This is a genomic window from Prosthecobacter sp., assembly GCF_046154365.1.
Classification (GTDB): Bacteria; Verrucomicrobiota; Verrucomicrobiia; order Verrucomicrobiales; family Verrucomicrobiaceae; genus Prosthecobacter.
The window spans coordinates 1-40,800 of record NZ_JBJXFV010000145.1 but is presented as its reverse complement, the minus strand read 5'-3'; the positions used below and the strand labels follow the sequence as shown (position 1 = coordinate 40,800).

34 protein-coding genes are annotated in these 40,800 nt (G+C 59.3%); 18 read left to right on the top strand and 16 right to left on the bottom strand.

The window, feature by feature from the left end; genetic code table 11:
- From ACKVY0_RS18585 to ACKVY0_RS18560, 6 genes are all read right to left on the bottom strand, one after another.
- Positions 1-652: NAD(P)(+) transhydrogenase (Re/Si-specific) subunit beta (locus ACKVY0_RS18585; protein ID WP_409216330.1), on the bottom strand; the 652-nt coding region annotated here is incomplete at its 3' end.
- 12 nt (positions 653-664) lie between these two features.
- Positions 665-946, bottom strand: a complete 282-nt coding sequence (locus tag ACKVY0_RS18580; protein ID WP_409216329.1) for an NAD(P) transhydrogenase subunit alpha — start codon at positions 944-946, stop codon at positions 665-667.
- 6 nt (positions 947-952) lie between these two features.
- Complete coding sequence (locus ACKVY0_RS18575; RefSeq protein WP_409216328.1) at positions 953-2,080, bottom strand: Re/Si-specific NAD(P)(+) transhydrogenase subunit alpha; 1,128 nt, start codon at positions 2,078-2,080, stop codon at positions 953-955.
- Positions 2,081-2,497: 417 nt separating this feature from the next.
- Positions 2,498-3,484, bottom strand: a complete 987-nt coding sequence (locus tag ACKVY0_RS18570; RefSeq protein ID WP_409216327.1) for a GDSL-type esterase/lipase family protein — start codon at positions 3,482-3,484, stop codon at positions 2,498-2,500.
- The gene (locus tag ACKVY0_RS18565) at positions 3,481-3,891 is read right to left on the bottom strand and encodes a hypothetical protein (protein ID WP_409216326.1); all 411 of its coding nucleotides are present in this window, start codon (positions 3,889-3,891) and stop codon (positions 3,481-3,483) included. The genes ACKVY0_RS18570 and ACKVY0_RS18565 overlap by 4 nt, the downstream gene beginning before the upstream one ends.
- Positions 3,892-3,898: 7 nt before the next feature.
- The gene (locus ACKVY0_RS18560) at positions 3,899-4,840 is read right to left on the bottom strand and encodes a hypothetical protein (protein WP_409216325.1); all 942 of its coding nucleotides are present in this window, start codon (positions 4,838-4,840) and stop codon (positions 3,899-3,901) included.
- Between the two features lie 155 nt (positions 4,841-4,995).
- Here ACKVY0_RS18560 and ACKVY0_RS18555 point away from each other — a divergent pair, with 155 nt between their 5' ends.
- From ACKVY0_RS18555 to vccD, 6 genes are all read left to right on the top strand, one after another.
- A complete protein-coding gene (locus ACKVY0_RS18555; RefSeq protein WP_409216324.1) occupies positions 4,996-8,103 on the top strand; it encodes a PSD1 and planctomycete cytochrome C domain-containing protein in 3,108 nt (1,035 codons plus the stop codon).
- Positions 8,100-9,524: a DUF1501 domain-containing protein gene (locus ACKVY0_RS18550; protein WP_409216323.1), complete on the top strand. Its 1,425-nt coding sequence runs from the start codon at positions 8,100-8,102 to the stop codon at positions 9,522-9,524. The genes ACKVY0_RS18555 and ACKVY0_RS18550 overlap by 4 nt, the downstream gene beginning before the upstream one ends.
- A gap of 361 nt (positions 9,525-9,885) precedes the next feature.
- Entirely contained in the window at positions 9,886-13,992 is a 4,107-nt protein-coding gene (vccA, locus tag ACKVY0_RS18545) for a Verru_Chthon cassette protein A (RefSeq protein ID WP_409216322.1), read from the top strand.
- A complete protein-coding gene (gene vccB, locus ACKVY0_RS18540) occupies positions 13,989-14,483 on the top strand; it encodes a Verru_Chthon cassette protein B (RefSeq protein ID WP_409216321.1) in 495 nt (164 codons plus the stop codon). The genes vccA and vccB overlap by 4 nt, the downstream gene beginning before the upstream one ends.
- Positions 14,480-15,619, top strand: a complete 1,140-nt coding sequence (gene vccC, locus ACKVY0_RS18535; RefSeq protein ID WP_409216320.1) for a Verru_Chthon cassette protein C — start codon at positions 14,480-14,482, stop codon at positions 15,617-15,619. Before vccB ends, vccC begins: the two co-directional genes overlap by 4 nt.
- Complete coding sequence (vccD, locus tag ACKVY0_RS18530) at positions 15,616-16,200, top strand: Verru_Chthon cassette protein D (protein WP_409216319.1); 585 nt, start codon at positions 15,616-15,618, stop codon at positions 16,198-16,200. Before vccC ends, vccD begins: the two co-directional genes overlap by 4 nt.
- Positions 16,201-16,203: 3 nt before the next feature.
- Here vccD and ACKVY0_RS18525 read toward each other — a convergent pair whose 3' ends face one another.
- Genes ACKVY0_RS18525 through ACKVY0_RS18510 form a run of 4 tightly spaced genes read right to left on the bottom strand, consistent with a single transcriptional unit; the run spans position 16,204 to position 19,474 of the window.
- A complete protein-coding gene (locus tag ACKVY0_RS18525; protein WP_409216318.1) occupies positions 16,204-16,992 on the bottom strand; it encodes a succinate dehydrogenase/fumarate reductase iron-sulfur subunit in 789 nt (262 codons plus the stop codon).
- A gap of 9 nt (positions 16,993-17,001) precedes the next feature.
- Positions 17,002-17,295: a type II toxin-antitoxin system RelE/ParE family toxin gene (locus ACKVY0_RS18520; RefSeq protein WP_409216317.1), complete on the bottom strand. Its 294-nt coding sequence runs from the start codon at positions 17,293-17,295 to the stop codon at positions 17,002-17,004.
- 5 nt (positions 17,296-17,300) lie between these two features.
- On the bottom strand, positions 17,301-17,543 hold the full coding sequence (locus ACKVY0_RS18515) for a hypothetical protein (RefSeq protein WP_409216316.1): 243 nt from the start codon (positions 17,541-17,543) through the stop codon (positions 17,301-17,303).
- Positions 17,544-17,560: 17 nt separating this feature from the next.
- The gene (locus ACKVY0_RS18510) at positions 17,561-19,474 is read right to left on the bottom strand and encodes a fumarate reductase/succinate dehydrogenase flavoprotein subunit (RefSeq protein ID WP_409216315.1); all 1,914 of its coding nucleotides are present in this window, start codon (positions 19,472-19,474) and stop codon (positions 17,561-17,563) included.
- 747 nt (positions 19,475-20,221) lie between these two features.
- Between ACKVY0_RS18510 and ACKVY0_RS18505 the strand changes: the two genes are divergently transcribed.
- The 5 genes from ACKVY0_RS18505 (at position 20,222) to ACKVY0_RS18485 (ending at position 32,256) form a co-directional block, all read left to right on the top strand.
- Entirely contained in the window at positions 20,222-20,926 is a 705-nt protein-coding gene (locus ACKVY0_RS18505) for a hypothetical protein (RefSeq protein ID WP_409216314.1), read from the top strand.
- A 239-nt stretch (positions 20,927-21,165) separates the two neighbouring features.
- Entirely contained in the window at positions 21,166-24,195 is a 3,030-nt protein-coding gene (locus tag ACKVY0_RS18500) for a hypothetical protein (RefSeq protein ID WP_409216313.1), read from the top strand.
- A 3-nt stretch (positions 24,196-24,198) separates the two neighbouring features.
- Positions 24,199-30,924, top strand: coding sequence for an RHS repeat-associated core domain-containing protein (locus ACKVY0_RS18495; protein ID WP_409216312.1), 6,726 nt, complete (start codon positions 24,199-24,201; stop codon positions 30,922-30,924).
- Between the two features lie 2 nt (positions 30,925-30,926).
- The gene (locus ACKVY0_RS18490) at positions 30,927-31,457 is read left to right on the top strand and encodes a hypothetical protein (protein ID WP_409216311.1); all 531 of its coding nucleotides are present in this window, start codon (positions 30,927-30,929) and stop codon (positions 31,455-31,457) included.
- A gap of 529 nt (positions 31,458-31,986) precedes the next feature.
- Positions 31,987-32,256 (top strand): hypothetical protein, encoded by a 270-nt coding sequence (locus ACKVY0_RS18485; RefSeq protein ID WP_409216310.1) that lies wholly within the window; start codon positions 31,987-31,989, stop codon positions 32,254-32,256.
- 127 nt (positions 32,257-32,383) lie between these two features.
- Here the strand turns inward: ACKVY0_RS18485 and ACKVY0_RS18480 are convergent, their stop codons facing one another.
- From ACKVY0_RS18480 to ACKVY0_RS18460, 5 genes are all read right to left on the bottom strand, one after another.
- The gene (locus tag ACKVY0_RS18480) at positions 32,384-33,094 is read right to left on the bottom strand and encodes a succinate dehydrogenase cytochrome b subunit (protein ID WP_409216309.1); all 711 of its coding nucleotides are present in this window, start codon (positions 33,092-33,094) and stop codon (positions 32,384-32,386) included.
- Between the two features lie 87 nt (positions 33,095-33,181).
- The gene (locus tag ACKVY0_RS18475) at positions 33,182-34,324 is read right to left on the bottom strand and encodes a thiolase family protein (protein WP_409216308.1); all 1,143 of its coding nucleotides are present in this window, start codon (positions 34,322-34,324) and stop codon (positions 33,182-33,184) included.
- Positions 34,321-35,781: an acyl CoA:acetate/3-ketoacid CoA transferase gene (locus tag ACKVY0_RS18470; RefSeq protein WP_409216307.1), complete on the bottom strand. Its 1,461-nt coding sequence runs from the start codon at positions 35,779-35,781 to the stop codon at positions 34,321-34,323. The genes ACKVY0_RS18475 and ACKVY0_RS18470 overlap by 4 nt, the downstream gene beginning before the upstream one ends.
- Before the next feature lie 24 nt (positions 35,782-35,805).
- Complete coding sequence (locus ACKVY0_RS18465) at positions 35,806-36,600, bottom strand: hypothetical protein (protein WP_409216306.1); 795 nt, start codon at positions 36,598-36,600, stop codon at positions 35,806-35,808.
- 83 nt (positions 36,601-36,683) lie between these two features.
- Positions 36,684-37,442 (bottom strand): SDR family oxidoreductase, encoded by a 759-nt coding sequence (locus tag ACKVY0_RS18460; protein WP_409216305.1) that lies wholly within the window; start codon positions 37,440-37,442, stop codon positions 36,684-36,686.
- A 98-nt stretch (positions 37,443-37,540) separates the two neighbouring features.
- Between ACKVY0_RS18460 and ACKVY0_RS18455 the strand changes: the two genes are divergently transcribed.
- Genes ACKVY0_RS18455 through ACKVY0_RS18445 form a run of 3 tightly spaced genes read left to right on the top strand, consistent with a single transcriptional unit; the run spans position 37,541 to position 38,525 of the window.
- Complete coding sequence (locus ACKVY0_RS18455) at positions 37,541-37,918, top strand: VOC family protein (protein ID WP_409216304.1); 378 nt, start codon at positions 37,541-37,543, stop codon at positions 37,916-37,918.
- A gap of 20 nt (positions 37,919-37,938) precedes the next feature.
- Complete coding sequence (locus ACKVY0_RS18450; RefSeq protein ID WP_409216303.1) at positions 37,939-38,217, top strand: BrnT family toxin; 279 nt, start codon at positions 37,939-37,941, stop codon at positions 38,215-38,217.
- A 17-nt stretch (positions 38,218-38,234) separates the two neighbouring features.
- Positions 38,235-38,525, top strand: a complete 291-nt coding sequence (locus ACKVY0_RS18445; RefSeq protein WP_409216302.1) for a CopG family antitoxin — start codon at positions 38,235-38,237, stop codon at positions 38,523-38,525.
- A 57-nt stretch (positions 38,526-38,582) separates the two neighbouring features.
- Here ACKVY0_RS18445 and ACKVY0_RS18440 read toward each other — a convergent pair whose 3' ends face one another.
- Entirely contained in the window at positions 38,583-38,855 is a 273-nt protein-coding gene (locus tag ACKVY0_RS18440) for an HU family DNA-binding protein (RefSeq protein ID WP_409216301.1), read from the bottom strand.
- A gap of 136 nt (positions 38,856-38,991) precedes the next feature.
- Between ACKVY0_RS18440 and ACKVY0_RS18435 the strand changes: the two genes are divergently transcribed.
- The 4 genes from ACKVY0_RS18435 to ACKVY0_RS18420 all read left to right on the top strand — a co-directional run.
- Entirely contained in the window at positions 38,992-39,546 is a 555-nt protein-coding gene (locus ACKVY0_RS18435) for a gamma carbonic anhydrase family protein (RefSeq protein WP_409216300.1), read from the top strand.
- A gap of 51 nt (positions 39,547-39,597) precedes the next feature.
- Positions 39,598-40,236 (top strand): bifunctional nuclease family protein, encoded by a 639-nt coding sequence (locus ACKVY0_RS18430; RefSeq protein WP_409216299.1) that lies wholly within the window; start codon positions 39,598-39,600, stop codon positions 40,234-40,236.
- A gap of 29 nt (positions 40,237-40,265) precedes the next feature.
- Complete coding sequence (locus ACKVY0_RS18425; protein ID WP_409216298.1) at positions 40,266-40,424, top strand: DUF4160 domain-containing protein; 159 nt, start codon at positions 40,266-40,268, stop codon at positions 40,422-40,424.
- 102 nt (positions 40,425-40,526) lie between these two features.
- Positions 40,527-40,800, top strand: a 274-nt coding sequence (locus tag ACKVY0_RS18420) for a DUF2442 domain-containing protein (RefSeq protein WP_409216297.1), incomplete at its 3' end; no start/stop codon positions are given.

The following is a 40,800-nucleotide window of genomic DNA, read 5'->3' as shown; positions in this document are numbered from 1 at the left end:
GCAGTGAAATGACCACCGGCATGTCAGCACCTCCAATGGGCAGCACCATGAGCACGCCGAGCGCGAGCGCGAGCACGAGGAATAAAACCATGAGCACCATGCTGTGAGAGCCCGTGGCCATCGCGATGGCAAGCAGCAAATTCATCACGAACAGCACACCGTTCATCACCTGCTGCGCGGGATAGGTCACGGGCTTGTCGAAGTGGCCTTCGAGCTTGTAGAAGGCGATGATGCTGCCGGATAGCGACACCGCCCCGATCATCGCCGCGCTCAGCATCGCCACGACAAACATCGTGCTCGCCGCCTGTGTCACATGCGCAAATTCAATCGCAGCCACCAACGCCGCCGCACCGCCACCCGCACCGTTGAATAAGGCGACCATCTGCGGCATCGCGGTCATTTTGACTCGATAAGCACCCGCCGCACCGACAATCAGGCCGATCACGATGCCTGCGAAGATGAGAAACCACTTCCACAGCGACACGCCCGTGCCGTGTGGGCCGTGCATGAGCGGCAAGACTGCCAACAACGCGAGCACCATGCCCAACCCGGCCACGAGATTGCCGCGCCGCGCGGTCTTGGGTGACGCGAGCAATTTAATGCCGACGATGAACAGCACGGAGGCGATGAGGAAGACGAGCGAGGTGATCATGGGTCGGTTTCCTCACTTCTTGCCCTTGAACATCTGCAGCATGCGGTCCGTGACCATGAAACCGCCGAACACGTTCGCCGATCCCAGCACCACGGCCAGAAACCCCGCGACATGCTGGATGAAACCGTCCGCCGCCGCCAGCACCAGCATGCCGCCGAGCAGGATGATGCCATGAATCGCGTTCGTGCCGGACATCAGCGGCGTGTGCAGCATCGACGGCACCTTCGAGATGAGTTCGAAGCCGAGGAAGATCGACAACACGAAGATGAAGAAGATGAGCATGTCGGCGGTCATGGCATGTCAGGTGGTGGCGAGTTTTGCGTTCACGATTTTGCCACCATGCGTCACGAGGCAGCCTTTAAGGATGTCGTCTTCCAGGTTCAGCTTCAAAGCCTTCGTGTCCTTGTCCCAGAATTCACTGAGCAAGGCGGTGACGTTCGACGAATACATCTGGCTCGCGTGAACCGGCACCGTGCCAGGCAGGTTGGCGATGCCGACGATCTTCACGCCCTTCCGGTCGGTGATCTGATCCGCCACCACGCCTTCGACATTGCCGCCGCTTTCGACGGCGAGATCAACCACGACGCTGCCGGGCTTCATCGCGTCGAGCATCTCGCTCGTCAGCAAAATCGGCGCACGTCGGCCGAACACCTGCGCCGTCGTGATCACCACGTCCGACTCCGCGCACACGCGGGTCATGCCTTCGCGTTGCAGTTTGATCTGCTCTTCCGTCAGCGGTTTTGCATAGCCGTCGGCAGTCTGGCCGGTTTCGCCCACGTCGATCTTCACAAATTTTGCACCGAGCGACTTCACCTGCTCCTCGACAACCGGTCGCGTATCAAACGCCTCCACCTTCGCGCCGAGCCGCTTCGCCGTCGCGATGGCCTGCAATCCGGCCACGCCCGCGCCGATGATGAAGACCTTCACCGGCTTGATCGTGCCAGCAGGCGTCATCATCATTGGAAAAATCTTTCCTGACTGCCCCGTCGCCACAATGACGGCCGCATAACCCGCTAGGCTCGCCTGTGAAGAGAGCACGTCCATCTTCTGCGCCCGCGTGCTGCGCGGCACCATCTCCATGCTGATCGCACTCACGCCACGGGCTGCCAGCGCCTGGATCAGCTCCGGCGATTGAAATGGGTCCAGCAATCCGACGAACACAGCGCCTTCACGCATCAAACCCACGTCGTTGGGTGATGGCTTGCGAACTTGCAGGATGACATCCGCAGCCTTGATCATCCCGGCACGATCCGCACACACCGTCGCACCCGCTGTCGTGTAATCCGCATCGCTGTGTCCACATGCGGCGCCCAGCCCCGACTCCACCTCGACCTTGGCCCCCAACGCCGTCAGTTTGGTCACATGCTCCGGCACCATCGCGGCACGCGTTTCTCCAGGATGGGTTTCTTTGGGAATGGCGACGGTCATTGGCTGGCGGTGACACGAACGTTAGCAAGGGCGGCGATCTCGCCAGCATCATTTCGTGAGATTTGAGGGAGCTGGTGCCTCCACAAGTGAGTGAACTACTCATTACCGAGCCATCGGGCCTGTGCTGCGATGAACATGCGTGGCTGTGTTTGTGCAAACTGCACGGCTGCAATCTTCAAGCCCAACGGGCTTGTGTCGATAGCCCAGGGTTCGCAGAACCCTGGGTCCATGCGCAACAAGAGACGCGTGGAAAGGAACAACCCCAACGGGGTTGTGTCCGTCATGGAACCAGCACCGAAGGACGCAACCCCGTTGGGGTTGCACCACCTCAAACCGTTTTGATCTCGTAAACCCAGGGTTGTGCCAACCCTGGGCTGAATGACAGAAGCCCGTTGGCCTTCATCAGAATCAACCCACTCACTCCCCCATCAGCTTCTTCACCGTCGGCTCGATGGCCTCGGCCCAGATGCGGTAGCCTTGTTCGTTCGGGTGGAGGAAGTCGGGCATGATGTCCTTTGTGATGAGGCCCTCAGGCGTGAGGAACTTCGGGCCGATGTCGAGGTAGGTGACGTGGTGCGTCCCGTCGAGCTTGGCGATGCCTTGGTTGATCTCGGCGATCTTGTCGCGCTGCGGGCCGGGCTTCTCACCGCGTGGAAAGACGCCGAGCAGCAGGATCTTCGACTGCGGCAGGCGCTTTTCGAATTCCTGTACGATGGCGGTGATGCCAGCTGCGATGTCAGGCGCGGAGCAGTTGCCGCTGTTGTTCGTGCCGATCATTATGACGACGAGTTTCGGCGCGATGTCGTCGATGGCACCGTGCTGGAGCCGCCAGAGGACGTTTTCCGTCTTGTCCCAGCCGAAACCGAGGTTGCCGGCGTTTCGCGGCGCGTAGAATTCGCCCCAGGTCTGCTGTCCGCGCAGCGTATAGCTGTCGAACTGCTCGCCGCCGAAGAAGTGGGTGATGGAGTCGCCGATAAAGAGAATCTGCGGCTTCGCACGCTTCACGGCGGCGCTGGTGAGTTCATGGCGCTTCTGCCAGTCGTAGCTCGGCCAGCTCCGATCCTGCGTGACGGGGATGACGGTGCTGGGAACAGCGGCTTCGAAGTTCGGCGCCGGCTTCAGCACGGCAGTGGCGACTTCGCTCATGCTTTTGCGATCCTTGCTAAAAGTCCGCGCTTTGAGTGTGCCTCCATGCGGGATCTCGATGGGCGCGAGGTAGGGATTCGATTTCGCGATGGGCTCGGCTCCATCAAGGGTGTAGAGGATGGTGGTGTCCGCAGCGGCCTCCAGCTTCACCGTTCCTCCGGGCGACTGCTGGATCACAGGCGGCGCGAGTGTGATTGCCGTTTCGGCGTGAAGGACGGCACAGACGGCGAAAAGAGAGAGAAGCAGATGTTTGCTCATATGACGCTGAGACTAACGAGGATGCCGCGTGCTGTCCATGCAAGCGTGCGAATCCAGTTGGTGAGAATGAGGCGGCGGATGAGTGACGGATCGAAACCTCGCATGAGCTTCGTGTGAATGGGAGCCTGCAAGACGGCGGTGGAGAGCCAGGTGAGCGGAATAAGGCATGCGCTGATGGTGAAGAGCATGTTGCTGCCATCATAAAGAATCCAGGCGGCAGTCGCGGCTTCCACGAACAGCAGCGGTGCGACGATGAGGCCGATGCGGAAGCAGTGGGCGAAGTGGTAGTCTATGAACTCGGCTTTCCCGACACGCAGAAACTGCGGATAGCAGAGAACTTGCACGACCCAGATCAGGCCGACGAGCGTCCAAGTGACCGCGAGGTGAATTGAGAAGAGCCAGGTCATTGCCGTGCTACTTCAACGAGCCCACATCGGCTGCCTCATGCAGCTTCTTCATCTCCGCATCGCTCAGCGCACGATTGAAAACCGCCAGGCCGCCAAACCGGCCAATCGTCGCCTCACCCGTCATCGAACCCACTGCCATGCGTGCGCCGACGGTGAAATCGGACGGCGCGATCTTTGTCTTCGCGTGCAAGGCCGGATCGTATTTGAAGATGCCGCGACCATGATAATAGGGGTTCATGCCACGATCTTGGCCGTCGGGGCCTTCCTGGGTGAAATACGGGTCGTTGCGCTTGTCTTTGACGGCGTCGAGTTGGCGAGAGTCGAGCACGCCGTTGATGTAGGCTCGGATGTATTTCGAGTCATAGGTGAAGGCGAGCGTACACCACTGCTCCTCCGGCACTTCGAGCTTGGTGGCTGCATAATCGGCGCACCATGGGAACTTGGAGCCATCGGCACGCATCGTGACACCGCCCTCGGCGCTGATGTGCGGCACGAGCTGGCGATTGCCGCCGTAGGTGGGCATGTTCATGTGCAGCGCGTATTGCCGCGTGCCGGTGTCGTCGTTCGCGCCTTTCCCTTCGCTCCACATGCCAGCGATGGTGCGGCTCTTTTTGAGATCCACGATGCGCACGACGGCGAACAAGCTGACCTGCGCGTCTTTGCCAGAGATGTTCAGGTCGCCGGTCTCGCTGTGCTTGATTTCAAAATACTGGCTGCCGTTCAGGTCGGCCGCGTAGCCGGAGAACGGGCCGCCTGCCACGCGCTGGATCGGCCCGTTCACCTCGCTGAGTGGATGCTTCTCCTTCGTGCCCTGTGAGACTCGCTTTTGACCGGCATTTTCGCCAAACGTCCAGAAGCCGACTAGGCCCGGCGTCTTTTCGATGACGGAGGCGTCTCCGGCGAAAACGGATGAGAACGAGATGGCGAGAAGTGAAAGGAAGGCACGCATGAGTGATGAATTAAGGATGGCAGACACTCCAAGGCATGGGAAGCCAGTTTTTAGACAGCAAAGAGTTCGTGGCCTGGCCGCGTAATGTCTCAGCCGCTTAGCTTATGAAAAAAAACAGCACTCATCCAGCCTGCCACGTCGTTCCGACGCGATGCATGGCTGTGTTTGCATGGATCGCTCTCGCATCGGTGCCTGCAGCGGCGGTGGATTATGAGAAAGACATCAAGCCGCTGCTCAAGGAGCGCTGCTACACCTGTCATGGCGCTTTGAAGCAGAAGGCGGGCCTGCGTTTGGACACCGTCACCGCGATGAAAACCGGCGGTGACAATGGCAGCATCCTCACTGCCGAGCACACGCTGCTGCTGGAGCGTGTCACTACCACCGACAAGGATGAGCGCATGCCGCCGGAGGGCGAAGGATCGTTGCTTACGCCGGAGCAAGTCGCCAAACTCAAAGCATGGCTTGCCGCCGGTGCCACCGGCCCCGTGAGCGAAGTGCCGGAACCTGATCCGCGTGCGCACTGGGCCTACCAGCCGCCGAAATCATCTGGCAAGTCGATGGACGCGCTACTCGCGGCACGACTTGCTGCAAGAAAGCTCAAGCCGCAGCCCGAAGCTGCGCCGGAGATGTGGTTGCGCCGAGTTTATCTCGATCTCATCGGCCTGCCGCCTTCAACGGAGGAGATCGCGGCGTTTTTGAAGGACACGTCGATGCCTGCACGGCAGCGCGTGGTGGATCAACTCCTCGGCACACCGCAATACGGCGAGCGCTGGGCACGCCACTTCATGGACATCTGGCGCTATTGCGATTGGTATGGCCTCGGCGCGCAGCTTCGTCACAGCCAGAAGCACATCTGGCATTGGCGCGACTGGATCGTGGAGTCGCTGAACACCGACAAAGGCTACGACCAGATGATCGTGCAGATGCTCGCCGCCGATGAACTCGCACCCGAGGATCGGGACAACCTCCGCGCCACCGGCTTCCTCGCCCGCAGCTACTACCTCTTCAATCGCACCACCTGGCTGGACGAGACCATCGAGCATACCTGCCGCGCCTTTCTCGGTCTGACGATGCAGTGCGTGAAATGCCACGCGCACAAATACGACCCAATCGAACACGCCGACTACTACCGCATGCGAGCCATCTTCGAGCCGCTGCATGTGCGCCTCGATCCTTGGCAGGGCGAAACCGACTTCGAGAAGAACGGCCTGCCGCGCGTTTATGACCTCCACCTCGATAAAGCCACCTTCCGCCATGTGCGCGGCGACGAGAAGAACGAGGACAAGTCAAAACCGCTGCCGCCCGGCATTCCGCAAGTGCTGGAGTTCGCTTCTTTCCAACCAGCATCCGTCAAACTGCCGCCAGCATCCGCCAAACCGGCGCTGCTGCCCTTTGTGCTCGAAGACCAGCTTCGCGCTGCCGAACGCGACATCACCGCCGCGCAAAGGGTTCTCGACAATGCACGACAGGCACTCGCCAAATCACCTCAGCCTGCTGCGAAGCCAGTGACAACGCCCAAGGTGCTCGTCAGCGATGATTTCACCTCTGCGAAGCCCGAGCAGTGGGAGATTCTCAAAGGCGACTGGAAGCATTCGCCGACCGGCGTGCGCCAAAATGAAACCGGTGCCGAACGCCGCTCACTTCGCCTGAAATCTGCTCCGCCAACCGACTTCGAGGCCAGTTTGAGCTTCACCATTCGCGGAGGGCAGAAATGGAAATCCATCGGCATCGCCTTCGACAGCACCGATGGCGACGACGTGATGATTTACATGAGCGCTGTGAGCGGCGGATCGAAAATCCAGGTCGCCTTGGCCAATGATGGCAAGTCCACCTATCCCCTCGCTGGTGCGGTGGCACGCACGATCTCGCAGGACGTGCGCTACACGCTCGATCTGCGTGTGCGCGGCCAGCTCATCAATGCCAGCATCAATGGCGAGTCGGTTCTCGCTTATCGGCTGCCGCAGAACCGACGCCAGGGCGCGCTCTCGCTCACCGCCTTCGATGCCGATGTCGAGTTTTACAGCTTCAAGCTCGCCGAACTGGCTGCGAATGCCGTTTTACGCGAACCTGCCGCTGACAAGTCGGTGCCGCTCGCGGATGCGAAAGCCGCCGTCGCTCTCGCTGAAAAGCAGTTCGCAGCCACCAAAGCCAAACCTGCGATGATTCGCGCTGTTTTCACTGCGGATCAGGCCAAACAAGACAAATCGCTCGCCCAAGCCGCCGCTGCCGCCGAAGCGAACTACAAACTCGCGCAGGCTGAGGTCGATCTTGTCAAAGCTGAGGCCGATCCGAAGGCCAAGGACGCTGAAAAGAAGATCAAAGCCGCACGCGAAGCACTGGAGAAGGCCAAAAAGAAAGTAGCGACTCCAGGCGAGGCTTACACATTGCTGCCTGCGAGTCTGAAAGCCCAGGAAGGCCCGGAAGAAAACAACAACACGACCGTGCAGACCTATCCCGAGAACAGCACGGGCCGCAGGCTGGCATTTGCCAAGTGGATCGCCGACAAACGCAATCCGCTCACCGCTCGCGTGCTCGTGAACCAAGTCTGGATGCGGCATTTCGGCGCTCCACTCGTCGCGAACATGGACGACTTCGGCCGCCGCTCGCTTGCGCCGTTGCATCAGGACATCCTCGACACGCTCACGGTCGATTTCATGAACAGCGGTTGGAGTTTGAAGCATCTGCACCGCGCTATGGTGCTCTCCGAGCTGTATCGCCGCAGTTCGTCCAACGCGGAGGCCGATGCGGCCACCGTCGCTGCCGATCCAGATAACGCGAACTACTGGCGCATGAACCCACGCCGCATGGAAAGCCAAGTCGTGCGTGACAGCCTGCTGCATCTCGCCGGGAAGCTCGATCTCACGCTTGGCGGCCCCAGCCTTGATCCCGCCTCGTCCGAAACGAGCCCACGTCGCTCGCTCTACTTCGTCCAAAATGCCGACACCGAGCACCGCTTCCTTGCCGTCTTCGACAACAGCAACGTCCTCGAATGCTACCGCCGCAACGAAAGCGTCGTGCCGCAGCAGGCGCTCGCTTTGACAAATAGCAGGCTCAGCCGCGAATGTGCCGACGCCTTGGCCGCGAAGCTCGGCAAACTCGATGGAGAAGCGTTTGTGACGCAATCCTTCCTCACCGTGCTCGGTCGTCCGGCCTCGGAAGCGGAACGCCACGCAAGCCTCGAAGGCTTCCAGGCGTTGAAACAGAACCGCAGCCTGTTTTTGCAGGCGCTCCTCAATCACAACGACTTCGTCACCCTGCGATGAACTCCATGCATCTGCCGACACCCTTTCTCCGCCGCGACATCCTTGGCGGTCTCGGCAGCATTGCGGTGGCGTCGATGTTGAAGGCTGAGGAAGTCTGGCAGCCGCCGAGCGGGCTGCCGGTGATCCCGCAGAAGGCGAAGCGCGTGATCTGGCTGTTCATGCGCGGCGGCGTCAGTCACATGGAGAGCTTCGACCCGAAGCCGATGCTGACAAAATATGCGGGCAAATCCATCGGCGAGACGCCTTTTGCGAGCGTTCAGGACCCGGAGAAGCTCAAAAAGGTGCGCGTGGTCGTGGTGAACGATGCGAATGGCAAGCAGCGCACGATGATTTACCCGCTGCAAGTTGGCTACAAAAAGTACGGCCAGTGCGGCATCGAGATCAGCGATTGGTTCCCGCACATCGGCTCCTGCGCGGATGAGATCGCCTTCATCCGCAGCATGTGGACGACGGACGACAACCATGGCGCTCAAGTGCAGTTCCACAGCGGACGACACATGCTGGAGCCACGCGTGCCGACGCTCGGCGCGTGGGTGACGTATGGTCTTGGCTCGATGACGGACAATCTGCCCTCGTTCATCAACATGGGGCCGCGCTACTTTGATATTCGCGATGGTCACTATCTCGGACCGGCCTATGACGCGGTGAACATGAAAGTCGATCCGAAGAATCCACTCACCTTTGCCGCACCCGAGATCGCTGTCGGCAAAACCGAGCAAGCAGTGCAGTTCGACCTCATTCACAAGCTGAACACGCTCAACGCCGAGCAGTATCCCGGCGACAAGACGCTCGCCGCCCGCATGAAGAGCTACCAGCTCGCCTTCAACATGCAGACCGCCGTGCCTGAGACGATGAATCTCGACACGGAGAGTGAGGAGACAAAGAAGCTCTACGGCCTTGATGACAAGGTGACGGAGCCGTTTGCACGCCAGCTCATCGTCGCGCGTCGTCTCGCCGAGCGCGGCGTGCGCTTCATCCAGCTCCAGCATGGCGATGGTGCCGCTGGCGCGTGGGATTCGCATTCCGGCTTGAAGAAGAATCACTCCATGCTCGCGCAGCAGGTGGACAAGCCGATCTCCGGCCTGCTCAAAGACCTGAAGCAGCGTGGCATGCTCGACGACACGCTCGTCGTCTTCGCCACCGAGTTCGGCCGCACACCCGGCTCGCAGGGCAGCGATGGCCGCGATCATCATCCGTATGGCTTCAGCGTCTGGATGGCCGGTGGTGGCACCAAAGGCGGCACCATTCACGGCAGCACCGACGAACTCGGCTTCCACGCCGTCGAGCATCCGCATTACGTCACTGACGTGCATGCCACGATCCTGCACTTGCTCGGCCTTGATCCGCATCAGTTGGAAATCCCTGGTCGCAAGCGTCTGGAGCGCGACTTCGGCCATGTGATCGGCGAGGTGCTGGCGTAGGCCGGATGTGTTTGGCGGAAACAGCCCGCGCTGCTTCTTTGGCCTTCTTCGCCAAACTATCCGGCGCAGGCAGGGGCGAGATGCCCTGGGCGTCTTTGCACGCCCTTGGAACCGGATAGTTCGGCGAAGGCAGCGTGTCATGCAGACGGCATCCCACGCGCCGAACACAACCGGCTTACGACCCAGTTCGCATGCTGATGGCTTTCAAACACGGCGGTTGGCTGGTGCCAGCCCACCTTTTTTTCTGGTCGAATCAGGCTGGTCAGGGTAAAACCGTCGGATTCTCCCGGTTATGACATGTCCCCACCAACCAGCCACCCCTGTCCGGCATGCCTGTGGCATGGCGCTGATGATTGTCTTGATGATGCTGGCCCTGCTCATGGTGCTGGTGCTGGCCATCCTGCAATTCAGCCGGACGGAGACGAAATCTGCCGTGATCGTGACGCAGATCACGGAAGTGCGCACGCTGGCCGAGTTGCCAGTGAATCTCGTCATGGGCCAGATCCGCGAGGCCACTTCCAATCTCAATCAAGCCAAAGCCTGGGCCTCGCAGCCCGGCATGATCCGCGTTTTTGGCACCGAAACCGATGACACCAGTGGCCGTGCGAAACTCACCGGGGCCTGGAAGCTCTACAGCAGCAATCAAATGGTCGCGGGTGAGGACTTTGATCCTGCCACCGAAGCCGCCGCCATGACCGGCTGGCACACGCAACCGGCCACCTTTGCCGATTTGAACGCCCCCGCCATCCTGCCGCAGACCGGCGGCACGTTCCGCAAAGTTTATCCCATTTTTGATCCGGCAGCGGTGGGCCTGATCGACGGCGTGTCGCTGGACACCGCCACAATCGGCACCACGCAGACACAACCCGCCCCCATGCCCGTGCGCTGGCTCTATGTGCTGCGTGACGGCCGTTTCACCCTGCCAACTGAGGAGAACGATGGCGTGGCTGAATTCGATACCAATGTTGTCAGTGCCACCAACCCCATCGTCGGCCGCATCGCCTTTTGGACGGATGATGAGAGCTGCAAAGTGAACATTAACACCGCTAGCGAAGGCACGCCATGGGACGTGCCGCGCGCAGCAGGCTGGACAGAGCGTAACTACGCGGAAAAAATCCCTGCCGCCAATGAGTTTCAAAGATTCCCTGGCCATCCTGCCACCACCAGCTTGAGCGCCGTGTTACAGGCTTTTGATGACAGGTACAAACCAGTGGCTCCTCAAATCAATTCCAGCGGCGTCGTGTCGAATAACAAATACGCCCCTTATCTGCGTGATATTTACGCGCTGCTGCCACGCACGCATTACGGCAGTGAGACCGCCATTGAAAGCTCTCGCGGTGGCACTGCTCAAGTGCCCGCCACTCTGTATGCCGGTGTGCCAGCCAAGGGTGAACGCTTGTATTCCACAGTGGACGAATTTTTCTTCCAGCCACAGACCGGAGCCACGGCAGGTCGCTTGCGCAATGGCGCGGTTGCTGGAGCATCGCCGCCCATCAATACGGATGATCTACGCATGGCGCGGTTTTTTCTCACAGCGCACAGCCGTGCCCCTGAAACCAATCTCTTCAATCGCCCACGCCTGTCCCTCTGGCCCTTGCAAGCAGATGTCACCAAGCGCAGCGCCAAAGACAAGCTGCTGGCCTTCTGTGCCACTGCTGCCAGGGACAAAAGTACCGGCAAAGGCCGCGAACACGGTTTCCAGCGCACTTCCGTCTGGCAGGGCAGTGGCAAGCCAGGCTCCGCCCAGAGTAGCACGGAGGACTTTATGCTGCCGCAGAATCAGGCCACCTTCGGCTACCTCCAATCACTCACTTCATCGCCTGTGCCCGGTTTCGGCCCGGAATCCTTCGCCACAAAATATAGCACGATGAACCGCTACCAGATACTTCTGAGCATGCTCGACCTCCAGCGTTGGGGGGTGAACTCGTGGTATTCGCATTTTGATGCACAAGCGGGCAAAATTGATCCGAAGCGGTCCTATTATTTCACACCGCCGCGCGCGGTGAGTGGAGTGAACAGCTCATTTGTGGGGGAGGCCATGGCTGTGCCGCTGGTCACTGCAAGCACGCCGAAGTCTCCGCAACCTGATGCGGCCGGCCTCAAGGCCTTTGGCCGCTTTCCAACCATCAGCGAGGTGGTCGTGGTGTTCATGGCCACCGAGGTCGAGGGTGATGATGGCAAGCCGCTCACCTCGGCAGATGCCGCTGCCGGTAATACACGCAAGGCACTGGATAAAAAGAACAACTTCACCGCCGCCGTAGGCCCAGACCATTGGGGGGACAACACCCACACCATGCGTGCTTATGTGTTTCTTCAGCCCTACACGCCAGTGGTTGGAATGCCTCCCTACACGCCAAACGTGCGATATGCCATCGATGGACTCGATTCCTGGAAGGCTGACGGCATCCCGCTTGGCTTTCCCGACAAATCCAAAGCTATCAACCGAGCCTGGACCCCTGGTGGTGGCACCTCCAACGAAAATGGCCACGCCACGGCCTATACTGCACTGACCAGCCAGTTCCTGAAAACCACCGTTTCCAAGACTGTCGGAGTAGGCGACGAAACAGACAATTATCCCTTTGTGGGAACGCCAGTGTCAGTGAAAAACAAGAGTCAATTCGCCTTCTCCGGCGGAGCGCTCAAAATTAAAATCTTTTCTGGTTTTGGTTCAAAACCTTCGTTCGGCGACAAGCCTGTGCAGGAAATCAATTTGAACTTCCCGCCTGTGACACTGCGAGTGCCGCGCCTTGGTAAAGACTTGGACAAACGCTGGACCGCAACACCCTCCGCCACTGGCAAGTGGGATGCCGTTTGGACTGGTGGTAAATCCGGCTGGCTCACCCCATTGTTGGATTTGCAGAGGCGCTTCGACATGGTGCGGAATCGCGCTGACGGCTATCCTTATCCCGTTGGCGCGTCAACCGAGGGAGTCGGGCGGCAGATCATCGTGGGCTGGGGAGACACGGTGCGCTCGGTGTTCCTTGATCCAAACGGGCCAACTAAGGGGGACTACCGCGCACTGTGCGCACTGCCAGTGGTGACGCCTGATTATTATGTGGAGCACCCAGATTATAAAAAGACCGACAAGGATGAAGCACAATCCCTGCGCTTCGCAGGGCTGGCCTATCAGGGACACTTCGGCAATACTGTGGGCCAGCGTGATGCTGGACGCATGCACGTTTCGAATGTGTCAGGCAAGTTGCTCAAGGATGTCTGGTTTTGGCAGGATTGCCAGCCTGCTGTCCCAAAAGGACTCAACGGTGCCTTCAAGAGTGACAGCACTCCCGGTCGGCCAGGGGACTGGGACAACGGTGTCGGCCGCATCGAGGATGGCCCCTACATCAACAAACCGGATGAAGGTGGCTTGGACATCGGCGGCGGCGGATATTTTGGCCGCGCAGGATTCACCGAAGAAAAGGGCCGCACGCACTCACCGAACCGCCAAATCTGCTCCGCCGTCGCCTTCGGCTCACTTCCCACGGGCGTGTATCCGGCGGCCTATTCAAGTGGCAAACCCAGTCCTTGGCAGACCTTGCTGTTCTGCCCCAATCCGCCCTCACGTGTAACCGCCGCTGATGCTGAGCCGCAGGCGACTGATCACTATGGTTTCAAGGCACCGCGGGATCACCTCATGCTTGATCTCTTCTGGATGCCCATCGTGGAGCCATATGCCATTAGCGAGCCATTCTCCACCGCCGGCAAGATCAACATGAACTTCCAAATGATGCCCTTTACCCATATTACGCGCGCCACCGGCCTGCATGCCGCTTTGCGCAGCGTCCGGGTCAATGCCCTACCAGCCAAGATCGCCACTGCTGGGACTGCGCCGCAAACAGATCAAGGCCACGCCAATGTCGATCAGCAACAGCGCTGCTATAAAAGCTGGCAGGAGTGGCTAAAACTCGAAACCAACTACGAGGTCAATGCTGCGGAGACGCTACAGGGGTTTCAGCGACGTTTCACTCAAGGCGATGTGTTCCGCTCCGCATCAGAGATTTGTGATCTCTTTTTGGTGCCACAGTACCTCACCGGGAAGGTCGCTGCAGATTACACCAGTACTGGTGCCAATAAGCTCAACTTAAAAGCACCCCCGCAAAAACTCGCCAACATGACCTCCTGGTGGAACGGGGATATCAACGTGCAAACGGACGGTTTTGAACTCACCGGCGACAACACCCGCGAGTCTCCTTACAACCAGCTCTACCCGCGACTCACCACACGCTCCAACGTCTTCCAGGTCCACTACCGCGTGCAGGCCCTCAAAAAGGCCCGCAGCACACCTGCGACGGTGTGGGACGAGAAAAAGGACCGTATCGGTGCGGAGCAGCGTGGTTCGGTGATTTTGGAGCGCTACATTGATCCCAATGACCCTGCGCTGCCGGACTTTGTGGCGGATCCAGATGCCGACGGCGCGCTGGATGACCACTACCGCTTCCGCATCATCCGCAGCAAGATTTTCGCACCATGAAGCTGCTCTCCAGCACACCTCGGCGGCCTCGCTCCGCCGCTTTTTCCTTGGTCGAGGTCATGGTGGCCGTGGGCATCACCGCCGTGGGCATCGTCACGCTGCTGGGACTGCTACCATCCAGCCTCAGCAACATCCGACGTGCCGCCAATGACGGTGTGGAGGCACGCGTGATGCAGGCCATCATGGCCGATTACCAGATGCGTGACTGGCCCAGCATCCTGCGCCAGCAGGAGTCGGCGGCGGCTGAGATGACCTACTTCGACCTCAATGGCTTCCCGGTGAAAAGTGCTGACTCCGAGGCCTTCCTCCTCGCCCAAATCAATGTGGTGGATGCACCGCTGCTGCCTGGTGCCACCGTGCCAAATCCACGCCTGCGCATGCTGCGCGTGCGCACCAGTCGGGATGTGCTGGCAGGGGCTGCGGCCTTTGATAACAAGCACACCTTCCGCCAGACCCAGGCCATCCTGCCGCAGATGGATAAAAGCCCATGATGCAGCCACGCACCTCCCGCCCAGGCCTGCGCGCGGCCTTCAGCCTAGTGGAGATACTGGTCGCCATGGCCATCACCTCCCTGCTGCTCGTGCTCATGGCGCAGATGCTCAGCAGCACGCAGCTCGTTTGGAAAAACACCCGCTCCAGCGTCGGCAGCTTTCGGGAGGCTCGGAACGCCTTTGAAACCATCTCCCGCCGCGTCAGTCAGGCCACCCTCAACGCCTACTGGGGCTACAACGACCCCGCCGCGCCCACTTTTTATCAGCGTCAGTCGGAGCTACACTTCGTCAGCGGCCCCGCACAAGTGCTGCTGCCGCTCCAGCCGCTCTCACCCGGCCATGCGCTGTTTTTTCAGGCCCCGCTCGGCATTGCGGAAAGCGCTGACGTGCAGCGGCTCGAGGACACGCTCAACACCATCGGCTACTGGGTTGCCTTTGGCAGTGATCTCGACCAACGTCCCGCGTGGCTGCGTGAGGACACCGTCACGCACCCAGAGCGGCGGCGCTTCCGTCTCATGGAGTTCCGCCCGCCCACCGAGCAGCTCGATCTGTATCGCATGGTCGATGATCCCGCCGCCACCGGCAAAAAGAAGCCCTGGATCGAGGTCCAGACCACCAAGGGCACCCTCTACCAGTGGTTTAACAACTTCCTCATCGCCCACTCACATCCCATCGCGGATCACATCTTCGCCATCTTCATCGAGCCGCTCAATCCCGTGCCCGTACTGCCCGCCAGCGGCACCGCACCACCGCCGTCAGCCTCCCTCGCACCAGATTACCACTACGACTCACGCCGCCATCAATGGGCCGTCGATGCACGCGCCAATGTCTCCCGCCACCAGATGCCGCCGCGCCTACAGCTCACCCTGCTCGCCCTCGATGAAGACACCTGGCTCCCCCTCACCCAGGAGCAAGCCACACAGCATGCCGAGGCCCTCACCAAGCTCATGCAGGAGAAAATCTTCCAAGGCCTCAAAGGTGCCCCCACTGAAGAAAAGCTGCGTGAGCAAACCAAGGCCGACCTCCAGCTCCTCGACACCGAACTCAGAAAAATCGGCCTCCGCAGCCGCACCTTCACCGCCGTCGTCAACATCCGCGCCGCCAAGTGGATCACCAGCCAGGAGGCCGCGCCATGATCCCCATTCGTCATTCCGCATTCGTCATTCGTCATTTCTCCCGCGCCTTCACGCTGATCGAAACCCTCGTCGTGGTCACGCTCGTCGCCCTGCTCCTCACCCTGTCCATCAACAGCCTGAGTGGCGCCATCAACGCGCAGCGGCTCAGCACCGCCGCCGCCCTGCTGGAAAATGACCTGCGCATGACCGCCATCCTCGCCGTGAAGGAAAACCGCCCCATCTACCTCCGCTTCACGCAGACCGGAGAACCACCGCAGTATCGTGGTTGGCAACTCGTCGGACCTGATCCGGCCACGGGCACACTCCAGGAACTCAGCACGCCACAAAAACTTCCCGAAGGCGTCGTCTTCCTCGACCACGAGGACTTCTCCAATATCCTGCAACTCGATCCCATTGCCGGTTACGGACTCTTTTTCGGCTACACCCGGTCCGGGGACACCACTCTTCCCAAAAGCACCGGCTCACGCTGGTGCCTCACGCTCGCCGAGGAGGCCCGCATCATCCCTGATGCCGAAACGCCGCCCAAAAACTACAGAACTCTCGTCATCAATGCCCACACTGGCAGCGTGGCGGTGTATTGAAGATCAATCCCCGCCGCCAGCGACCTTCGGCGCATTGCCAAAGGCGTCTTTGACAGCAGCGATGGCATAGTCGCGATTGAGCTTGGTGATCCAGCGGACGCTGATTTCCTTCGGGCAAGCGGCTTCGCACTCGTATTGGTTGGTGCAGTTGCCGAAGCCTTCTTTGTCCATCTGGCGGACCATGCCGAGCGTGCGGCGATCCTTCTCGGGCTGGCCTTGCGGCAGTGAATTGAGCTGACCGGCCTTGGCGGAGACGAAGAGCATGGCACTGGCGTTTTTGCACGCGGCCACGCAGGCTCCGCAGCCGATGCATTCGGCCGCATCCATCGCCGCATCGGCGACTTCTTTGCCGATGGGCAGAGCGTTCGCGTCTTGAGGAGCACCGGTGCGCACAGAGACAAAACCACCGGCTTGCTGGATGCGATCGAACGCACCACGGTCAATCATGAGGTCTTTGAGCACTGGGAAGGCGCGGGCGCGGAAAGGTTCGATCCAGATCGTGTCGCCCGTGCGGAACTTGCGCATGTGGAGCTGGCAGGTCGTCGTCGCTTTGGCAGGACCATGTGGCACGCCGTTGATCTGCATGGAGCAGGCACCGCAGATGCCTTCACGGCAGTCGTGATCGAAAGCTACAGGGTCCTGGCCTTTGGAAATGAGGCGCTCGTTGATGATGTCCATCATTTCGAGGAATGAGGCATGATCGGGAATGTCAGGCGCGTCGATGTCTTGGAAATGGCCGGGCTGCGAGCCGTTCTGACGCCAGACTTTGAGGTGCAGATTGAGTTGGGACATGGGAAAATTTCAGTCGAGGTATTGGTTCCAGGAATCGGGATCGGAGTGGAGGTGGATCAATGTCAGAATGCGAATGCCGTCCGGCACACAGATGTAGAGAAGGCCCCAGGGAAAGACATCCAGCATGATCCGGCGGATGTCGCCACGGAGGCGTCGGAACGCTTCGGGATGACGAGCGATGTCCAGCATGGCATCCTCGACGCAATCGAGGAATCTGAGTCCAAGCTGTTTTTGTTTCTTCTCATAGTTGGCTGCGGCTTCGGCGATCTGGAGTTCGGCAAGGCTGGAGAGAATGACTCTCATGAAGATTACTGGGCAAGATTGCGGCGGATTCGTGCGACGGCCTCAAAGGCATCCACGGTGGCCATACGGCCTTCGTCGATGGCCGTGTTGACCTTTTCGGCTAGATCCACCCAACGTGACTCTCGCTCCGCATCCATCGGGGTGCTCTCATCAATGCTGCGGATCAATGCATGCGTCAGGCGGCAGCGTGACTCGACTGGAAGCTCCAGGACAGTGCTTTCGATCTCGGCGTAATTGATGGCAGGCATGGCGGGGTAGATTGAAGTTATTTGTAGCTGCGAACAGCGAGATGCACTTCTTCAAAGGTCAGCGGCTCTTTGTTGAGCGTGGGTTTGCCGAGGTCGCCGGTGTAGCCCCAGGCGGCGACGTGGCAGAAGTTTTCGTCGTCGCGTTTGCACTCGCCTTCTTCTTGGTGCTCCACGCGGAAGTGACCGCCGCAGCTTTCTTCACGCGTGCGGGCATCCAGGCAGAGCAGTTCGGCGAACTCCATGAAGTCGGCCACCCGTCCGGCTTTTTCGAGTTCAGGGTTGGTGAAGTCGCCGCTGCCGGGAACGGTGACGTTTTGCCAGAATTCCTCACGCAGCTCAGGGATGCGCTTGAGCGCTTCGGTGAGGCCTTCCTTGGTGCGGGCCATGCCGCACTTGTCCCAAACGAGGAGGCCCAGCTCGCGGTGGAAGCTGTCCACGCTGCGCTTGCCTTTGATGTTGAGGAGGCGTGTCGTCTGCGCGGTGCAGTCGGCGACGGCTTTCTTGAACTCGGGATGTTCGGTGGTGACGCTGCCGGGCTTTTGATGCACGAGGTAGTTTGCGATGGTCGTGGGCACGACGAAATAACCGTCCGCGAGACCCTGCATCAGGGCGCTGGCACCGAGGCGGTTCGCGCCGTGGTCAGAGAAGTTCGCCTCGCCGAGCACGTGGAGGCCGGGGAGGTTGCTCATGAGGTTGTAGTCCACCCACAGGCCGCCCATCGTGTAATGCACGGCGGGATAGATGCGCATCGGTCGCTGGTAGCCGCTCTCGCCAGTGATCTTCTCGTACATTTCGAAAAGATTGCCGTAACGCTCAGCGATGGTCTTCTGGCCGAACTGACCAATGGCTTCCGCGAAGTCGAGATACACGCCGCGACCGCCCGGGCCGACGCCGCGACCGTCATCGCAGGCTTCTTTGGCCGCACGGCTGGAAATGTCGCGTGGAGCGAGGTTGCCGAAGCTCGGATACTTGCGCTCCAGGTAATAATCGCGATCTGCTTCGGGGATTTGATCGGGCGTTTTGCCGCAATCTTCCTTCTTCTTCGGCACCCACACGCGCCCGTCGTTGCGCAGCGACTCGGACATCAGCGTCAGCTTGCTCTGATACTCGCCGCTCACTGGAATGCAGGTCGGATGAATCTGCGTGTAGCACGGATTGGCAAAGAACGCGCCTTTGCGATGCGCCCGCCACGTCGCGGTGACATTGCAGCCCATCGCATTCGTGGAGAGGTAGAACACGTTGCCGTAACCACCGGTGCAAAGCAGCACCGCGTCACCCGCATGCGATTCGATTTTGCCCGTGACCAAATCGCGCGTCACGATGCCCTTCGCGTGGCCGTCCACGGTCACGACATCGAGCATTTCCGTGCGCGGGAACATCTGCACGCCGCCGCCGGCGATTTCCTTGTTCAAAGCCGAATACGCACCCAGCAAAAGCTGCTGCCCGGTCTGACCGCGCGCATAAAACGTGCGGCTCACCTGAGCGCCGCCGAAGGAGCGATTCGCCAGCATACCGCCGTATTCGCGAGCGAAGGGAACGCCCTGAGCCACGCACTGGTCGATGATGTTCACGCTGACTTCCGCCAGGCGATGCACGTTGGATTCGCGTGCGCGGAAGTCGCCGCCTTTGACCGTGTCATAGAAAAGCCGATGCACGCTGTCGCCGTCGTTTTGATAATTCTTCGCCGCATTCACGCCGCCCTGCGCCGCGATGGAGTGTGCGCGTCGAGCTGAGTCCTGAAAGCAGAAGCACTTCACCTTGTAGCCCAGTTCGGAAAGCGTCGCCGCTGCCGAGGATCCCGCTAGGCCGCTACCGACCACGAGGATCGTGAACTTGCGCTTGTTCTTCGGATTGATGAGCTTCGAGTCCTGCTTGTGCTTGGACCACTTCATGGCCATCGGGCCGGAGGGAATGTGAGAATCGAGTGACATGGTAAAAACGCGAAGAAAGCTGCGGGCGGTGGCTGTTAGAGCAGAACAATGGCTTAATGGCTTATGAACGGGAGAGCACGAGGTTTCAAGCAATTGCCTTTGCCAAACATGAATCCGACGAAAAAACAGCTGTTTCCGAGTGGGGTGCAGGGTTCACGCCCGTCAGGAGGAATTATTTTGGCGGTTAACGGCGAAGATTGACTTTTAAGCTCGACGAAACGCAGCACCTCACGCTAAAACGTCATCAATTCTGAAAATAGCATGAGTGCCGCCGCCCACATCTATCCGAAAGAATCGCTGCTCCCACGTACGGCGCACGGCGCACGGCGCACGGCGCACGGCGCACGGGTTGCGGGTTGTGGGTTGCGGGTTGCGGAGATGGTTAGGGTCTTTGCGGGCTGCGCCAGTGGATCTGCCGAGCGGGGCAGGGCGGTCACGGTGCGTGGCAGCCGCCGCCGCCGCACGGCCAGCCGCAGCACTGAGCACACCAGCGGCGTTGCCGGGCCTGCCAGCAGCTATGCGCACTGCGCCAGCCGCTTGGCTGGGCACCCCAGCCGCGTTGCGGACTGCGCCAGGTGGCTTGCCGACTGCGCCAGACGGCCTGCCGACTGCGCCAGATGGCCTGCCGACTGCGCCAGATGGCCTGCTGAGCATGCCAGACGCACCCCTATGTGATGCAGGCATCCTGCCTGCCCTCCCGCCCTCAGTACTTCGCCCTTCGTCATTCCCGCTCACCCCTCCCCCACCATGACCACCCGCCAAAACGCCACCGCCCAGTCGCTCGTCCGTGCCGATGAGTTTGTTGATACCCGGACCGCTGCCGACTTCACCCACACGCCACCGACCAAGGTGGATGCCAAGGCCGCTGCTGCCCAGACGGCGCTGAAGCAGGCCATCACCGACCTCGGCGGCAAGCAGGCCATCCAGTCCGGCGGCGGCTATGCGGGTAGCACCCAGAGTCAGCGGGAGGTGCGGGCCGAGCTGCTGGATGAACTCCGCGACGTGGTGCGCACGGCAGATGCCATCGCCGAAGAGACGGACAACGAAGCGCTGATGGACCGCTTCCGCATGCCTGGAGGCAGCGGGGACGAGGAGCTGAAGGCCCGTGCGCGGGGCATGGCCGCCGCCATTCGCGCGCTGGCCTTGAATGATGAATTTGAAGCCCACGGCCACGGGGCAGACACCGCCGCTGACCTGGAGGAAATGGTCGCCGACCTCAATGAGAGTGAAGGCACGCAGGCCATCGTCTTGGGAGAGCAGGCCGGCGCCACCGCCAAGATCCCCGGCATTTTGAAGGCCGGCAAGACCGCCGTAAAAACCTTCAACGCCATCTTCCACCGCCTCTACGCCGACAAGCTCGACCTCCTCACCGCCTGGCGCACCGCCAGCCACATCGAGCGCCCCGAACGCCGGAAAAAACCCGCCCCGCCCGCCCCGCCGCCTGCGCCCTGACGAGGAGACGGGGAGACGGGGAGACAAGGAGACGGGGAGACGGGGAGACAAGGACACGAGGAGACAAGGAGACGAGGAGACAAGGAGACAAGGAGACAGCGCATTGAGCATCCAGTATCCAGTATCCAGTATCCAGTATCCAGTATCCAGTATCCAGCACCCAGCACCCAGCACCCAGCACCCAGCACCCAGCATCCAGCATCCAGCACCCAGCATCAAACCTCGAACACTACCACGCCATGAACACCTTCCGCTCCTGGTCCCGCCGTGCCTGGCTCCTGCATGGCTATCTCCTCGCTTATCTGGTGTTGCTGCCAGTGCTACCAGCAGTGGCGGACTGGCGGCAGGGATCGCTGGATACCAATGGCTACCACGACTTCGATTACGATGATCAAAACGACAACCAGCAATGGGATCAGGAAGAACCGCTGGTTTACACTAATAGCGACTCAGACAACCTCAATGATGCTGAAGAGCGTGCTTGGGGAACGGACATCAATAATCCTGACTCTGATTACGATGGTTTGACAGACTTTGATGAAGCTTTGGCGCTGCGTGTCGGGGGATGGGTGAGTTCGCCCACCGACTGGGACAGCAATGACAATGGGTATGCCGACGGCGATGAGTTTTGGGGGTGTTACACCGTCAATTATGCGTCTTACCCGCCAACTAACTCGGGCTGGACCTACATGGACTGGGACGCCGATGGCGTGCTGAACTATCAGGACGCCTATCCCTATGACAACACCAACGCTGCCTACTCAGACTCTGATGGCGACGGCTCATATGACCAGTACGACACAGACCCATCGAATTCGAGTTTGTGGGAGGATTACAACCGCAACGGCCAAAATGATTCCAGCGAAAATGCAGCTCCGCCGCCTGACTCAGACGGTGACAGCCATGAGGACGGCAGCGACAGCCATCCAAGCAACGCCGCCCTGTGGAGCGACTGGAACAACAACGGCATCAACGACGATCAGAACAGCGATGGTGACGGCGTGCCGGATGAAAATGACAGCCACCAGAACAACGCTGCCCTGTGGAGCGACTGGAACAACAACGGCATCAACGACGATCAGAACAGCGATGGTGACAGTTTGCCGGATGAATATGACAGCCATCCCAGCAACGCCGCCCTGTGGAGCGACTGGAACAACAACAGCATCAACGACGATCAAAACAGCGATGGCGATGGTGTGCCGGATGAAGGCGACAGCCATTCCGGCAACCCCGCGCTGTGGTGTGACTGGAACAACAACGGCATCAACGACACTGCCGAGGCGGACGCCGATCTCGATGGCGTGTTTGACTCCCAAGACAGTCATCCGTCGAATGGCTCCTTGTGGTGCGACTGGAACGGCAATGGCACCAACGACAACCAGAACAGTGATGGCGATGCCGTGGCGGACGATTACGACAGCCATCCGTCCAACGGCTCCTTGTGGTGCGATTGGAATGGCAGCGGCATCAACGACGACCAGAACAGCGATGCAGATGGCGTCTTGGACGACTACGATTCAGACCCCGCGAACAGCTCCCTCTGGGAAGATTGGAACCGCAATGGCACCAACGATTCCAGCGAACCCCAGGACGGCGACGGCGACGGTTACGTTGATGCCAATGACAGTGATCCGACGAACTACTGGCTGTGGGAGGACTGGAACCGCAACGGGGTGAATGACAGCCAGGATTATGTTCCGCCTGGTGACAGTGATGGCGATGGCATGCCAGATGACCAGGACCCCTATCCCTATGATTTTTACAATGGTGACAGTGACCAGGACGGTGTCTTGGATGTGAATGAGCCTGCCAGCAATGCCTCGGTGGGAATGTGGGATACGGACGGCGATGGACTTTCTGACGGCCAGGAAATCGGCGAGACATTTTCCAACCCCGCCCAGATCGACAGTGATGGTGATGGTCTCACCGACTATGAAGAAGTGCATGCCTTTCCAGGCCGCAATTTCAGCCCCACCAACGCCAACAGTCTTAGCGCGGTTCTGAACGACTGGCAGATGGCGCAGATGGTGGATAGCGACCGCGATGGCATTCCCAATGAGGTCGAAGTTTTGTGGGGGTTGGACCCACGTATCGCGGCCGACGCCGCTGGTGATTTGGATGGCAATACCTTGAGCAATTTGGCGCAGTATCAGCAAGGGCTGGCCTTGAATGACGCGTTGACATTGTTTGATGCGGATCGGGATGGCATGACGGATGCCTGGGAGGCGGTCCATGGACTCAATCCGAGCCATTTTGATGACGCCGTCAGCGATGCAGATGGTGACGGCGTTTTTGCCTTTGAAGAGTACCTGCTCTATTTGAATCCAAATAATCCGGTCACGTTTACCACTCGAGTACCCATTTATTCTTATCCTGTGCTGCCGCAGCCTGTGCTGCCGCAGCCTGTGCTGCCGCAGGTGCAGTCGCAGCCTGACGCGATTGTGATGAATGACTGGACAAGGTTTTACTGGAGTGCGCAGTACGCGAAGTCGAAGACGTTACCGTTTTCTGGCATCTCTTTGACACCTAACGGATGGATGCCAGGCCTGGGATTCCTGCCATTTTTATCAGGTCTAGGTCTAGGGAACCTATTTGATAGCTTTATTTTTTGGGGGATATATAGAAGCCGCATTTCTTGGGATGCCAGTGGGATGATAACTGACTGGTATGTCGCGAATGGGTTAACAGTGGTGGCGTTTGCTTATCCCGCAGCAACACGCACGGGAACTATCGAACGTTCTTTTGTCAGTCCACCACCACCTGCTGCTGCCCCGGCTTCGTCAACCGACTGGGATGGGGATGGCCTGCCGAATGTCTGGGAATACCGTTATGACTTAGCGCTACGTGCGGGTGATGCTGGGCTTGATGGCGATTCAGATGGCTTGAGCAATGCGGCTGAATTCAGCGCTGGCACAGATCCCACGATCGCTTCAACAGACAGTGATCTGTTGAGTGATTCGCTCGAGTTGCTGCTGGGCTACAATCCGCTTGCCTCCGACACGAATGGCAATGGCATTCCAGATCATCTCGAGGACTACGACAACGACGGTCTCAACAATGTGGATGAAGTGGATTTGCAGTTGAACGCCGCAGCCAATGACTGGGCGGGAACTGGCACGCTGAACTCCGGGATGAGCACTTATGAGTATGACGCCGCACGCCGCCTGCAGGCCGTCCACCCAGACGGCTCGCCGCTGATTTCCAGCGGTCAAGGCTCCTACCAGTTCATTTATGACGCCGCTGACAACGTAACTTCTTCCCAATAAACCATGAAATCCTATCCTTCCCTCTTCGCTGTCCTCGGCATCGTCGTGAGTTTGAGCCGGGTGGCCGCCACGGCCCAGACAGAGCCTCCTACGACGGTGCTGGGGCCAGGCTGGGTGACATTGCCGGCTCCAGAAATGCCCAATGCACCTGAGCTGCTCGCCGTGCCCGGTGCTGTACCGCTGGCGCCCGAGCAGATGCAAAATATCGGAGCAGCCTCTAGTGCTGCCCCACCACCCGCTTTTGGGGAATCAGAGTCAACTCCAGCCGCTGCCGCCGCATGGGCGAGCTCTGCTCCCACTCCGCCGGAATCGACGCCTGGGGTGCCGGCTTTCGTGGCATCCGCTGCCACGGACGCAGATACGGGCAGCGCGGAGATCACAGCACTGGCAGAAGGCCTCGGCAAGGATCCGGTGGCGGCATTCAACTGGGTGCGAGACAACATCCGCTATGTCCATTATTTAGGCTGCAAGAAAGGCGCACGCCTGACTTTTTTGGAGCGCGCAGGTAATGATGTGGACACTTGCTCGTTGCTGATGGCCTTGCTGCGCGCCTGTAGCACAGCTCAGAAGACCATCCAGGCAGGCTATGTGCGTGGATGGCAAAAAATTCCCTTTGCCGTGTCTTCCGCCATGGATGCAGCGCGCTGGCTGGGTATCTACAATGCGAATCAAGTATTGCGACGTTTTATGGCTGGCGGCAATGTGTTTGGCTCCACGCTTGATTATAACATCCTTGACGGCGTGATTTACTTTTATTTGCCGCGTGTCTGGCTTCAGGTCAGCGTTGGCGCTGATCCTGTGAGGTATCTTGATCCTTCGTTCAAAATTTGCTCAGGCTATCTACCCTCCGCCGGTTTGGAAATATACGCGGCGGAGAATGGCCTGAAGTCCCCTGCGGTGAATTACAGCCGGGATGCGATGCTGGCCGCAGCGGGGATTACTGGCGCGGCGTCGGGAACCAGTGTTGAGAATGTCAATGCGGCCTCCCTCAACAATTATCTGCGTGACCGCAGCGCGGGTCTTCAATCCTGGCTCAAGACCGACGCCGCTCGCTTTTCATTCTCCCCGGTGGAAACCCTGGGTGGCGTGAAGAAGGTTCCGCTGGCGGGCCTGGCCAACTTTAATTCCACGGATCGTTTCTGTTTCGACATTGTGACCAGCGTGAATGGCGTCCCCCGCCCGGCTGAGTCCTGGCCTGCGGGAGTGCCTGATAGTCAGTTTGCCACTCTTACTATTATTAATACAAGCCCGGCCACGTCCCTGGGGACGGTACGCTTTGCCATGTTGGCAGGAAAAAAGCTGACCCTGACCTTCGCCACGGACGGGGCAGGAACATTCAAGCTGGATGATACCACCATTCCTGCTAACTATCTGGCCAGTGTCGCGGCTGGGAGTGGTGCCGTGACCCTTACCTTCAGGATCAATCATCCAAGCATGGCCACGGCACAGGAGACGTCCATGACATTCAAGCGTGACAGCATGGTTTCGTTGGTCTATGCCTTCGATGCTTCCGGTGAGATGGTAGCTTCGCGCCAGCAGCAACTGGAAGGAATGCGTCAGCAGGGCAAGGCGGATGCCGCTCCAGAGATGATCACCGAATCATTGAATCTACTTGGGCATCAATGGTTCCGCCAAACCGAACTGATGCTGCAAATGCTTCATGGGGCCAGTGAGAAAGACGGGCTTAGGATACACCGGTTCGGCAGGGTGGTACAGGACAACCAGGCCAATGGCGGTTATTACATTGATGTGGGAATGCAGACGAGTTCAGAGCCGGTGCATCGGACCAATTATTCTGCTGTTCCCGACAATAGTGCGGAATTGATGGCTGATCATATCCTCGCCAGCGCGATGGAGCATGGCATCATTGAACAGTTGCAACCTGGCACCAAGGCCGCTTCCACCGTCAAATTGGTCGCGAACAACAATGCCGTGGCTGGAAAAAAAACTTTCCTCGCCACGCAGGCAAATTCAGCAGGCATGTTGGGTGAGTATTCCGCTTCAGAACAAGCCATCATCCAAGGCTACCTGAACACCAAACACACGGTGATTCTGCCGCAGTCAGGCAGCATCGCGGCAGATCCTGCGGCTGCTGGGGTTAGCTGGAAAGGCTCCGCCTACATGATCTCACGGTATGGGCAGGTGGATGCAAATAACGTCCCATTGCAAAATCAGGCATATATGCTCATTGGCGGCACCTGGCAGGGGGGCTATGGATCCGTCACTGGTTCTTATAAATCGACCCAGTATCTCAATACTTATGTGTCTTCCTCGTACTATTTGAACACTCAGGGGACATTGCAATTGGGAGGGATGCGGATTGGCTCCACGGAACCGATTGACCTTGCCTCGGGCCATTACTATTACGACGCGACCGACTTGGTGATCGGCAGCGGTTCGTTGCCACGCGGGATTACCTTCGCACGGCATTATCATGGCGTGCGGCGGAATCAGCGCGACCCATTGCTAGGTTATGGCTGGAACCACAGTCTGAATATTCGCGTGAGCGAGCGTTCTGAAGCGGAAGCCACCTTGGGGCGTGGCACGATGCAGGACACGGCCGCTGCTTTCATCGGCATCCATGCCGTGTGGGACATTCTCAAGAATCGGAAGGTTCCTGGGCGTCCACACGACTATCTCGCCGCCATGCTGGTTGCCAACTGGACGATCAATCAACTCACGCAAAATACCGCCGCCGTCTCCCTTGCTGACCGTGTGCTTGAGTTTCGCAAACAGCCGGACGGCACTTATCTCCCTCCCAGCGGCTCAACTGCCACGCTCGAAAAAAGTGCTGCCACTGGCAACCTTTACCTCCTGCGCGAGCGGCATGGGAATACTTACACGTTCGACGCCGATCTGCGGCTGCAAACTGTGACAGACCTCTGGGGGAAAAGCGCCTCTTTTACTTATACCGGGACTGGTGCGGACAAGCGTCTGACCACTGTCACGGATTGCTACAATCGAAGCATCACCCTCAATTACGAGGCCGCCGCTGAAGCGGGCAAGCAGCGCATAGCCAGTGTCACGGACAGCACGGGACGCAGCGTCGGCTACCGCTACGACGTGGCTGGAAACCCTGCCGGATTCACCAACCCCGCTGGCAAGGACAACCTCACCCAGGTGATTGATGCCGACGTCCTGAACACCTGGCTGGTCTATGACGATCAGCACCGCGTTCTTCGCTTGCTCGATCACGGGCACACCACCAACAATGACCGTACCATCGCGGCCAACGAGTATGACACGCAAAGCCGTGTCTTTCGGCAACAAGCTTATGGCAAAAGCACGCAAACTTGGCTCTACCGCTACGCTCCGGGTATTACCGTGGAACAAAACCCGCTCGGTGGCACTACCACGCACCGCTTTGATGAGAACGGCCTGAACACGGCCGTCGTTGACGCACTCGGCAATGAAAGCCTCAAATATTACGACGGCCAGCGGCGATTGGTTCGTGAGGTTGGCCCCTGGACGAATGGAACAGGCATACGTTACCGTCATTCCACAGCCAGCATCTATGACCCGCGCCATAACCTGACCCGCAAGGACTATGACTTGTACGGCACCACGGAGCGCTGGGAATACTCTGACACCACGGATGTGCTGCTTGCTCACACTGATCCGAATGGCAATGTCACCCGCTTTTCAGATCATACCGCCCAATTCCAGCCCCAGACGATCACGGACCCAACCAATGTCGTCAAAAAGATCGCCTATGTGCCGCTTGCTGGCGCAGATGGTGCCGCCGCAGGGGCGGTGAAGACTGAAGGCGTCATGATCGGCGGAGCCAACGTCACCAAGGCCACCTACTCCTATGCTGCCAATGGCTACGGCAATCCGACCACGATCAACTATCCTGCCCATGCAGGCGGGGCTGCCACCTCCGTGAACAGCAGCTACACGCTGCGCGGGGATCCGCTGACCACCACGGATGCACGGAATGTGCAGACAACATTCTCCTACAACAACCGCCGCCAGAGAACGGGTGCGACGATCAATCACACGGACCTTGGCAGCCTGAGCACCAGCAGCATCCTCGACTCCGCAGGGCATGCCACCAGCGCCACGAACTTCCGCAGCATCACCACCACCGGCACCTATTCCGCGCAGGGCAAGCCCCTCACCACCACCCTGCCACTGCCAGGCAGCCCGCAAATCATCAACCGTTATGATGACCGCGACTGGTTGCAACATGTGGACGATCCGCTGACACACCAAAGCAGTGTCGAGTACGATGCGGCAGGCAGAAAGACTGCCACCGTGAATCCGCTCAGCCAGCGTGTGGAGCTGGCTCCTGATGAACTGGGGCGCACGCTTTCCGCCACCAATGTACTCTCCCACACCAGCTCCACCAGTTATGGGTTCTACCAGAACGGCGACCTTCCGTTGTTTGCCCCGGCAATTCTCCCTGATGACAACCGTCTTGGAGATCTGACGGAATCCATCGACCCCATTGGGCGCCACTCTTACCGCTTCATGGATTCCCTCGGCAACCGGCGCCAGCTCTACCTGCCGACCGGGAATGACGGCAGCTATTCCCTCTGGCAGTTCACCTATGATGCAGCTGGCCGCCCCTTGAAAACCATCCGCCCCACCGGCGGTGAGTTTGCGCACCAGTACGATGACGCTGGGCGCCTCAAGAAAGCCATCCAGCCCTCCGGCAACTTCACCGAGCTGAATTATGACTCCCGTGACTTCGTGGACACAAGCTTGATCAAAAAGCCCAACGGGGGCAATGGCATCAAGGTGCTGGGCTACACCCACCAGCATGATGGCAGCGGCAATCTCCTCTCCCTGACCGAGGACACCTACAACGTCACCGGCACCGCCGTGGCCGACACCCAGGCGGTGGCGCGCACCTATGACAATCAGGGCCGTGTCCGCACTTTTACGGATGTGTTCGGCCAGGTCATCGGCTACCGTTACGACCAGAACGGCAACTTGAAACAGATGCTCTACCCCGACGCCACGCCCGCTACCTGGGCCGACAATCCCGCCGTGACCTACACGTACGACGAGCTGGACCGCCTCAAGACGGTCACGGATTGGAGCAGCCGCGTGACCACCTACACCTGGGACGCCGCCGGGCGGCTCACCGGCATTCAGCGGCCCAATTTCACCACGCGCACGATCACGCCAGACGCCGCCGGGCAGACGCTCAGCATCATGGAGCGCACCGGCGCCGGGCGCGCCCTCCTCTACCTGCGCTTCGGTTACGATGACGCCGGACGTTTGCAAAAGCGCCTCGTTGCCCCGCCGCTGCCCAAGGGCGTGGGGGTACAGGCGTGGTCGTCCAGCTACACGGGCGACAACCGCTTCAGCCGCCTCAATTACGATAACGACGGGAACCAGGGCGAGGCGTTCCGTCTCAAGGGGGAGAATCCTACGCTCAGCTGGCAACTTTCGCCGTTGGGTGTTTGGACGCCGCAGTATCCGAGCACCGTGATGCTGAACGCAGAGCAGGGGGAGCACGTTTGGAATGTGAAGAACCAACTGCTGGAAGTACGGCATTACTCCCCGGAGATGGGGGAGATGAAGCCGGTGACACAGTGCCGCTACGATCCCGAGGGGCGGCTGGTGAAAGTGACCTCCGGGCGGCTGGGGTACGGCAGTGATCCCACGCCGGTGCCGACCTGGGAGCTGCGGCATACCACGCTCACCGTCAGCCCCATCAGCCCCGGCGGGCTGAGCCAGGTGATCGTGCGCGAAAGCCCTCCGCGCTTTGGCGCACCCGATGCCCCCCGCGTGGTGACCCGCTATGTGTATGGCCTGGGCCTGCTCTATGAAGTGGGGGCGGATGACAGCGCGCACTACTACCATGGCGACCAGGTGGGCAGCACGCTGGCGATGACCGATGACAGCGGGAAGGTGGAGGCGCGCTTTGAATACAGCCCGTATGGCGTGCTGACGCGCTCGAAAATTGAATCTTGGTCTTCCGCTGCGTTTGACACGCCGTTCCTGTTTTGCGGGGAGAGCGGCTGCATGACGGATGCCAGCAGCGGCCTGGTCCACATGCGCGCCCGCTGGTACAACCCCTGGCTATGCCGGTTCATCTCGGAAGATCCGATTCAGTTCAAGGGCGGCATGAATTGGTATGCGTATGCGGGTGGGGATCCGGTGATGGGGTTGGATCCGAGTGGCTTGGATGTTCTCTATCTTTACGGCGACAGCCATGATCCGAGTGATCCTAACTACTTCCAAGGAGCCGCCAGTAGCATGCAGAGTGAATACAATGTCTCGGTGATGAACTCCAATATTTCGGGCGCGGTTGACAACAATTATGCATGGGTCATGCCTGGGCGTAATACTAGCGAAGTCGTTGCTGCGGCTACTCAGCTTCGCAATGAGCCAATCACTCAAGTCTATTGGCTGGGGCACTCTGGCGATCTATGGGGCGATGCCAGAAGAGGCTCGCCGGTTAATGTAAATGCGATTCCTTCAAGTTCATTTCCTCAATTGGAATCCATGCACTTATACGGCTGCGGAACAGCACTTGCTCCGCCATCGAACCCCAACTTGAACTCAGCGCAGAAATTCGCGAACCACTTTAATGTTCCAGTTGAAGGAACTAATCAGAGTGTGGCTTTCGGCTTCCCGACATCTTTTGGACATGTCGCACAATGGTATATGCGAGGTTCTGGCGATGGTCCGCTAGCTGGGTCTAACTACATGCCTGCGGCGACTACTGTTAAGCAGCCTATTGGACAAACCTCGACTCCTCGCAGGAAATAAAGATGATTATCCCAATCTCGGTTTTAGTTGTCCTGCTACTAGCGAACGCCATTCCAAGAATATTTGGTGACCGCGCGTTGACTGCTTATAGAGCAATATCAGCTCTCACACTTTGCGCCTATGTGTTATTCACGTTTTGGGGAACTATTAGTAAAGTATTCGCCAAAACTGAGGCAATTGAAATGGGACGGCGGATCGCTATTACTGACCCTTCACTAAATCAAGTTGTTGAACTTGCACAAAGCCAGGGGCTTCCAATAGCCGGCATCATCAAAGGCGGAATGTTCCAAGCTAATCGCTTACAGCCAGAGTATCTCTCTGCACTTGAAGCTCAGTCACCGCGAACAACATCAAATCCAGATGGTAGAGAGAGGCTTTATGTTTGGACAATTGATTTTGAAGTGAAGGGTATCCATTCTAAAAATGGTGTTTGGACAATAACCCAGCAGAGTCGCCGCCAAGGTCTAAATCTGTGTGAAGTCTATGCAGTTACTGTGCCTATGCATTTCCAGAGCAAATTCATAAACGAGTAGCCTTCTCCACCCCACCCGGAGCCTGAGCTGGGCACTATGCCAGCGGGGTGAGTCCATCGCGGGTGCGGAGTGTTGTGGCCGCTGGCATAGTGGGGCGCTGCAGCCAACCGGCCCCCGCCTCGCCTCTGGGGCGTCTGTCGTGCTGGCGGTGTCTGGGGTTCGGCTCGCAAAGTCAGGCTCGCAGAGCCTCGCGCTCCGCACCGCCTGCGGCCCGTGGCTGGCGGCAAGGGCCGCCCCCCCGGCCTGCGCTCCGCGCACCGCCAGCCACCAGCCGCAGCCCACCGCTCTAAATGAAGCTCCGCACCCCAGCGGCACCAGGCTAACGCCTCGTGCCGCTGCCCTCCCACCGCCTCCGCACCGCGCATGAGTCGCGCCACAGCCCTCTACGCTTCGCCACCAACCGCCTGTGTCACGCTTCATGCTAATGCGGCCCACCCGCCAACCCACGGCCTCGGTTGCTGCGCACCGTTCTCTCGCGAAAAGAAAAGATGCCAGGCATAAAGTGGATCTGCCAGCGCCTTAAAGCACTGTGACACAACGTCTTGGCCGCGTTTTCAAGCCGGGTGCAGTTGCCGCGCGCACGCCCGCGCCCGGACGCCTAAAAAGATGCCAGGCATACAGTGCCGACGGCGATCTCATTCCCGACCGCATCGAGCAGCATTACAACCTCAATCCCGGCTGGGCCGGCGATGCGCGGCACGACCGCGACAACAACGGCCTGTCCAACCTCACGCAGTATCAGTTGGGCATCGCGCTGGATGCCGACCTGGGAAAACGGGGTCAGTGGGCAACTGCTTGACAAACTGAATTAACAAAACTGCTCATCGTGTTTTGTCGGCAAGTTGTACCCTGCCTCCATTAACGCAGCCGCCACGTTCTTTGGCAGCGACTGCCACAAAAAAAGTGCCGCGTCTATGACGAATGGCTCAGCGGCCGTAACCGAAGCAGAGGATGGCGATGGGGATGGAGCAGTTGCCCACGAGGATCAGTCCCGCGAAGGCATAACCAAGCTTCTTGAACAGCGGCTCTGTCTTGTCCGTGGCGACGCCCAGCGTCTGGAACAGGCTGCTGAAGCCGTGGCTCAGATGGCTGGTGAGCAGCAGCATCGCGATGATGTAAAAAGTCGATGCCGCAGGCCATGAGAAGCCGTCTATGACCATTTGGTAAACGTTATGCGCCGTCTCGCCGTGTAGCGTGACTTTATATTTATCGCCGCCGAAACCATGCCAGACACGCGCCGTGAAATGCAGCAGGTGGTAAACGATGAACGCCAGGATCGTCAGACCGCTCCAGATCATCGTGCGTGAGGCCGTTCCGCTGACCTGGGCCTTGTGTTTGGCATACGCATCCTTTCGTGCCGCACGGTTGGCTTTCGTGAGCTGAATCGTCGCCACAATGTGAATCACCACTGCCGCCAGCAGGCCGATGCGCGCGATCCAGACGCCGCCCCCGTGGAGTGCTGTTTGCAGCAGGTGGCCATATTCATTGATGGCGTCCTTGCCGACAAAAATCAGCAGGTTGCCGATCATGTGGCCGAGCACAAAGCCCAGCAGCACGAGGCCCGTCAGGGCCACCAGAATCTTCTTGCCGATGGAGGAGGCGTAAAATCGCGAAAGGGAGTCAAAAACAGCGCTCATGTGGGGAGGAATTCATCATGGAGATACGCTGCCGCCGTGCAAGCCATGCGTGCAAATTTCCTTGTGAAGCACTGCTGCGAACCCGTCTCAAGCACGCTCAATCGCCATCGCGATGCCCATGCCGCCGCCGATGCAGAGGCTGGCGATGCCGCGACGCAGACCGTGGTCTTCGAGGTGGTGCAGCAGCGTGACCAAAACTCGTGCGCCGCTGGCACCGATGGGATGGCCGAGGGCGATGGCTCCGCCACGTGGGTTAACCTTGGCGGTGTCGAGGCCGAGTTCCTTCATGCAGCCGAGCGCTTGAACCGCGAAGGCTTCGTTGATCTCGATGGCATCGACCTGATCGAGGCTCCAGCCGGTTTGGGCGCAGACTTTGCGGATGGCGGCGACGGGACCGAGGCCCATCACGGCGGGATCGCAGCCGACAGCAGCGGTGGCGATGATGCGGGCCTTGGGTTTCAAACCGTGACGCGAAACGGCTTCCTCGCTGGCGAGCAGGACCAAGGCAGCGCCGTCGTTGATGCCAGAGGCGTTGCCGGCGGTGACGGTGCCGTCTTTGCGGAAGGCGGGCTTCAGTTTGGCGAGCGAATCGACGGTCGTATCGGCGCGGGGATGCTCATCCTCGGTCAAATCGCCTGCGGGGATGATTTCACGGCTCAAAGCGGCTCGATTGGCGGAGACGCGGCACTGGCTGAGCGCGGCGAAGGCATCCTGCTCGGCGCGGCTGATGCTGTGTTTGTCGGCGATGCGCTCGGCGGTCTCGCCCATGCCGATTTTGAGCAAGGGATCAGTCAGACCATCGACGAACATCGCGTCTTGCAGCGATGAATCGCCGAGCTTTTTGCCGAAACGCAGGTCCATCGCGTAATGCGGCGCACGGCTCATCATTTCGACGCCACCAGCGAGAACGAGATCGTTTTCGCCACTGCGGATCGCATCGGCGGCGAGTGCGACGGCCTTCAATGATGAGCCGCAGGCCATGTTCACGGTAAAGGCGGGCACTTCTTGAGGGATGCCGAGTTTGAGGCCGATTTGACGTGCCACGTTCATGCCAGCACCGGCCTGCAGCACCTGGCCGAGGATGACTTGCTGGATGTGTGCACGCAGTTCTTGCGGCAGCATCGCCTCGCCGAGTGCGTGACCGAGTTCAGCGGCGGTGAGCGCTTTTAATCCACCGCCGAATCGGCCGATGGGTGTGCGCTTGGCTTCGATAATGTAAACAGGCTTCATGGGATGGTGCGGATGGTTTTGGCGAGCAGCGGGGTGAATTGCATCTGATCGAGCACGTCGCACTGCAAATTGAGTCCGGCGGCGATTTCGATGAGGCGCAGGCCTTGTGGCGTGAGTTCAAACACGGCGCGTTCGGTGACGTAGATCACCTGCTGGCCGTTTTTCAGCGCGGTGGGGCCGTGGAAGCAGACGTGCTGGAGTTTGCTCACGAATTTCGCGTTCCCCTTCGCCTGGAAGGTGCAGCAGAAGACGAGGCGGCGGGCGCTTTGGGCGATGTTTACGAAACCGCCGACACCAGCGAAGCGTCCGGCAAAGCTGGCGACGTTCACGCTGCCCTCGGCATCGACTTCGACGGCACCGAGCACCGCAATGTCGAGTCCGCCGCCGTCGTAGAAGTCGAACTGCGAGGGCTGGTCGATGACGGCTTCGGGAAAGTGGCTGCAACCAAAACTGAGGCCCGATGCCGGCACGCCGCCAGTGGGGCCGCTTTCGACCGTGAGTGTGAACTCCTGCAAGCGTCCGGTTTCTGCGGCGACCATCGCCACCGCTTCGGGCAAGCCGATGCCGAGGTTCACGATGTCGCCTTCACGGATTTCGCGCAGCGCTCGTGTGCCGATGCGTTTGCGCTCGGACTCGGGCATGACGGGCAGCTCGAACTTGCCATCGCCAGTGACGACGAAGTCCTCGTTGAAGACTTCACCGAAGGTCTGGTCGTGCTGCACGCCGGCAGAGGTGACGATGTAATCGACGAGAAGGCCGGGAACACGCACGGCCTTCGGATCAGGCAATTGATCCACGACGCTCTCCACCTGCGCGATGACGATGCCGCCGTGATTTTTCGCCGCCTGGGCCATGGGCAGCACCTCGCTGATCAAGCCTTCGCATTCCATGCTCAGATTGCCGCGTGCGTCGGCATACGTCGCGCGAATGAGCGCCACATGGATCGGCATCGGCTTGTAGCGCAGCCACGTTTCGCCATCCAGCTCGATGCGTTCGACGAGCGGCTCAGTGGTGCGCGCATTCAATCTGCCGCCGCCGTGGACTGGGTCGATGAAGGTGTTTAAGCCGACCTTGGTGATCAATCCGGGTCGTTTCGCGGCGATCTCACGCGTCAGCACGCTCAGCACGCCCTGCGGCAGATTGTAGGCTTCGACTTCATTCGCTAGCGCGAGTGCGCCGAGCTTCGGAGCGAGGTTCCAATGCCCGCCAACGATGCGTTTGAGCATGCCGCGATGCGCGAGGTGGTTCATGCCACGCTCCGCACGATCTCCCTGGCCCGCACAATAATAGAGCGTGAGGTGTCGAGGCGTGCCGGTTTGCAAAAAGCGGCGCTCCAAGGCCGAGGTCAGCATCTCCGCATGCCCGGCACCGACGAAGCCACTCACCGCCACCGTCGCACCGCTCGGAATGGCGGCGACGGCTTCGTCAGCAGTGGCGAGGAGGGCAGGGGAACGCATGAATCTTTCGAGGTTGTTCCAGAGTTATGGCCGAGTTGAATGCAGAATAGTGACTCCTGGCAGGGATTCACGGAGGCGACTTATCACTCGGTTTGTCACCCGTGAATGGTCCATCGTAAGCTCACGCAGAGCTGGACAAAGCGTCTTCAGGTTCGGGACGCTCCAAACAAAATCGAAATCCGCATCCTTCAAATCGGCACCACTCAAGCTCACCTTGGCAATATGTTCGTGGTCCCAGCCGAAAGCTGATTCGCTGATGTAACTATGATTGCAATGCAGCAATCTCGAGAACAAGGCTACATCAGAATTCGGGGAAGGAAGGACTGGGATTGGTGGGCCATGGATATGAATTGCGAGCGGTATCCAAAGAGGTTGGTCATGCACAAAAGCCAACACTTGTCTTTTGGGGTCTAATTGTTCACACGCTTTCCTGAGAACCTGCAACTTTAGACTCAAAAGGTCATTGAATTCCTTTTCGAAAGCAGACTCATCTTTGTCCGGATCTGCCAGTCCATGGTACATCTCATCGAATTTACTGATTGAGCATGAACGGGCTTTCCATTGAACAGGGTGAGTGAAGTGATGAACATCGCGTCCCATTTCCTTGCGGCTCTCCGGATAAGCTTGCGGAAGAATATTTGATCCCGGCACGGCCACAAAAGATCCCGAGTCAAAAACTCGAACGATGATCAGGTCAAACTGCGGGAGACTGGCATTTGAGAAGCGCTCAATCTCCGTTTCCATGTACTGGGATAAAGACGCCACCCAGACATTTTCGTCTTTCTCAGATTCCTGGGCTTGGATGGTGGGTTCGGGCATAAAGATCGACAAGAAGATGCCAATGCCACATAATGATCGGAGGAGGCCGAGAACTTGGCTTTGCTCGATTTTCATCGGACTTCTCAGCCTCTCCAGCCGCCGTTGATTTCGATGGTTTGGCCCGTCACGTAGCTGGCGAGTGGCGAGCAGAGGAAGAGGACGACGTTCGCGACTTCCTCGGTGGTGCCGAAGCGTGCGAGCGGGACGTTTTTGATCATCTCGGCGCGGACGTTTTCGGGAATGGTGGCAGCCATGGCGGTGTCGATGACGCCGGGGGCGATGGCGTTGGCGCGGATCTGCTTGCGGGCGGCTTCGCGGCTGAGGACGCGCATCATGGCTTGCACACCGGATTTGGCGGCGGCGTAGTTCGCCTGGCCGAAGAAACCCTGGATGGCGGCGATGCTGCCGAAGCTGACGATGGCACCGTGGTCGCGCATGATTTCGAGGGCGTATTTGCAGCAGTAGAAAACGCCGGAGAGATTCACGTCGATGACGGCGTCCCATTCATCGAGGCCCATCTTGGCGATGGTGCGGTCTTTGATGATGGCGGCGTTGTTGATGAGGTAATCGAGGCCGCCGTGGCGGGCCTGGATGTCACCCATCATGCTTTGGACCTGCTCGGGCTGCGAAACGTCGGCGGCGATGAGGCTGGCGCTGTCGGTGCGGGCGAGATTGAGTTCGTCAGCCAGTGTTTGAGCATCCGCCGTCGTGCCGGGGGTGCCGAGGTGATTGAGTACGACGGTAGCACCGGCACGGTGAAAGGTTCGGGCGACTTGAGAGCCGATGCCCTGGGATGCGCCGGTGATGAGGGCGACTTTGCCTTTGAGGTCGATTGGGATCATGCGTGTGGTTTTACGAGACGCTGGTCGAGTGGGCAAGCTTTCCGCAGCACGGAGGATCATTTGCCACGTCTGGCAGACTGTGGCATTGGATCAGAGTCATGGTCAAAAAACTCCTCCACACCCGCTACCGGGTGAACGATCTCGAAAAGACGATCAACTTTTACACGCAGGTGCTTGGCTTGAAGGAAGTGCGCCGCCACAAATCACCGCGTGGCTCGGAACTCGTCTTTCTTCAAACACCGAACAGCGATGAACTCATCGAGATTTGCAGCTTTCCCGCCAGCGGGGCGGTGACGTTTTGCAGCGATCTGACGCATCTGGCCTTTGAGGTGGAGAGCATCGAGGCATTTGCGAAACATGCCGCGTCCCTGGGCTATCCGCTCTCGGACGGACCGACGCCGAGTTCGAGCGGCGTGTTTGCATTCATTGACGCTCCTGAGGGTTATGAGATAGAACTGATCGAATACCGGAAATAAACCTCCTCCCAACTCACCTCATGGACTTCGACTGGCTCGGCGCTGCTTTTGATCTTTCGCAACTTCCGCCGAAGGACATCGAGGAGTCGTTCGAAGATCCGTTCGCGCTTAAATTTTTGCCGGACGGCCAGAGCGAGGACGCGGAGGCTCGCTACTACCACCTGGGCAAGTCGCTTCAAGGCAAGCCGGTGTTCAGCGTGTTCTGGACGGACGGCAAACGCTACCGCGTCGTTTTCGCGCGGCTGATGACGCCGGGCGAGCATGATTTCTTCGAGCGCAAGAAGGCGGAGGACATTTGAGTTCACCCATCACGACCATGAACACTGCATCACCCGATTTGAAACCGATCCGCGCCTGGAAGGACGTGCCCGCCTTTGATGCCGAAGAGGCGGAGGTGAAATTCTGGGCGGCGCATCAGCTCGATGCGCGGCTGATGCAGTCCTCGATCCATCGCGCGGATGTGCGCGAGTCCACCACGATCACGCTGCGCTTTGACCCGCGCATGCTGAGCCGCATCAAGCGCGTGGCCCGCCGCCGTTACCTGAACTACCAGAGCATGATCAAGCAGTGGCTGAGCGAGCGGATGGAGCAGGAGCTGAAGGATTGAGGCATTAAAAAACCGCGCTCCGTGACACGAAGCGCGGGTGCAGGGAACGGACGCTGATTACATCGCCTTCTTGAGCGCGGAAGAGGCGACGAAGCGCACGGTCTTCGAGGCTTTGATCTTCATGGCTACGCCGGTCTTTGGGTTACGACCGGTGCGGGCGGCACGCTTGACGACCTTGAAGGTGCCGAAGCCGATGAGCTGGACATTGCTGGTTTTGACGCCTTTGGCGATGGCGGTGAGGACGGCGTCGAGAGCGTCGCTAGCGGCGCGCTTGGAGGTGTCGATACCGAGGTTTTTCTGCACGGCTTCGATGAGTTCGGCTTTGTTCATAAGATGCTGAGTGGATTCGTTGTTGGATTGAATGCGAGTCCGCGCCAGAATGATCAGGCTTAGCGGCGCGATTTTATGGCGCTATCGCCTTGGTTTCTCAAACACAAAAACCCCCCAACCCAAGATTCTACTAGGCATGGAAGGTCATCAAACACTCAAAAAGTTCTTGCTTCCCGAGGTGGAACCGTCTGTGGCAGTCGGCGTTTTTATCGCACCTGGAGCCATCGTGCTCGGCGCGGTGGAGATGCAGGCCGAATCTAGCGCATGGTATGGCGCGGTGCTGCGTGGCGACATCAACCGCATCGTCGTGGGCGCGCAAAGCAACGTGCAGGACGGCTGCGTGCTGCATGTGAGTGATGATCATGCCTGCGTGCTGGGTAAACGCGTAACGGTGGGCCACCGCGCTGTGGTGCATGCCTGCACCGTCGGCGATGAGGTGCTCGTGGGCATGGGGGCGATCATTCTGGACGGTGCGCAGATCGGTGCGCGCAGCATCATCGCCGCCGGGGCGCTGGTGACGAAGAATATGATCGTTCCTGAGGGATCACTTGTCGTTGGATCGCCTGCCCGCGTGGTGCGCACACTGTCGCTCGAAGAACAGCAGGCGAATGCGAAGCTGGCGCTCAAGTACGTCGAGGTGTCCCGGCGCTATCTTACTCTGGGGTTTGGTGGTGGACCGGTGGTGCGATAAAAACCCACGGCGCATGTTGCCATTAGCACGCACGCGGTTTTAGATTAGCGCATGAACAAGGATGTCGTCGAAGTACAGGTGCGTGCGGTGCTGCCGCTGGAGGGCAGCTTTGCCGTCTTCCTGGGCAATGAAACCAAGGTCTTCGTGATCTACATCGACGAGTCGGTGGGCACGGCGATCTCCATGTTCATGCGCGGCGTGTCAAAGGAGCGCCCGCTCACACACGATCTCGTGGGCCATCTGCTGCTGGCCTTTGGCGCAAAGGTGGAGCGCGTCATCATCAACAACATCAACGGCAGCGTGTTCCATGCGCGCCTGATCATCTCCGCCGAGAACGAGCTGCATACGACGCGCAAGATGATCGAGCTTGATGCCCGGCCCAGTGACAGCATCGCGATGGCCGTGCAGCAGAGCGCGCCGATCTTCGTGGCGAAGAAAGTCTGGGAGACCGTCGAAGATGTGAGTGAAACCCTCGCGCAGATCGAAAAGAAGGGCCTGGAGGTCCAACAGGCTGCCGAGACCACCAAGGGCGATGGCGATGACGACGATGACGACATCGAGGAACTGAGCGATGAGGACATCAACACCATCGCCGGCATCAGCACCGGCAAGGATGATGACACTTATGACGACGGCTTTGGCGATGATGACGATGACGAAGGCGAGGAATGGAAGAAGGCGGACAGTTGAGTGGTGAAAAAACGGACGTTAGCCAACCGATGCCCAAACTGACCCGAGACTTAATCCAAGGAATCAAACTCACGATGAATTTCCGCGAGCACAACCCACCGCACTTTCACGCCGCCTATGGCGAGCATGAAGTTGCGCTGCGGTTCGATGGCAGTATTGAGGCTGGCAGTCTCCCGCAGGCCAAATAGAAGATCATCATGGAGTGGGCTAGACTCAACCAAGCGGCGCTGGCGGCGCGCTGGGAACTGGCGACTTCGGGCCGCAATTTCACCACCATTGACTGACATCCTATGAGTACCATCCTCGACACCCGCCCCACGTTGCTGGAATGCAAGGCCGCCTGCCTGCGGGTGACTGATGACTTTCGCATTACTGTGCGCTTTCGTGACGGTCTGGTGGCGGAAATCGATTTCGCCGAAGACGTGAAGGAGGATCACGGCCCCATGGCGGAGCCGCTGCGAGACCCAGCGTACTTTGCCTGCGTGAGCATCGAAGATGGCGTGATCACCTGGCCTAACGGCTACAACATCGACGCGGTAACGCTGCACACATGGGGACGGCAGG

Excerpts from the sequence above, each read along its gene's own strand:
- ACKVY0_RS18580 (WP_409216329.1), bottom strand. The coding sequence starts at position 946 with ATGACCGCCGACATGCTCATCTTCTTCATCTTCGTGTTGTCGATCTTC.
- ACKVY0_RS18575 (WP_409216328.1), bottom strand. The coding sequence starts at position 2,080 with ATGACCGTCGCCATTCCCAAAGAAACCCATCCTGGAGAAACGCGTGCC.
- ACKVY0_RS18570 (WP_409216327.1), bottom strand. The coding sequence starts at position 3,484 with ATGAGCAAACATCTGCTTCTCTCTCTTTTCGCCGTCTGTGCCGTCCTT.
- ACKVY0_RS18565 (WP_409216326.1), bottom strand. The coding sequence starts at position 3,891 with ATGACCTGGCTCTTCTCAATTCACCTCGCGGTCACTTGGACGCTCGTC.
- ACKVY0_RS18560 (WP_409216325.1), bottom strand. The coding sequence starts at position 4,840 with ATGCGTGCCTTCCTTTCACTTCTCGCCATCTCGTTCTCATCCGTTTTC.
- ACKVY0_RS18555 (WP_409216324.1), top strand. The coding sequence starts at position 4,996 with ATGGCTGTGTTTGCATGGATCGCTCTCGCATCGGTGCCTGCAGCGGCG.
- ACKVY0_RS18550 (WP_409216323.1), top strand. The coding sequence starts at position 8,100 with ATGAACTCCATGCATCTGCCGACACCCTTTCTCCGCCGCGACATCCTT.
- vccA (WP_409216322.1), top strand. The coding sequence starts at position 9,886 with ATGATGCTGGCCCTGCTCATGGTGCTGGTGCTGGCCATCCTGCAATTC.
- vccB (WP_409216321.1), top strand. The coding sequence starts at position 13,989 with ATGAAGCTGCTCTCCAGCACACCTCGGCGGCCTCGCTCCGCCGCTTTT.
- vccC (WP_409216320.1), top strand. The coding sequence starts at position 14,480 with ATGATGCAGCCACGCACCTCCCGCCCAGGCCTGCGCGCGGCCTTCAGC.
- vccD (WP_409216319.1), top strand. The coding sequence starts at position 15,616 with ATGATCCCCATTCGTCATTCCGCATTCGTCATTCGTCATTTCTCCCGC.
- ACKVY0_RS18525 (WP_409216318.1), bottom strand. The coding sequence starts at position 16,992 with ATGTCCCAACTCAATCTGCACCTCAAAGTCTGGCGTCAGAACGGCTCG.
- ACKVY0_RS18520 (WP_409216317.1), bottom strand. The coding sequence starts at position 17,295 with ATGAGAGTCATTCTCTCCAGCCTTGCCGAACTCCAGATCGCCGAAGCC.
- ACKVY0_RS18515 (WP_409216316.1), bottom strand. The coding sequence starts at position 17,543 with ATGCCTGCCATCAATTACGCCGAGATCGAAAGCACTGTCCTGGAGCTT.
- ACKVY0_RS18510 (WP_409216315.1), bottom strand. The coding sequence starts at position 19,474 with ATGTCACTCGATTCTCACATTCCCTCCGGCCCGATGGCCATGAAGTGG.
- ACKVY0_RS18505 (WP_409216314.1), top strand. The coding sequence starts at position 20,222 with ATGACCACCCGCCAAAACGCCACCGCCCAGTCGCTCGTCCGTGCCGAT.
- ACKVY0_RS18500 (WP_409216313.1), top strand. The coding sequence starts at position 21,166 with ATGAACACCTTCCGCTCCTGGTCCCGCCGTGCCTGGCTCCTGCATGGC.
- ACKVY0_RS18495 (WP_409216312.1), top strand. The coding sequence starts at position 24,199 with ATGAAATCCTATCCTTCCCTCTTCGCTGTCCTCGGCATCGTCGTGAGT.
- ACKVY0_RS18490 (WP_409216311.1), top strand. The coding sequence starts at position 30,927 with ATGATTATCCCAATCTCGGTTTTAGTTGTCCTGCTACTAGCGAACGCC.
- ACKVY0_RS18480 (WP_409216309.1), bottom strand. The coding sequence starts at position 33,094 with ATGAGCGCTGTTTTTGACTCCCTTTCGCGATTTTACGCCTCCTCCATC.
- ACKVY0_RS18475 (WP_409216308.1), bottom strand. The coding sequence starts at position 34,324 with ATGAAGCCTGTTTACATTATCGAAGCCAAGCGCACACCCATCGGCCGA.
- ACKVY0_RS18470 (WP_409216307.1), bottom strand. The coding sequence starts at position 35,781 with ATGCGTTCCCCTGCCCTCCTCGCCACTGCTGACGAAGCCGTCGCCGCC.
- ACKVY0_RS18465 (WP_409216306.1), bottom strand. The coding sequence starts at position 36,600 with ATGCCCGAACCCACCATCCAAGCCCAGGAATCTGAGAAAGACGAAAAT.
- ACKVY0_RS18460 (WP_409216305.1), bottom strand. The coding sequence starts at position 37,442 with ATGATCCCAATCGACCTCAAAGGCAAAGTCGCCCTCATCACCGGCGCA.
- ACKVY0_RS18455 (WP_409216304.1), top strand. The coding sequence starts at position 37,541 with ATGGTCAAAAAACTCCTCCACACCCGCTACCGGGTGAACGATCTCGAA.
- ACKVY0_RS18450 (WP_409216303.1), top strand. The coding sequence starts at position 37,939 with ATGGACTTCGACTGGCTCGGCGCTGCTTTTGATCTTTCGCAACTTCCG.
- ACKVY0_RS18445 (WP_409216302.1), top strand. The coding sequence starts at position 38,235 with ATGAACACTGCATCACCCGATTTGAAACCGATCCGCGCCTGGAAGGAC.
- ACKVY0_RS18440 (WP_409216301.1), bottom strand. The coding sequence starts at position 38,855 with ATGAACAAAGCCGAACTCATCGAAGCCGTGCAGAAAAACCTCGGTATC.
- ACKVY0_RS18435 (WP_409216300.1), top strand. The coding sequence starts at position 38,992 with ATGGAAGGTCATCAAACACTCAAAAAGTTCTTGCTTCCCGAGGTGGAA.
- ACKVY0_RS18430 (WP_409216299.1), top strand. The coding sequence starts at position 39,598 with ATGAACAAGGATGTCGTCGAAGTACAGGTGCGTGCGGTGCTGCCGCTG.
- ACKVY0_RS18425 (WP_409216298.1), top strand. The coding sequence starts at position 40,266 with ATGCCCAAACTGACCCGAGACTTAATCCAAGGAATCAAACTCACGATG.